Source organism: Paenibacillus sp. RRE4 (genome assembly GCF_031844205.1).
In the GTDB taxonomy this organism is placed as follows: domain Bacteria; phylum Bacillota; class Bacilli; order Paenibacillales; family Paenibacillaceae; genus Paenibacillus; species Paenibacillus xylanexedens_B.
The window spans coordinates 2,248,296-2,305,966 of the sequence record NZ_JAUZUT010000001.1 but is presented as its reverse complement, the minus strand read 5'-3'; the positions used below and the strand labels follow the sequence as shown (position 1 = coordinate 2,305,966).

At 44.3% G+C, this 57,671-nt stretch carries 54 protein-coding genes and 2 pseudogenes (2 of these 56 cut by a window edge); 19 read left to right on the top strand and 37 right to left on the bottom strand.

Annotation, left to right across the window (positions count from 1 at the left end):
* A protein-coding gene (locus Q9R46_RS10355; protein WP_311279965.1) for a response regulator crosses the window boundary here: on the top strand, positions 1 to 1,450 show its 3' portion. 191 nt of this gene lie to the left of the window's left edge; only the last 1,450 of its 1,641 coding nucleotides appear in the window; its start codon lies off the left edge, out of view; it ends in the stop codon at positions 1,448 to 1,450.
* Positions 1,451 to 1,552: 102 nt separating this feature from the next.
* Here the strand turns inward: Q9R46_RS10355 and Q9R46_RS10350 are convergent, their stop codons facing one another.
* The 11 genes from Q9R46_RS10350 to Q9R46_RS10300 all read right to left on the bottom strand — a co-directional run bounded on the left by Q9R46_RS10350 (position 1,553) and on the right by Q9R46_RS10300 (position 11,803).
* Positions 1,553 to 3,202: an extracellular solute-binding protein gene (locus Q9R46_RS10350; protein ID WP_397386375.1), complete on the bottom strand. Its 1,650-nt coding sequence runs from the start codon at positions 3,200 to 3,202 to the stop codon at positions 1,553 to 1,555.
* A gap of 83 nt (positions 3,203 to 3,285) precedes the next feature.
* Positions 3,286 to 4,164 (bottom strand): carbohydrate ABC transporter permease, encoded by an 879-nt coding sequence (locus Q9R46_RS10345; protein WP_311279963.1) that lies wholly within the window; start codon positions 4,162 to 4,164, stop codon positions 3,286 to 3,288.
* Positions 4,165 to 4,182: 18 nt separating this feature from the next.
* Positions 4,183 to 5,040 carry an ABC transporter permease gene (locus tag Q9R46_RS10340; protein WP_311280995.1) on the bottom strand — a complete coding sequence of 286 codons (858 nt, stop codon included), beginning with the start codon at positions 5,038 to 5,040 and terminating at the stop codon, positions 4,183 to 4,185.
* A 373-nt stretch (positions 5,041 to 5,413) separates the two neighbouring features.
* Complete coding sequence (locus Q9R46_RS10335) at positions 5,414 to 6,376, bottom strand: threonine ammonia-lyase (protein WP_311279962.1); 963 nt, start codon at positions 6,374 to 6,376, stop codon at positions 5,414 to 5,416.
* Between the two features lie 13 nt (positions 6,377 to 6,389).
* The gene (locus Q9R46_RS10330) at positions 6,390 to 7,394 is read right to left on the bottom strand and encodes an ornithine cyclodeaminase family protein (RefSeq protein ID WP_311279961.1); all 1,005 of its coding nucleotides are present in this window, start codon (positions 7,392 to 7,394) and stop codon (positions 6,390 to 6,392) included.
* Positions 7,395 to 7,646: 252 nt separating this feature from the next.
* The gene (locus tag Q9R46_RS10325) at positions 7,647 to 8,540 is read right to left on the bottom strand and encodes an alpha/beta fold hydrolase (RefSeq protein WP_311279960.1); all 894 of its coding nucleotides are present in this window, start codon (positions 8,538 to 8,540) and stop codon (positions 7,647 to 7,649) included.
* 26 nt (positions 8,541 to 8,566) lie between these two features.
* Positions 8,567 to 8,998, bottom strand: a complete 432-nt coding sequence (locus tag Q9R46_RS10320; protein ID WP_311279959.1) for a DUF1330 domain-containing protein — start codon at positions 8,996 to 8,998, stop codon at positions 8,567 to 8,569.
* Positions 8,995 to 9,615, bottom strand: coding sequence for a DUF2239 family protein (locus Q9R46_RS10315; RefSeq protein WP_311279958.1), 621 nt, complete (start codon positions 9,613 to 9,615; stop codon positions 8,995 to 8,997). Before Q9R46_RS10315 ends, Q9R46_RS10320 begins: the two co-directional genes overlap by 4 nt.
* 245 nt (positions 9,616 to 9,860) lie before the next feature.
* Complete coding sequence (locus Q9R46_RS10310; protein ID WP_222128654.1) at positions 9,861 to 9,989, bottom strand: DUF6254 family protein; 129 nt, start codon at positions 9,987 to 9,989, stop codon at positions 9,861 to 9,863.
* A 192-nt stretch (positions 9,990 to 10,181) separates the two neighbouring features.
* Complete coding sequence (locus Q9R46_RS10305) at positions 10,182 to 10,709, bottom strand: GNAT family N-acetyltransferase (protein WP_311279957.1); 528 nt, start codon at positions 10,707 to 10,709, stop codon at positions 10,182 to 10,184.
* Positions 10,710 to 10,888: 179 nt separating this feature from the next.
* Positions 10,889 to 11,803 carry a LysR family transcriptional regulator gene (locus tag Q9R46_RS10300; protein ID WP_311279956.1) on the bottom strand — a complete coding sequence of 305 codons (915 nt, stop codon included), beginning with the start codon at positions 11,801 to 11,803 and terminating at the stop codon, positions 10,889 to 10,891.
* Positions 11,804 to 11,893: 90 nt separating this feature from the next.
* Here Q9R46_RS10300 and Q9R46_RS10295 point away from each other — a divergent pair.
* Positions 11,894 to 12,787 (top strand): annotated as a pseudogene (locus Q9R46_RS10295) (alpha/beta hydrolase fold domain-containing protein); the annotation flags it as partial.
* A 180-nt stretch (positions 12,788 to 12,967) separates the two neighbouring features.
* On the opposite strand, the gene Q9R46_RS10290 reads toward Q9R46_RS10295, so the two are convergent.
* The 6 genes from Q9R46_RS10290 to Q9R46_RS10265 form a co-directional block, all read right to left on the bottom strand.
* Entirely contained in the window at positions 12,968 to 13,462 is a 495-nt protein-coding gene (locus Q9R46_RS10290; RefSeq protein WP_311279955.1) for an SMI1/KNR4 family protein, read from the bottom strand.
* A gap of 67 nt (positions 13,463 to 13,529) precedes the next feature.
* The gene (locus Q9R46_RS10285; protein WP_311279954.1) at positions 13,530 to 13,781 is read right to left on the bottom strand and encodes a hypothetical protein; all 252 of its coding nucleotides are present in this window, start codon (positions 13,779 to 13,781) and stop codon (positions 13,530 to 13,532) included.
* A 6-nt stretch (positions 13,782 to 13,787) separates the two neighbouring features.
* The gene (locus Q9R46_RS10280; protein WP_311279953.1) at positions 13,788 to 15,392 is read right to left on the bottom strand and encodes a xylulokinase; all 1,605 of its coding nucleotides are present in this window, start codon (positions 15,390 to 15,392) and stop codon (positions 13,788 to 13,790) included.
* Positions 15,393 to 15,640: 248 nt separating this feature from the next.
* A complete protein-coding gene (locus Q9R46_RS10275) occupies positions 15,641 to 16,015 on the bottom strand; it encodes a DUF4180 domain-containing protein (protein WP_311279952.1) in 375 nt (124 codons plus the stop codon).
* Positions 16,016 to 16,080: 65 nt separating this feature from the next.
* The gene (locus Q9R46_RS10270) at positions 16,081 to 16,500 is read right to left on the bottom strand and encodes a GNAT family N-acetyltransferase (RefSeq protein WP_311279951.1); all 420 of its coding nucleotides are present in this window, start codon (positions 16,498 to 16,500) and stop codon (positions 16,081 to 16,083) included.
* 28 nt (positions 16,501 to 16,528) lie between these two features.
* Complete coding sequence (locus Q9R46_RS10265; RefSeq protein WP_311279950.1) at positions 16,529 to 17,122, bottom strand: TetR/AcrR family transcriptional regulator; 594 nt, start codon at positions 17,120 to 17,122, stop codon at positions 16,529 to 16,531.
* 208 nt (positions 17,123 to 17,330) lie between these two features.
* On the opposite strand from Q9R46_RS10265, the gene lpdA reads away from it, so the two are divergent.
* The 4 genes from lpdA (at position 17,331) to Q9R46_RS10245 (ending at position 20,288) form a co-directional block, all read left to right on the top strand.
* The gene (gene lpdA / locus Q9R46_RS10260; RefSeq protein WP_311279949.1) at positions 17,331 to 18,737 is read left to right on the top strand and encodes a dihydrolipoyl dehydrogenase; all 1,407 of its coding nucleotides are present in this window, start codon (positions 17,331 to 17,333) and stop codon (positions 18,735 to 18,737) included.
* Positions 18,734 to 18,886 carry a hypothetical protein gene (locus Q9R46_RS10255; RefSeq protein WP_311279948.1) on the top strand — a complete coding sequence of 51 codons (153 nt, stop codon included), beginning with the start codon at positions 18,734 to 18,736 and terminating at the stop codon, positions 18,884 to 18,886. Before lpdA ends, Q9R46_RS10255 begins: the two co-directional genes overlap by 4 nt.
* A 102-nt stretch (positions 18,887 to 18,988) precedes the next feature.
* Complete coding sequence (locus Q9R46_RS10250; protein WP_311279947.1) at positions 18,989 to 19,156, top strand: hypothetical protein; 168 nt, start codon at positions 18,989 to 18,991, stop codon at positions 19,154 to 19,156.
* A complete protein-coding gene (locus Q9R46_RS10245; protein ID WP_311279946.1) occupies positions 19,140 to 20,288 on the top strand; it encodes an ABC transporter permease in 1,149 nt (382 codons plus the stop codon). The genes Q9R46_RS10250 and Q9R46_RS10245 overlap by 17 nt, the downstream gene beginning before the upstream one ends.
* Positions 20,289 to 20,418: 130 nt before the next feature.
* On the opposite strand, the gene Q9R46_RS10240 is transcribed toward Q9R46_RS10245, so the two are convergent.
* Complete coding sequence (locus Q9R46_RS10240) at positions 20,419 to 21,597, bottom strand: MFS transporter (protein WP_311279945.1); 1,179 nt, start codon at positions 21,595 to 21,597, stop codon at positions 20,419 to 20,421.
* A 122-nt stretch (positions 21,598 to 21,719) separates the two neighbouring features.
* Here Q9R46_RS10240 and Q9R46_RS10235 point away from each other — a divergent pair, with 122 nt between their 5' ends.
* The gene (locus Q9R46_RS10235; RefSeq protein WP_311279944.1) at positions 21,720 to 22,610 is read left to right on the top strand and encodes a LysR family transcriptional regulator; all 891 of its coding nucleotides are present in this window, start codon (positions 21,720 to 21,722) and stop codon (positions 22,608 to 22,610) included.
* 39 nt (positions 22,611 to 22,649) lie between these two features.
* The gene (locus Q9R46_RS10230; RefSeq protein WP_311279943.1) at positions 22,650 to 23,213 is read left to right on the top strand and encodes a GNAT family N-acetyltransferase; all 564 of its coding nucleotides are present in this window, start codon (positions 22,650 to 22,652) and stop codon (positions 23,211 to 23,213) included.
* A gap of 47 nt (positions 23,214 to 23,260) precedes the next feature.
* Here Q9R46_RS10230 and Q9R46_RS10225 read toward each other — a convergent pair whose 3' ends face one another.
* Positions 23,261 to 23,614 (bottom strand): SH3 domain-containing protein, encoded by a 354-nt coding sequence (locus Q9R46_RS10225; protein ID WP_311279942.1) that lies wholly within the window; start codon positions 23,612 to 23,614, stop codon positions 23,261 to 23,263.
* Positions 23,615 to 23,766: 152 nt separating this feature from the next.
* Entirely contained in the window at positions 23,767 to 24,426 is a 660-nt protein-coding gene (locus tag Q9R46_RS10220; RefSeq protein ID WP_311279941.1) for a TetR/AcrR family transcriptional regulator, read from the bottom strand.
* Positions 24,427 to 24,546: 120 nt separating this feature from the next.
* Between Q9R46_RS10220 and Q9R46_RS10215 the strand changes: the two genes are divergently transcribed.
* Positions 24,547 to 26,115 (top strand): FAD-dependent monooxygenase, encoded by a 1,569-nt coding sequence (locus tag Q9R46_RS10215; protein WP_311279940.1) that lies wholly within the window; start codon positions 24,547 to 24,549, stop codon positions 26,113 to 26,115.
* An 83-nt stretch (positions 26,116 to 26,198) separates the two neighbouring features.
* Here the strand turns inward: Q9R46_RS10215 and Q9R46_RS10210 are convergent, their stop codons facing one another.
* From Q9R46_RS10210 to Q9R46_RS10195, 4 genes are all read right to left on the bottom strand, one after another.
* Entirely contained in the window at positions 26,199 to 27,791 is a 1,593-nt protein-coding gene (locus tag Q9R46_RS10210; protein WP_311279939.1) for a glycoside hydrolase family 43 protein, read from the bottom strand.
* An 88-nt stretch (positions 27,792 to 27,879) separates the two neighbouring features.
* Positions 27,880 to 29,862 (bottom strand): YjhG/YagF family D-xylonate dehydratase, encoded by a 1,983-nt coding sequence (locus Q9R46_RS10205; protein WP_311279938.1) that lies wholly within the window; start codon positions 29,860 to 29,862, stop codon positions 27,880 to 27,882.
* Between the two features lie 18 nt (positions 29,863 to 29,880).
* Positions 29,881 to 31,347 carry an alpha-ketoglutaric semialdehyde dehydrogenase GucD gene (gene gucD, locus Q9R46_RS10200; RefSeq protein WP_311279937.1) on the bottom strand — a complete coding sequence of 489 codons (1,467 nt, stop codon included), beginning with the start codon at positions 31,345 to 31,347 and terminating at the stop codon, positions 29,881 to 29,883.
* 48 nt (positions 31,348 to 31,395) lie between these two features.
* Positions 31,396 to 32,283, bottom strand: a complete 888-nt coding sequence (locus Q9R46_RS10195) for a fumarylacetoacetate hydrolase family protein (RefSeq protein ID WP_311279936.1) — start codon at positions 32,281 to 32,283, stop codon at positions 31,396 to 31,398.
* A 397-nt stretch (positions 32,284 to 32,680) separates the two neighbouring features.
* Here Q9R46_RS10195 and Q9R46_RS10190 point away from each other — a divergent pair, with 397 nt between their 5' ends.
* Positions 32,681 to 33,595, top strand: a complete 915-nt coding sequence (locus tag Q9R46_RS10190; protein ID WP_311279935.1) for an AraC family transcriptional regulator — start codon at positions 32,681 to 32,683, stop codon at positions 33,593 to 33,595.
* A gap of 125 nt (positions 33,596 to 33,720) precedes the next feature.
* On the opposite strand, the gene Q9R46_RS10185 is transcribed toward Q9R46_RS10190, so the two are convergent.
* Positions 33,721 to 35,142 (bottom strand): family 43 glycosylhydrolase, encoded by a 1,422-nt coding sequence (locus Q9R46_RS10185; protein ID WP_311279934.1) that lies wholly within the window; start codon positions 35,140 to 35,142, stop codon positions 33,721 to 33,723.
* A 141-nt stretch (positions 35,143 to 35,283) separates the two neighbouring features.
* Between Q9R46_RS10185 and Q9R46_RS10180 the strand changes: the two genes are divergently transcribed.
* The 3 genes from Q9R46_RS10180 to Q9R46_RS10170 all read left to right on the top strand — a co-directional run bounded on the left by Q9R46_RS10180 (position 35,284) and on the right by Q9R46_RS10170 (position 37,132).
* Positions 35,284 to 36,042: an AraC family transcriptional regulator gene (locus tag Q9R46_RS10180; RefSeq protein WP_311279933.1), complete on the top strand. Its 759-nt coding sequence runs from the start codon at positions 35,284 to 35,286 to the stop codon at positions 36,040 to 36,042.
* Positions 36,043 to 36,279: 237 nt separating this feature from the next.
* A complete protein-coding gene (locus Q9R46_RS10175) occupies positions 36,280 to 36,801 on the top strand; it encodes a DinB family protein (protein WP_311279932.1) in 522 nt (173 codons plus the stop codon).
* A gap of 40 nt (positions 36,802 to 36,841) precedes the next feature.
* Entirely contained in the window at positions 36,842 to 37,132 is a 291-nt protein-coding gene (locus tag Q9R46_RS10170; RefSeq protein WP_311279931.1) for an AAA family ATPase, read from the top strand.
* A 174-nt stretch (positions 37,133 to 37,306) separates the two neighbouring features.
* Here the strand turns inward: Q9R46_RS10170 and uidA are convergent, their stop codons facing one another.
* The gene (gene uidA / locus Q9R46_RS10165) at positions 37,307 to 39,094 is read right to left on the bottom strand and encodes a beta-glucuronidase (protein WP_311279930.1); all 1,788 of its coding nucleotides are present in this window, start codon (positions 39,092 to 39,094) and stop codon (positions 37,307 to 37,309) included.
* A gap of 82 nt (positions 39,095 to 39,176) precedes the next feature.
* A complete protein-coding gene (locus tag Q9R46_RS10160; RefSeq protein ID WP_311279929.1) occupies positions 39,177 to 40,529 on the bottom strand; it encodes an MFS transporter in 1,353 nt (450 codons plus the stop codon).
* A gap of 268 nt (positions 40,530 to 40,797) precedes the next feature.
* On the opposite strand from Q9R46_RS10160, the gene Q9R46_RS10155 reads away from it, so the two are divergent.
* Positions 40,798 to 42,042 carry an AraC family transcriptional regulator gene (locus Q9R46_RS10155; protein WP_311279928.1) on the top strand — a complete coding sequence of 415 codons (1,245 nt, stop codon included), beginning with the start codon at positions 40,798 to 40,800 and terminating at the stop codon, positions 42,040 to 42,042.
* Between the two features lie 69 nt (positions 42,043 to 42,111).
* On the opposite strand, the pseudogene Q9R46_RS10150 reads toward Q9R46_RS10155, so the two are convergent.
* The 3 genes and pseudogenes from Q9R46_RS10150 to Q9R46_RS10140 form a co-directional block, all read right to left on the bottom strand.
* Positions 42,112 to 43,091 (bottom strand): annotated as a pseudogene (locus Q9R46_RS10150) (ROK family protein).
* 137 nt (positions 43,092 to 43,228) lie between these two features.
* Complete coding sequence (locus Q9R46_RS10145) at positions 43,229 to 44,422, bottom strand: hypothetical protein (protein WP_311279927.1); 1,194 nt, start codon at positions 44,420 to 44,422, stop codon at positions 43,229 to 43,231.
* A gap of 128 nt (positions 44,423 to 44,550) precedes the next feature.
* The gene (locus Q9R46_RS10140; protein ID WP_311279926.1) at positions 44,551 to 45,435 is read right to left on the bottom strand and encodes an AraC family transcriptional regulator; all 885 of its coding nucleotides are present in this window, start codon (positions 45,433 to 45,435) and stop codon (positions 44,551 to 44,553) included.
* 311 nt (positions 45,436 to 45,746) lie between these two features.
* Between Q9R46_RS10140 and ureA the strand changes: the two genes are divergently transcribed.
* Positions 45,747 to 46,370 (top strand): urease subunit gamma, encoded by a 624-nt coding sequence (gene ureA, locus Q9R46_RS10135; RefSeq protein WP_311279925.1) that lies wholly within the window; start codon positions 45,747 to 45,749, stop codon positions 46,368 to 46,370.
* Positions 46,370 to 48,082, top strand: a complete 1,713-nt coding sequence (gene ureC / locus Q9R46_RS10130; RefSeq protein WP_311280994.1) for an urease subunit alpha — start codon at positions 46,370 to 46,372, stop codon at positions 48,080 to 48,082. Before ureA ends, ureC begins: the two co-directional genes overlap by 1 nt.
* 115 nt (positions 48,083 to 48,197) lie before the next feature.
* Here ureC and Q9R46_RS10125 read toward each other — a convergent pair whose 3' ends face one another.
* Together Q9R46_RS10125 and Q9R46_RS10120 are read right to left on the bottom strand one after the other, a co-directional pair.
* On the bottom strand, positions 48,198 to 48,953 hold the full coding sequence (locus tag Q9R46_RS10125) for an SDR family oxidoreductase (RefSeq protein ID WP_311280993.1): 756 nt from the start codon (positions 48,951 to 48,953) through the stop codon (positions 48,198 to 48,200).
* Positions 48,954 to 49,032: 79 nt separating this feature from the next.
* Positions 49,033 to 49,707: an outer membrane protein assembly factor BamD gene (locus Q9R46_RS10120; protein WP_311279924.1), complete on the bottom strand. Its 675-nt coding sequence runs from the start codon at positions 49,705 to 49,707 to the stop codon at positions 49,033 to 49,035.
* 78 nt (positions 49,708 to 49,785) lie between these two features.
* Between Q9R46_RS10120 and Q9R46_RS10115 the strand changes: the two genes are divergently transcribed.
* The gene (locus tag Q9R46_RS10115) at positions 49,786 to 50,547 is read left to right on the top strand and encodes a helix-turn-helix domain-containing protein (protein WP_311280992.1); all 762 of its coding nucleotides are present in this window, start codon (positions 49,786 to 49,788) and stop codon (positions 50,545 to 50,547) included.
* A 35-nt stretch (positions 50,548 to 50,582) separates the two neighbouring features.
* The gene (locus tag Q9R46_RS10110) at positions 50,583 to 51,281 is read left to right on the top strand and encodes a transglutaminase-like domain-containing protein (RefSeq protein WP_311279923.1); all 699 of its coding nucleotides are present in this window, start codon (positions 50,583 to 50,585) and stop codon (positions 51,279 to 51,281) included.
* On the opposite strand, the gene Q9R46_RS10105 is transcribed toward Q9R46_RS10110, so the two are convergent.
* The 3 genes from Q9R46_RS10105 to Q9R46_RS10095 form a co-directional block, all read right to left on the bottom strand.
* Positions 51,268 to 52,290, bottom strand: coding sequence for a phosphotransferase enzyme family protein (locus Q9R46_RS10105; protein ID WP_311279922.1), 1,023 nt, complete (start codon positions 52,288 to 52,290; stop codon positions 51,268 to 51,270). The genes Q9R46_RS10110 and Q9R46_RS10105 overlap by 14 nt on opposite strands.
* 168 nt (positions 52,291 to 52,458) lie before the next feature.
* Positions 52,459 to 53,811 (bottom strand): glucoamylase family protein, encoded by a 1,353-nt coding sequence (locus Q9R46_RS10100; protein ID WP_311279921.1) that lies wholly within the window; start codon positions 53,809 to 53,811, stop codon positions 52,459 to 52,461.
* Between the two features lie 261 nt (positions 53,812 to 54,072).
* A complete protein-coding gene (locus tag Q9R46_RS10095) occupies positions 54,073 to 55,887 on the bottom strand; it encodes a glycoside hydrolase family 43 protein (protein WP_311279920.1) in 1,815 nt (604 codons plus the stop codon).
* 191 nt (positions 55,888 to 56,078) lie between these two features.
* Between Q9R46_RS10095 and Q9R46_RS10090 the strand changes: the two genes are divergently transcribed.
* Entirely contained in the window at positions 56,079 to 56,501 is a 423-nt protein-coding gene (locus Q9R46_RS10090; RefSeq protein WP_311279919.1) for a VOC family protein, read from the top strand.
* Positions 56,502 to 56,693: 192 nt separating this feature from the next.
* On the opposite strand, the gene Q9R46_RS10085 is transcribed toward Q9R46_RS10090, so the two are convergent.
* Positions 56,694 to 57,533 (bottom strand): ABC transporter permease, encoded by an 840-nt coding sequence (locus Q9R46_RS10085; RefSeq protein WP_311279918.1) that lies wholly within the window; start codon positions 57,531 to 57,533, stop codon positions 56,694 to 56,696.
* Positions 57,530 to 57,671, bottom strand: partial view of an extracellular solute-binding protein gene (locus Q9R46_RS10080; RefSeq protein ID WP_311279917.1) — the 3' portion only. Its footprint extends 1,022 nt past the window's final position; 142 of the gene's 1,164 nt are visible here — the last part of the coding sequence; its start codon lies beyond the right edge, outside the window; the stop codon is at positions 57,530 to 57,532. The genes Q9R46_RS10085 and Q9R46_RS10080 overlap by 4 nt, the downstream gene beginning before the upstream one ends.

Genomic DNA, 57,671 nt, shown 5'->3' with positions numbered 1-57,671 from the left:
TGAACTGATACGGCAGATCAAGGCGGTGAAACCCAACCTTCCCTGCATTTTGCTTACCGGTTATGCCGAGTTTGAGTATGCCAAAGAAGCGACGAAATTCGGTGTTGTCGAGTATTTATTGAAACCGCTGGATGTCGAAAAGCTGGCATCCTGTCTGGAAAAAACAGTGATGTCCATTGAAGAGCAGATTCGTAGGGCCTTGTCTTATGAACAGGCAATGAACTCATTTCGTGAGCACTTGCCTTCGCTGAAGGACAGATTACTGAATCAACTGATTGAAGGTAATCGTTATTCAGAAGATGTTCTGAACGACAAGTTGGGCCATTATCATCTGCCCTTCCAAGCCCAAGATGACGTACAGCTTGTTCTGGTGCGGCTGGAAGAGCATTTCACCAGATATACGACGACCAGTTTGCAATTGTTTGAATACGCTGTGACCAACATTGCGTGTGAGTTATTTAATACGGCTTTTCATACCTGGCACTGCAGGGATCATTACGATTATTTGGTCTTTTTGTTAAAGCCCGCTGGACCTGGAGCAAACGAAAGTGATACTTCACCAGAGACGAATCACAGTAAGCAGCTTACGAAGCAGAATCAAGATCTCACCCATCTTTCCCTGCAGTTGCATCACAATGTCAATGAATACCTGAAAGGAGGCATTTCGGTTATTCTTAGCCAAACGGGTACACTCCAGCATGATATCCGTGACATGTACGAGCAGGCCATATCGGCCCTTAAAAAGCAAGTAGGTAACGGTACCGGATACTTTCTCCCTCTGGAGGAAAGCTGCCGCTCTGTCTCCATACGCTCCCTACATATTTTGTATGAACCTCCTACCTTTAATCATCTGCTTGAAACAGGACAATGGGATGTGTTCAAAGAACGCATGCACCGGATCAAGACCGGTTATGACGCATTACCTGAACAAACCGAAGAACATCTGGATGAGATTCAGATTGTATTGTTATCGGCTTTTCATTACATTGCCCACAAAAATCAAGCGCTGTTGTCTGATCTGGTAGGAAACGAATGGGTTCCCCGTGTGCCCTTTCGTTCAGTTTCCCAACTTACGGATTGGGCGGATAACACGCTTGATCGGCTACGTATAAAGCTGGAGGAACAGTCTTTTGATGAGCAACATGACGTTATTCATCAGATCAAGACGTTTGTTTCTTCTAATCTGCACTCCCTCAGTCTTCAATCGATCGCAGATCATGTATCCTTGCATCCGGTATACGTCTCCAAGCTGTTTAAACAATTTCAAGGAATCAGCTTAAGTGAATATATTTTAAGTGTCAAAATGGATCTTGCCCTCTACCTGCTCAACCACTCGCAGGATAAGGTATATGAGATTTCGGAAAAACTGGGGTATGCTAACTCCCAATATTTCATCAAGGTGTTTCGCGATAAATTCGGTATGACACCGCAGGATTACCGGGAGCAATAAAGCAGCGTATCGTGAAGAAAGTTAGCGTAAAACAAAGCAAAAAACCGCGCTTCACGTACACAGGTCAATGAAATCCCTTGTACATGAAGCGCGGTTCGTTTTTTATTTTATTGTGTCATACCAAGCATTGACTTCTTCCGTGATCTCTTTACCTCCAGAAGTCATGTACTGCTCTGCAAAAGTATCAAATTCCTCGATCGGCGCTTGGCCGTAAATGATTTTGTTCAATACTTCCTTCTCCAGCTTGGTCAGCAGATCACCTCTGGCAACCTGTGTTTTCGTTGGTACACCCGTGAACATCTGAGGCATTACAATATCTTTTTGATCAATGACAATTTTGGCTGCCTTAATCTGTTCAGGGATTCGGTCCGCCAGGTTTTTCTCATACTGAGTGGTCGGCTCTTTGCCATTCGCAAGATCAGCTAACGTATTCATCATCAGGTTAGGAATGATCGCTCCATCAAAGGTTAATGAATAACGGATCGCATCAATCCAGCCGCCCGGAATTTTGTCGCTTTGCTGCTCTTTATATACCTCACCGTCAGGGCCGATATCATAATCATAGCCTTTGGCAAACCCGTGCACGAATGTTGTGCTGTCCGGATTAGCCCAGTGATCAAACAGATAGTTCTGGTATACAAAGAATGCGTCTTTGTGTTCCATATCTTTGTTAATGAGGACGGCACCCGTACTGATTGGTGTTCCGTGGCGTCCCATTTTACCGTCGGGACCAGCAGGAAGTGGATATGCTTTATATTCAGCACCTGGCACATTTTGCTGCAGATCCGGGATGGGCCAGCCTGTCATCCAATAAGGGCCAACGATAATACCGGACTTGCCGGCAGTAAATGCTTCAGCGGCTTTGGGCTCATCATACAGCCCTGCTTCTTTATCAATGTAACCTTTCTGCATCCATTCTTTCATCTTCTCCAGTGCCGGTTTCATCTCGGGCTGGATAGAGCCGTATGCAAGCGAACCGTCTGCTGCTTTATTCCACTGATTCGGCATCGCTCCAAACATGCCAAAGATCCAGCCGGATTCTGCCATCCATGTGTTCAAATTGTTTTTGAACCCTACAGAGAGAGCAACGGTGTCCTTCTTCCCGTTTCCATCCGGGTCTTGATTGACGAAGGCATCCATTACCGTTTCCAATTCATCTAATGTTGTTGGTGCTTTCAGATTCAACTTCTTAAGCCAGTCTTCACGAATGTACATCACTGGATCATTGTTGTAAGCGTTCTCCAGAATAGGGATTGCCATTCGTTTACCGTCACGGATGTAGGGATTCCATACATTTGGATCTTCCGCCATCGCTTTTTTATACGTATCCGAAGCATATTTATCGAACAGTTCTCCTGCATCCACGAATTGACCCGATTCAATTAGATCACTAATTAATGTTTGGCTACCGCGGAAAGAGATAATATCCGGCATTTTCTGACCCGATGTGAGCATCAGACGAAGTTTGGTCTGGTAAGCATTATTTTGTTCACTGACCGTCCATAAGTACTTAATATCGATCCCCAGTGTATCGTGAGCCCACTTTGTATGCACGTTATTTTCAATGTTCTCCCCATTTTTGAACTTCAAGCTGCTAGTAATCGGGAACACCGTCGAAATGGTAACCGGTTCAACATACTTGCCATTCTCAAACGGAGCGGAATAAAATTCATTACTGTCGTTAGGATTTTTCTGTGATGTAGAATCGTTGCTGCATGCTGCGAGTACACCAGATAACATTGTAGCAGCCATCAGAATGCGTAGCGGCTTTTTCCATGTTTTAAACACGTTGTTTCCCCCATATCATATCAAATTTAGTTAACCCTGAATGGGTCTTACTCTTTAACAGCACCAAGTACAATCCCTTTAACGAAAAAGCGTTGCAGTAAGGGGTACACCACCAAGATCGGTGCCATGCCAATGAAAATCTGAGCCGCCTTGATCGTCCGTTGTGAGATGTTCTCGAGGTCTTCGGGACGCACAGAAACTTTACTGAAGTCCTGCTGAACGATGATCGTCTGCAGGAAGGTGGCGAGAGGATACTTTTCGTGATCTGTCAGGAAAATCAAACCATCGAACCAGGCGTTCCAGTGCCCTACCATGGAGAACAGGGATAGCGTAGCGATGGCAGGCATCGACACGGGCAAAAAGACAGAGATCAATGTCCGAAAATAACCTGCACCATCAATGAAAGCAGCTTCCTCCAGCTCCTTAGGCACATTGCGGAAGAAATTTAACAACAGAATCATATTCCAGACAGATACTGCTCCGGGAAGAATAAGCACCCACATCGTATTGAGCAAATTAAGCTTCTGAATAAGAATGTAAAATGGAATTAAGCCTCCACTGAACAGCATCGTAAACACAAAGTACCACGTATAGATATTACGACGTTTGAAACTTCTATTTTCGCGAGATAACGGATAGGCTGCCAGAATGACAACAATCATACTGAGAAGTGTACCCAGCACGGTTCGCTGTACAGCAACCCATAGGGAACGGATGAAGTTTTCATTAGCCAATGTTTTCTCATAAGCATCAAAAGTAAATTCAACCGGAAAGAGTCCGACCAGATTCGCATTGGCAGCTGCTTTACCGCTGAAGGAGACCGCGAGAATGTGGATCAACGGGATAATACAGAGTAACGATAATAAAATTAAGAACGTATAGTTAAACACGGTGAAAACTTTGTAAGGTTTTGTTTTATGATACATGCCGGTAAGGTCTCCTTTCTAGAAAATACGGTAATTTGCAAATTTATAAGCTGCACGGTATGCTAGCACAATCAGAACGAATCCGACAACCGACTTGAACAGCCCGACTGCAGCCGAGAATCCAAACTTCCCGTCGATGAGACCTACCCGATAAACGAAGGTATCAATGATATCACCCTTATCGTAAACGAGCGGATTATATAGATTGAAAATCTGGTCGAATCCTCCGTTCAAAATATTTCCGAGTGACAACGTTCCTACGACAATCATGATCGGAATCAGAGCAGGAATCGTAATGGACCAGGTTTGTTGCCACCGGCTAGCCCCATCCACCTCAGCAGCTTCATATAGTGCCGGATTAATACCTGCGAGAGAGGCTAGAAAGATAATCGCGCCGAATCCGAATTCTTTCCAGATATCACTGGTGACCACGACGATTCTAAACCAGGTACCTTCTCCGAGGAAAAAGATAGGTTCCAGACCAAACACGGCCCTAAGAAACTGATTGATCATACCTTTTGTTGCCAGCATGTCCAGTAGTATTCCGCCAAGAATAACCCATGACAGAAAGTGCGGTAGATAAACGAATGTTTGTATACTTTTCTTGAAGGTTTCCTTCCGTACTTCATTAAGGAGTAACGCAAAGACCAATGGTGCAATCAGGCCTCCAATCAGTTTCATTCCCGCAATAATTAAAGTGTTCCAGATCACCTGCACATTCTCAGGCATGCTGAACAGAAATTTGAAATGTTCCAATCCGATCCAGGAAGATTTGGCAAACCCGAGCCAGGGCTTGTAATCCTGAAAAGCAATGACCAATCCGCCCATCGGTATGTACGCAAATATGAACGTTAAGATAACTGCTGGCAGGAGCATAAGATCCAGTGCCAGTGTTCGTTTAAAGCCTTTTTTTCGTTTGTTGCGCCGGGGACTCGGGCGAATCACATCGGCTTTCGTGGGTGTGGTGGCTTTGGCATTACTCATTCGTGTGCTCCCCTTCTTTCTCTATGTTCTGCAGAGATAGGCGTCAGCTCTGTTGTATCTCCGTATATTCAGTATAGATTCACCGCGCCGAAGTCAACATGATAAAACGATAACTTCGATAACAAATTGTTAATATGGCACGTCGGTTGAACGAAAATAACCCTCATGCCTATAGAGCGTTTACTCCAGAGGTAAGAGGGTTATTGATTTACAGGTATAATTCACCGAAAACAACTTCGCAAGTGTTTAGTATGAAGTGTAAGGGTTAGTATTTGGATAAAATACTCTGGAGTACGTCTCCATCGATGTTGCCACCGCTTAATACAAGTGCGACATTTCGACCACCGATTCGTTCCCTCTGTTCCATAATCGCTGCAACTACAGTAGCGCTTCCTGCTTCAATAATGTATTTTTCTTCTTTGGCCAGAAAACTTACGGCTTGGCCAATCGAATGCTCCGACACGGCAATAAAATCATCAACATAATCTTTAGCCATCTCGTAACTCAGTTTTCCAACCCCACCAAGAAGTGCGTCACAGAGGGATTCCTCGCTAGGATATTGTTCATATAAGGTATGATCTTCGTAAGATTTGATCATGGCCGAGCAAGCTTCGGTTTGCACTCCAACAATTCGAATGGACGGCTTGATCGATTTGGCAGCAACCGCAATCCCTGTAATCAGGCCCCCACCACCTACTGGAACGACGATCGTGTCGACATCCTGGTTTTGTTCTAAAATTTCAATGCCTATCGTGCCTTGTCCACCATAAATCTCCGGATCATCGTAGTAAGGATCAATATACGTTAAATGATGCTCATGAATGTACTTCATGCCGAGCGTATGAGCCTCGTCAAAATCTTTCCCTAATTTCATCACTGCTGCCCCGAAATAGTTCATTTTATCCATTTTGCTTTGGGCCGTCGTTTCGGGAACGATCACCTTTACGGGATGAATTCCGAGAATGGAAGCCGCGTAGCTTACAGCACTACCGTGGTTACCTGAAGAAATGGCTGCAACGCCTCTTCTCTTTTCTTCCTCGGATAACGTCATCATTTTGTTTAAAGCCCCTCGGATTTTAAAGCTCTTTGCTCGTTGGAAGGACTCCAGTTTGAAAAAGTATCTCCTATTCTGATCACCTAGATAGAATGACTCCTCAAGTGGTGTATGCTTCAGATGTTTCTTGATGCGGTCATATGCTTGTAACACATGTTCATAGCTAAAAGTCATTTCAAATTCTCCTCTAGATGTCTATTTTAATGCCGAGATTTCTTTCTTCTGCAGTCTGCAATGCCATTTTCGCTGCATATATATCCAGAATCGCCATACCTGTCGCATCAAATATGGTGATTTGTTCGTTTGAGGTTCTTCCCTTTGTTTTTCCTAAAATCAAATCCCCGATCTCACCGCATATATGGCTTTCTGCAATCTTGCCTTCTTTCAGCGGTATTTCAATCTCACCCACTTCTATACAGTGCTCCCGATCATCTACATATAAGATGGCTTGTGACACCAGGTTGGAGTCAACCTCCTGTTTCCCCGCCATATCTGCACCTATGCAAGAAAGATGTGTGCCTTCTTTTACCCATTCCCTCTTAATGATCGGCGTTCGGGATGATGTTACGGTGATGATAATATCACTGCTTTTTACAGCTTCTTCTAGCGATTCCGCTGCTTCAAACGTAACGTTCTCGATGTTTGTGCCAAATTCAGATTGAAGTCTGCGTGGTATTGCGTATAGAAAAGTTCTCAGCTTCTCTTGGTCCCTGGCGGCAACACATACCGTTTTCAAGTTCGGAAGCACGGATAAGGCACAAGCGATTTGGAAGATCGCCTGATTGCCAGAGCCTACGACAAGGAGAGTTTCAGAGTCTTTTCTTGCCAAGTATTTTGCTCCGATTGCCCCCGAAGCACCTGTACGTATGCCCGTAATAAAGGATGCCTCGGTTATGCCTAAGGGTCTGCCTGTATCGGCATCAAATACGTTTATAAGCCCCGTCAAAGTAGGGAGTTGCTTCGCTTCATTCTCGGCAAACCATGTGATTGTTTTATGCCCAAATACCTTATCACTCTTCAGATATCCTGATTTAATATCCATATCGGCCTTGCCTGGAACAAAATCGTAGAAGATGGTCGGCCAAGTCTCCGTGTTATGTTCGCTCCTGGACTTGTAGACGTTTTCTACTAGATGTATCACCTGCGGTACATTCAATCCTTGTCTGACATCGTGATCACTTAAAAATCGCATCTGGCATGCCTCCTTCTTTATCAAAAAAAGCATTGAATCTCATCCCTCCTACATGACGTAGGCCCTAGTGGGGAGTGAGACTCAATGCTTCTTATCGTTTTTACCCGGGGATAAAAACAAGCATGATATAAAATTTGTAGCTTTATTTTAGCTGAACTTTGTTGAGAATACAACGATTATTCATTATGGTTTACATAACTTTAACTATGGTAATTATATGGCACTATATTTGTCTGAAGTACAATGTATATGCTATCCTTTGCGCCGGGCTGTCCGTTCGATTCCGTCAATAACCGTTTCGAACAGTTGAGCCGGCAGATCATGCCCCATCCCATCAAGTAACATAAATTCTGCACCGGGGATGGCTTCGGCTGTATCTTTGCCGCAAGCGGGAACAAACATCGGATCATCCACGCCATGAATCACTAAGGTTGGAACGTTTACTTTTGCCAGACGTGCACGCCGATCTCCTGAAACGGCAATAGCTGCAATTTGCCTGCCAATACTGCCCGGATCATAAGCTCTCTGAATTTCTTCTCGAATGAGTGAACGATACTCATCTTCATCGAAAGGAAAAGCTGTTCCCGCAATACGTTTGGCAAAAGCTATGCTGTGAGTAAAGTACCCCGCTTCATCCTCCATTGGATTTGGTGCTGGCCGAGTCATTAACGCCATGACTTCTGGGGATGTTGGTGGAAGTTCCGGGTTACCTGTAGTCGACATTATTGAAGTAAGCGAGAGAACACGCTCGGGATATTGGCTGGCCACAAGCTGGGCAATCATACCACCCATTGAGCGCCCAACAACATGTGCCTTTACAATCCCAAGGGCATCTAATAATCCAATCGTATCATTAGCCATATCATCAAGTGTGTAAGGAATTTTCGGTCGTTTTCCCGACATGAGTGTTTTGGCCAATGCTTCGAAATCTAATGTGGCATGATTGCTAAAATGTGTAGATAACCCTGTATCTCGGTTATCAAAACGAATCACTCGAAATCCACGTGCTGCTAACATCTCACAGAATGGGACCGTCCAACGAATCATCTGTGTGCCGAGCCCTGCAATTAATAGAATGGTTTCATTCTTTTCGCTGCCATAACTGTCATAGGCAATATCAATGTCGTTTACTCTTAATGTATTCATTATGATGTTCTCCTTAAAAATAAAAATTAAAATTTGGGCAACTCTGAGAGAGGCAGTAATCGGGAATCTTCGATTGCCGCAGTTCGATGTCCGATTCCTTTCAAGTACGATGCATGATTCGAAAAGGCCATAAATGACTCTAGGCTGCTCTGACGAATCAGCATCACTAAATCCCATTGTTCAGCTTCGGGACCAATCAGGTATTCCCCGCCTTCTCCCATAAAAACGATCTCGCCTCCACTTTCTTGTAAAAACGGGAGCGTATGTTGAATATAACGCTGAAAAGCTTCTGCTCCGCTTATAGGTTGTTCAGGGGCTAGTTCAGGATGGGACGTATAGTTTGCGACCTCGCGAAAACTCAATAAATTCAACATGAATATACTGCCAGGCATGTTTCGTCGCACAAGCTTCATGCCGCTGCTCTGAGTAGGTTCAATGAATCGGATGGGTTCAGTCATGTTGTTCTACTCTCTTCCTGCGTGAATGCATTACTGGCTAAAGACTTAATATAGTCTCTGATATCGGGTGTCCAATGATTAATCGATTCGTAGAAACGATTTTCATCCGCTGCATATAGTGCTCTCAAAGCCTCTTCGTATTGAGGGAAATCCCCCGCCATTGCCGTCATGAAATGATAGGTTACTTCCTGTGCCGCACGAACTTTGTTTCCGTTCTCCCCTGAACGGCGAGCCTCATCAATCAGTTTTCGCAGGGTTACCGAAGCGCCTCCGGGTTGAGCTTTAAGCCAGTCCCACTGCCTGGGGAGTAAAGTGACTTCACCAGATACTACGCCTAGTTTGGGTCGTCCGGCTCTGCGAACGGGTTGTTTATTCTCTTTGGTATCCGTTACGGGTCCGGGCTTGCCGTTAAGGTGGTCTAATACATCCTCTAAGCTTCCTCGAAAATCAATATCTACTGGTTTTCCAGTAGAATCGTCAAAAATAAGCAAATCAACGAATTCACTCTTTTCCCAGTTTTCTTTTATGACTTTAACAACGTCTCGTAATGTGCCACTGGCGACATGTTTTCTGCCTACAAAGGCAGTGCAGTTTATTTCGACAGGTGAATCCTGCATGGTAACCCTCCTTTAATGAACTTCTTAATGAATTATACCCGGGTGAAAATATAAAGTCAATATTACCTGGGTAAAATTTACGTATCAGTACCTAGGCTTCTTTTCGCATAAAAAATCCCCTCACAGTAACAAAAGCAACTATTTCACTGACTGCCGTAGGAGAACATATTGCATATAAAAATGCTGTTAAAAATCAAATATAAATGCAAAATGACTGTCGGCAAATATCGCCGACAGTCATGCTTTTAGTCCGTAGTATTCTTCTCTTCATATTCGCTTGATATTTCTTTGAGCGATCTGATTTTACCATGAGGGTGCTGTTCTTGCTTACGTGACTTCCAAGCAGCTTCCTGCCTTTTCTTCTGGCGAGCCATATAAGATCTCCTCCTCAGGAAATGAGAATGGTACTACTTCTGTAGGATGTCTTGAACAAGTGACTTTCATTCATACTACAAATAACAGCAGTCTGAAGTAGACTGCTGTTTCGAAAAAAATGATTACTTGTTTAGTAGGCCATATTATATGAATATTATAAATCGACTACTCTGCTCTAATTTCAGACTATGTTAATTCTGAATGTTGTAAATAGACTCGCAGGACACCGTAAATTTCATACCAATCGTCTGCAATACATTTCCTTGAATTTCAATGGAACTATCTTCTACGGAGACCGAAACATCAAGTGTTGATAACAATTTTGTCCAGAACTTAACAGCCTTCATATTCGATTTGAACATCCCCACCTCATACCGACCCGAATACATTTTGAAGATTTGCATGACAGCATCTTTGGCTATATTCGAGCCTCTATATTTGGGCAATACAAATAGCTCCTGCACCGAATAGTCCACTTCATTTGCAACATAGGGAGGAGAAGTAACCAGAATAAATCCAACCATTTTTTCATTATATGTGATGAAATAAGGATACAACCGTTCATCCTTATAATATGGCGAGATATCCTCCATTTCGAATGTACCTTTTGTTCCAACATCCTCCTGTGAGTAAGCGGAAAGCTCATAGAGATAATAATTAAATAAATTTTCAAATGGTTCTTTGTTGGTATCTGTTATTTGTTGAATTGTCGCCTTCATCGTAACCTCCGCAATATATTGTTGTCTTTTCAGAGCCCTTAGTTGGCCGGACACCTATGCTATCCTGGCGATTAGATTGTATGAATATCATTAGTATATTGTGTAGAATCTATCGCTAATAGGCAGAGTACAATTTAACTTGTTTCTTACATAAACAATAGTAGTATGCTCATGCTGGATTAATCCAACGAAGAGCCTTTTGCGTTTTGCACGAGATTTGCCAGCTTGGTTGTAAATTCTCCCGTCATTTTAGAAATGGGTTCATCTGTTCGTGTGATTCTTCCCAGAACTGCCTTCTCTGCGCTGAATTGTTGCAAAGGAACCGTGACTAATTGTTCCAGATAGATCGAAGACAACGCATTTAATATAAAATCGGGAGCAATCGTGATGGCATTTCCATAAACAATCATTTGACATAATGCATCCATATTGTTGGTAATCAAGGCGATACGGTTGGTATGATTGGCGGACATTAACGTGTGTGCGATAGTTTCGATCTGTTCATCTTTATATAGGACAAATACTTCATTATGTAAGTCTTCAGGCGATATCGTTTGGAAAAACCGTAAAGGTGAACGGGTGTTCATGATCAATACTGCGTTACCTTCAACAATGGGGACCCAATCAAATAAAGTGTTCCGTTGGCTTTTTGGGTACGATAGCAAGCCCATATTTGCATGACCCTCTTGAACGTCCTTCATGACTTTCTGAGTATCCCCCTCGATCATCTGAACTCTAAGTGTCGGATAGGTTTTCATCAATTCCAGCATCGTTTGCACCACTTGAGGAACAAAACCCGGAATGCTGGAGATTGTAATACTCTCCAAGGATTCTTCTTTTAGAGTAAGCAATGCACCTTGCATCTGTTCAATATTTTTGAGAACGGCTGCCGCATGCTGGAGAATCAACTCCCCTTCTGCTGTTGGAAGGACGCCCTTTTTTGTCCGGTGAAAAATAACTGTATTCAGCTCATCTTCCAATTGTTTGATCGACTGACTAATGGTTGGTACGGTAAGATGATGTACATTTGCAGCTTTCGTAAATGAACCCCATTGTGCAGCGGAAAGCAAATATTGCAACTGTGAAATATTCATGTTCATTCCTCTTATCCTTAAATATATATTAATGATACTAAATTATATTTAAATATCTTTTATGTTTAAAATCAAGTATTCTCATTACAGGAGGGCGATATGATGCGGAGTATACGAAGTTTTCTTGTAGAAATATTGCTTAGAATCACGAAAAAAAAGCTGGACGTAAATGAATTTATGGAGAAACGCAGTCAGATCAATAGCGAATCCTATCAGGTCCCTGCTAAACTTAAACTGAAGTACAACATCACTAAAGACGGTAACCTGCCTCTGGATACGTATATTCTAAAATCAAATTCTCGTTCCGACGAACGAATTGTCTTATATTTGCCTGGCGGAGGATATGTTGAGCAACCGCTAACTTGGCACTGGCATTTCTTGCACAACTTAACGAAGCAATTGAATTGCACGGTTTTTGTGCCAATCTACCCGAAAGCTCCAGACAATCAATATACGGCTGCAATAGAAAGTGTCCTTAAGGTGTACCAGCATCTATTAAAAATAGCGAAACCTGAAAATATGGTCATCATGGGCGATTCTGCCGGAGGTGGTCTTTCTCTAGCCTTTGCACAATATTTATTAGAGCAAGAATTGCCACAGCCTAAGGACATTATTCTACTTTCTCCGTGGCTTGATATCACCTTAAATAACCCTCAAGTCCTTGCCATGATTGATAAAGAGCCCATGTTGAATTGGGACATGCTGGTTGAAGCTGGAAAGAGGTACGCTGGTGAAACATCTCGTTCACATTATTTAGTGAGTCCGATTCATGGAGAAATTAAAAATCTGGGTAAGATTTCCCTGTTTATTGGTACACATGAACTTTTCCTTCCGGATGCTCGAAAATTCAGAGAAAAAGCTGCCCGTCAGTCGGTTGACATAAACTATTTTGAGTATCCAAAAATGAATCATGTCTTCCCCGTTTTTCCGATACCTGAAGCGAAAAAGGCGCTTAAACAGATTGTTGAGATTATCCAAAAATAAGCAGAAGTATCGATAACTTTTAGGAAAAAGATATTTTAAAGATGTTATTGTAAAAAAGTCTAATCTAAACCTAAATTTAAAAAGCCGCTCCATAGCGGCTTTTCTAAACTTCCTCAGCACTTCCTTCAAATACTCGGTTCGTTGGATATGGATTCTCGTCAACATCATAACCGTTGCTTATTAAAGTTTAATTGAATCGGACATTATTTGTCGTAAAAAATGATGCAAATTATCTGCGACTTTGTTGACCTCTTCAAATTCAGGTTCTGCCCCGTATACAACTGCACCAGTTTCATTGGATAGATCAATGGCATAAAAGGAATAACCATCACGAACCGACATCATAATCGGCAGATACTGATCCCACCAACTCGTGATTTCTGATCGCCACGCCTCATCGTCCATTGCTGCATCCAGGCTAATTAATTCATATTCATTCCAGTGGAATTCTGAATCAGAGCGATTGTTGTAGTCAGCTTCACATAGGAACCAAGTCTGCTCGCTAGGTGTCATACATTGGTTGACCGCACTCAAAAACGCTCTATATTCCGCGGGAATATCCGTATATCTTGTGATTAACCGATGATCCAAATCGAGGCCAGATTCAGATTTAAGAGTTACAATCCAACCGTTTGACTCAGCCCAAGTCACAAATTCCAGAATAGTTTTATCCATATAGTAAAGTCCCTCCCCTCCGCCACAAGATTCAACATTTGGCACTATTCAATGCAACAGTATTGAGTCAACCTTCATCTTTAAAATGGAAATGTTCGTGACGGATCGAATCCATTCCTGCCAGCTTACCCGTTTTTTTGTGGTAGAACGCAAAATTTTGATTCAGCGGCAATCGCAGCAATTGATAATTGTGGTCTCGGGGTAAAGAATAGATTTCTTTCACGGCCTGCTCCCTCGTGCCGTACATGCCGATGGGAAAAAAGTTAGGAAAGTGTGCAGAGGCATCTGCTACAAATATTCCCCAAACAAATTCGGTCAATGGATTTCATCTCTTTTCTGTAAAATGATCAGCTGCTGCTTGCTCAATAGCTATTCCTTTCGTGTACCGTTCCATAAATCGGTTAAATCCGTTCACATCAGCAATGTCCGGATTAACCCTCCGTGCTTCGACGTCTTTAAATACGTTCAAATTGAGGTAATCTGTCAAACTTTCGTTATTCTGCTTACAAACCATATAGGAGGCCAATACGGCTATTCCCCATGCACCGCCCTCACCAGCAGTCGGCATGACAGATATGGGAACGTTAAGTGCAGCCGCACACATTTTTTGACCAACCAGGGGCGTCTTGAATAATCCGCCGTGTGCCAGGATATGCTCAACCTTTACATTCTCCCTCTGAGTTAAAATGTCCATTCCGAGCCTTAATGCGCCAAACGCACTGAACAAATGCGTCCGCATGAAATTAGCGAGCGTAAAGCGGCTTTCTGGAGAACGAACAAATAACGGACGCCCTTGGGTCATACCGGTAATTTTCTCACCCGAATAGTAACCATAACTCATCAAACCGCCGCCATCCGGGTCTGCTTCGAGCGCTTTATTAAACAGAACATGAAATAAGTGATTGGCGTCAGCTTTATGTCCTAAGGCTTCGTAAAATTCATGAAACAATCGGACCCATGCATTGATATCACTCGTGCAGTTGTTGGCAAGAACCATAGCAACCGGCCTTCCATCAGGTGTAGCCACAATGTCAATCTCGGGATACACCTCTATATCTTTGTCCAGAAGAATCATAGCAAAAATAGACGTGCCTGCAGATACACTGCCGTTGCATGTTTGAATACTGTTTGTAGCAACCATGCCCGTTCCTGCATCCCCTTCCGGAGGGCAGAACGGAATTCCGGCTTGTAAGTCGCCTGACGGGTCGATGAGACGCGCACCAGCTTCATGAAGATAACCTGCATGTTCACCAGCCGAATATACAGAAGGTAGAAGATCTTCAAGTTTCCATGGATATTCTTTATGACTAATCCATTCGTTAAACTGCCTGATCATCTCTTCATTGTATCCTTTAGTCACCCTATTGATTGGAAACATGCCGGAAGCATCCCCTACACCGATTGCTTTATTGCCTGTTAGAAGAAAGTGCATGTAACCCGACAACGTTGTTATATAGTTAATGTTCCTTACATGCTCTTCATCGTTTAAGATCGCTTGGTACAGATGCGCAATACTCCAGCGCTCCGGAATTTTGTACTGGAATTCCCGGGTTAGCAATGTTGCTGCTGTACTCGTTGTGAGATTACGCCAAGTCCGAAATGGAATTAACAGTTCTCCCGCGCTATCCAAAACAAGATAACCCTGCATCATGCCGGATAGTCCGATCGAAGCAATGCTGCTCAGCGTTACTCCATAATTCATCATAACTTGTTGCTTCAGTTGAGCATACACTTCTTGCAACCCTTGAACCATCTTATGGGGGTGATAGGTCCAGTAATGATTATTCCATTGATTTTCCCATTCATAGCTACTGGAAGCAATGGTTTCATACGTGTTATTGATCAGAACAGCCTTGATCCGTGTTGATCCAAATTCAATGCCAAGCGAGGTATTTCCGCTGAGGATCGCTCGTTTAAGATGCTGATTCATTATGAGCTCTGCACCACCTTTTACTTGAACTTGGTGTGATAATAACATGTTTACGCCACTTTGTATATTGGATAAACTAAGTTGTTTTAATAAAATGTAAAAAAGACATACTCGATTCTCACCTGCTGAAATGGATGTAAAACCATATTTTGGCAAATGAAAATAAGATATGTCTTTCGATAATGCGATTATTTTTAATCGAAGGAACGCTCATGCTTTATTTTAACCACACTGTCGATCTGTTGGCTTTATGCTTTCAAGCTGCTTAATTTCTCAATAGCCTGTTCTACGTCTTGAACGAAAAATATATCATTACCATTATTGCTTTCATAGATAAAGTCTTTCAGACTTTTGCTGGTGTAGCCTGAGTAATCGCCAATGATCGCAATTTTGGTCTGATAATTGATGAACTTTTGCAACACTTCACCAGCCAGACGTGTTTTCAAATCAAAAAACGCTTCGCTCACTTCCGATTTATTAACGATGATCAGGTTACAGTCCGCTACTTCATATCTAACGGTTGCCATTAAGTCCAAGGCCGATTGTACATCCGTGATTAATTTTTCATGACTTGTAACGTATGCTACGGATACTCCGTTTTTGTTTATTTGTTGAATGTTCATGTCTGCTGCTCCCTCATCTCATATTTGTAACTAATATCAAAAATCATCTAAATATACGTTAGCATCTATTCATATACAAGCACCCAGTATCTTGCTCCTGGTTCGCCTTCTTCAACAACAGGCTTCCAGCCCTGCTTATTATAGAACGAAAGCGCCTTATGATTGTCTGAAACACACTTTAACGTAACGGGTGTTCCTAATCTGGCTATCGATTGCTGGAGTAACTGTTTACCTGCGCCTTTCCCGGCCGCTTTCGGGTGTACGAACAAATGATGAACAAAACGGTCAGGCACATATAGTGAAGCAAATCCAAGGATTTGATCCCCTGCTTCTGCCACAAGGATCTCTTCTTCCGATGTATCCCGGTCAAAGTCTTCAAGAGTCATCTCATCGGCTTTAGCCCAATGAAAGCTTTCCCGCCTGGAATCCAAATAAATTTGTCTCAATTGTGCATAGTCTGTACTTCTCGCTTCTCTAATGATCATTCGATCAATCTCCCATCCATCTGTCTCATCAATTTAGTGGTGACTTGGAGCCGGTATTCACCAGTTGTTTGGCCTGTGTACGGCCTGCTTGTAACAAATCATCACTGAGCTTCGAATCACTGACCGCACGTGCCAAAGCAACCGTGCCCACCATGCTGCTTACCAGCGCATATCCAGAAGAAGCATCCATTCCAGCCATCGTTGTTATAAACGAGATAAAACGTTGCAGCTCTTGTGTGTAAGCTTGCCGAATATCCTCCGACAATTGAGAAATCTCTCCCGATAATGCAGGCAAAATGCAGCCAACTTCCGTCTGGTCCCGATGCAAGGAGCCTAAATAAAAATCAATGACAGCCTCAATTGGAGACTGATCTTCATTTTTGTTTTTATCAGCAACTTTTTGCAGCATCTCTATCGTGTCACTTATAGCGAAATGGCAGGTCTCCATCACTAGCTGATCTTTGTTTTCAAAATGGGAGTAAAATCCCCCGTGTGTTAGCCCAGCACCTTTCATAATATATGGAAGACTTATATTCCGCACGCCATGGGTTCGAAACGCTTTAGCCGCACTAGTAATAATATGGTTTCGGACTTTGATTTTGTGCCCTTTCGGATAAGGCATCCTGCTTCCTCTCCTTTTTTTGACTATGTCTGCATTCAATGGATCCCCTTTTTTTAAATATTATAGTTATCATATTTTCGAATGTCAATTTCATAGATTAATGTCTTCAGTGGAGGGAGAATGATTATAAATGGAGTATTGACTCCTTTAAAATATGATGACTATAATATATTACGATCATCATATTTTAATTTTGGAGGTACCCATTATGAATTTATTAGAAGCCGTAGATACCCTGGTCATCGGATCAGGGCCTGGAGGTTATGTCGCCGCCCTGCGTTCGTCACAACTGGGCATGAAAACAGCCATTGTAGAGCGTCAACAGATCGGAGGCGTATGTACGCATATCGGCTGCATTCCATCCAAAGCGCTAATCGGTGAAGCAGAGCGTTTTACTTTACGCAGGCAATGGGGCGCTGTCGATCAAGGCGTTTCCTTTCAGGAGGCTCAGGCTTTCAAGCAAGCCGTAGTAGATAAGCAATCCGGAGGAGTGCGTTTTTTGCTGAAAACGGCAGGTGTTACTGTGCTGGAAGGTGAAGCTAGCTTGATTGATGAGTATACTGCTAAGATTCATCGCGCAGAGACTGTTGAGCAGCAAATAAGCTTTAAACATCTCATTCTGGCAACCGGCTCCCGTCCAATTGAAATAAGCGCTCTTCCCTTCGGCGGACGGATTCTTTCATCCACCGAAGCGCTATCCCTGCCCGAAATTCCGGAAAGCCTTGTTGTGGTTGGCGGCGGTTATATTGGCGTGGAGCTCGGCCAGATGTTTGCGAGATTTGGAACCAGGGTTACGATGCTTGAGGGGGGCGGACGGATTTTGCCCGGATTCGAAGCAGAGCTTGTTGAACCTGTTCTTCGTCAACTGAAAAAGGACGGCATAACCATCTTAACCGGAGCTAAGGTCACAGGAGCAGACCAGTATACGAGTCACATCGATCTTCACTATATGATTCAGAATGAACGCCACGTTGCTCAAGCAAAATATGCGTTAATTACGGTAGGCAGAAAACCGAACACAGATGGAACCTTAGGTCTTGAACATATAGGTCTGTCCCCTACTCCGCAAGGGTTGATCGAGATTGACGGTCAGTGCAGAACATCCATCCCGCATATTTATGCTATTGGAGATATCGTTCAAGGCCCTGCTTTAGCTCATAAAGCTTCGTATGAAGCAAAAATTGCAGCAGAGGCTATCGCGGGTAAACCCTCGATCATTGACTACAAAGCGATTCCGCTAGTTGTTTTTTCTCATCCGGAAGTCACTAGCGTTGGTCTTAGCGAGACGGAGTGTAAACAAAAATCCATTCCCATGGTTGTTGGAAAATCTGTTTTTTCCATCAATGGCCGTGCACTTGCTCTTAAAGAAACCGAAGGCTTTGTGAAAATCGTAGCTCATGCTGCATCGGGTCTTGTATTAGGTGCACAGATTGTCGGGGCTGAAGCTTCTACGCTGATCTCCGAGTTGTCTCTTGCGATTGAAATGGGAGCAACGGTGGAAGATTTGGCGATGACCATTCATCCTCATCCGACACTGGGGGAGATCATTATGGAGGCAGCTGAACAAGCTTGTGGAAAAATGGAAAAAATGACAACGAGGGAGACCACATCATGAGATCTAAATGGGGCTTGTATATCGTTATTATGTTAATCATTATTTTGGCAGGCGGTTTGTTGATTGCAAAAGGTACAGATGCCGTAAGTCAGGCGGAGAATAACAAACAGGGAGTATTGAATACAGAGCCCGATACAGCAGCGTTTTAAGTTGATCTGTATATTCCGGAATCACAGATTGAGCGGTTCCATGCAGATCAGAAGGTAAACGTTCACTTTCCTTATTTGGAGCAGCCTCTTGCAAAAGAAGGGGTGGTAACTTCGGTAGCTCCCTCACCTCAATTTGCCAATCTGCGCATGACGCGGGAAAAAGGGCAAGCCGATCTGAGCATGTACCTGGTCCGTATCTCGGTTCCAACAAGCAAAGATCTGCTTCCGGGCATGACTGCGGAGGTGCAGCTTGATGAAATCACTGACTGATGAATGGAATCACCTGCGCAGGGGCAAATGGATTATTGTCATATTTGTTGCCCCGCTAGTTGCTGCTCTATTCTTCGGGCTGATGTTTTCCCGGAATCAATTGAGCGAAACACCTGTTGTGGTAGTAGACGAGGATCACTCTTCCTATTCAAGGCAGCTTATTGAAGCGATCAATGCCTCACCATTGATGAAGGTTACCAACGTCTTTCCCAATCGGCTTTCTCCAGATATAATGCTCGCGAATGAACAGGCTGTGGCAGTCATCGCTATCCCAGACGGATTGCAGCAGCGACAAGATAAGGGATTATCCTCGAGTATCGGCATCTGGATGGATAATACGATGCCCTCCAGCCTTGGCGGTATTCGTCCTGCGATTCAGGAGATTGTGACAACTGAAAATACGACCCTTGCCATAACTCGTCTTACCCAAGAAGGTATGGACATAAAATCAGCGAAAGATTTGGTATCCCCGCTGTCTCTCGTGCAACGCATGTTATATAATCCAACCTCGAGTTATATAGGCACGATGGTGATTGGATTTGTAAATATCATTATATTAATGCTCACCACTGGTGCAGCCGGAGCGATCGCTCCCCGTCTTCGGCAAGAAGGCAAGCTTTTGTCTGCGGGAAGCTCTCCCTTCCAGCTCTGGATTCGCGTTCTACCTTATGCGATATTAAGCACCTGCTCATCCCTGCTCAGTTACGGGTTGTTAAAACAGGTCGGACAGATGCGTTTCGAAGTGGAACCATATGTGTTTATCGTGCCTTTACTGTTATATTCGATGGCATTATGTTTACTGGCGATGCTGCTCGGATATTCGGTTCAAAACGTATCCAAAGTTGGTTCACGAATGAGCCTCATCCTGTACCCTTCTTTTCTCGTGACGGGTATTCAATTAACACCGCTTGCGTTTCCAGCCTTTTTTCAGGTTACCGCATGGGCATTGCCTATGAACTGGCTGAATCGGTTGATCCGGGGTATGGCCTTCCGGAACGGTGAGTTGGGTTTTTACGGCGTGGAGTTGGGAGCATGTATTTTGATCATAGGTATGGCTTCATTAGGTATCGGATTCGTTCTGCGGCGAGAATCGCGCAGGCAATTGTTGAACCTTGAAGCAGGAACCGCATAAAATGAACAATCGCCGCAAACCTGTTCAAACGAATAGGCTGCGGCGATTTGTACTGTGAATTTGTGTAGGATCTGAAACAACTTAAGCGCTCTAACGGAATGATCTAACCTGACTTTCGTCACTTCTCTTCTCAGTTGTTTTGTAACTTATTATCATGAGGAGTTTCTACAGCTTTTCTCCCCATGTTCATGGACAGCTGTACACTTATCATTAACAGTACAATGACCAGCATGGCCATAATGGCACCGTAAAACTGACCGCTGAGATCGAAGATCCAGCCAATAACAAGTGGACCGAAAGCACCCATAATGTAACCTCCCATCTGAGACATCGCTGACCACGTTCCGGCTTCCTCGGCCGTATTTGTTGCCATAATAGGTAGCATCAGCGCTAGCGGAAACAATCCACCAGCCCCGATACCGAGAAAAATAACAGCTGGAAGCATGGGCATAGGTGACAAGAGAAACACAAGGCCGATGAGTTCTGACACACTACACAAGACAAGCCATAGTTTGATCTTCCCTGAGCGGTTTACAAGATTCGGAATCAGTAATGCGACAGGAACTTGAATTAATGTAAACACGGTCAGCAGTATCGCTGCGCTTTGTGAACTGTATCCAAAGCTAAGAGCGATTGGCGAAATCCAGGCCGTCAAGCTATAAAACATGCTGGCCATGAAGCCAAAAAACAAAGTAAATTGAATTGCTTTTTTATTGCCCAGCGGCAGTTTAACGCGCTCTGTCCTGCTGCTGGAGGGTTTATTTTTTCGAATAAGTCCAACCCAGAAGAGTACGGCAACAATCCCCAAAATAGCCCAGCAGGACAGAGCCAATGAAAGATTATGCTGACGTTGTGTGTATATCGGGATGGTCAACCCGGATGCCAGTGCCGCTCCAATCGTCATGGATACGGAGTAAATACTGACTATGCCAGGGCTTGCCGGGAAATACTTTTTAATAAAGCTAGACAATAATGGCCCTGCAAGGCTAATACCAATCCCCCCGACCAATGCGGTTAATATCAATACGGTAACCGATGGATCTACACTGCGAAGTGCAGTGGCGAGAGTAATAAGAAGCAGTGAGATGAAAATAGTTCGCTCCAAACCGATCCGCTGACTTAACGTCGTGGCCGCTGGGGCAAACAGTCCCATGCACAGGACAGGCAGGGTGGTCAAAAGACTTGCTGTTAATGCACTTATGCCTAGCTCGGATTGAATCATGCTCATTATGGATGCCACGGAAGTAATGATCGGGCGCAGATTCAAAGCCGCAATAAATAGAGCAAATAAATAAAATGATTTTTTCATCGTACTCTTCCTCCTGATTCTTGATGAAGTCAATTTGAGTATACGTCCGCCTTATTCATTGATCAATCCAATAATTCGTATTATTATGATAGTAAAATACTATTATTTGCGGAGGAGGAAAAATGGATACTCGGAATGTAACGTATTTTATGGCGGTATTCGAGCATCTTCATTTCACAAAAGCCGCTGAGGTACTCGGGATTTCACAGCCTACGTTGAGTCAGCAGATACGTTTGCTGGAGGCGGAAGTCGGGATGCCTCTTTTCGATCGGATTGGCAAAAAAGTAGTGGCCACCGAGGCGGGCAGACTACTCCATCAATACGGCATGAAAATGATTCAGGCTGAAATGGATGCAAAAAGTGCGATTCAAGAGCTGCGATCGGAGAAGCGCGGAACGGTTCGGCTCGCTGTGTTGCCCTCTGATCTTGATTTTCAACTCGTTCCGCTGTTTGTGGAGTTCAAGACAAGGTACCCTGACACGAAATTGCAGGCTTTCTCAACCATTTTCGTTCGAGACGAAGTACTGACACATAAAGTAGATCTCGGCATTGGCTTGCGTGGTCCTCATGACAAGCGTCTCGTGCAGATTCCGCTGGGAAGTGAACCTTACGAACTGTTTGTTCATGAATCCAGTGATCTTGCGAAAAGACATGAAATAACCCTGGAAGAATTGACACGGCTCGCCCTGGTCATGTATCCCAAAGGGTATATTGGCAGAGATTTGGTGGATGAGGTTTTCCGGGAGCAAGGCCTGGAGTTAACGACGGTTATGGAGGCAGGTTCTGCATCCTCCCTGCTTCAACTTGTAGCTGCTGGCATTGGCGCGACAATACAGCCGAGAGAACTGTTAAAGCAGCATTCGGGCTGGGAAGATATCGTAACGATTCCCATTGCTACGCCTGCGCCTGTTCGACACATGGAGCTGACTTACTACGCCGATCGATTCATCAGCAAAGCGCAGGCCCAGTTATCGGAATGGTTGATTGAATTTTTCAAATCAAAAACAAACTAGAAAAAGTGAAAATCTAAAGAGAAGAATGGGGTTTTTTAAATGGAGAAATCATACGATGTATTTGCTGTTTCGGAGCGTCTGGTGATTCGAAGGTTCGGTATGCAGGATGTTCAGTCATTCTATCACTATCGTTCTAATCCGGATGTAGCGCGTTATCAGTCCTGGGAAAATTATACGCTCCAAGATGCAGAATCATTTGTCAGCCGTCAATCGGCATCTTCCCCGGATCAGCCAGGTACGTGGTTTCAATATGCCGTTGCTTTGGCTGCGTCTGATCGGATCATCGGGGATTGCGCGATTCATACACTTGGAGCCGATCCTCGAATTGTCGAGCTTGGATTTACTCTCGCGCCTGAGCATCAGGGAAAAGGATATATGCACGAAGCACTTTGCGCCCTGCTTGATTATGTTTTTGGTACACTGAACAAACATAAATTGAGTGCTTTTGCCGATGTGCGAAATACAAAGTCTATTCACGTTCTGGAACGTTTAGGGATGAGACGCGAAGGGCATTTGCTCGAAAATTACATGTCCAAGGGTCAATGGATCGATGAGTATCAATATGCGATTTTGCAAGCGGAATGGTTAAATATGCGTCAGTAATCTTTTATAAAGATATTGCCTTTTATATATATAAAAGAGTCTGAGGGTTATTGTTCTACTGGGGTGATGACTTTATTGGGTACCCACCCCTTGTCACCTTCAGTCGTATGCACAAAACTCCATTCGTTTAACTCACGCTCTTTCTGCACAAGAGTGCCGGGTGTCACATTTAATTCAAGTGCGGAGTAGTCTTCTTGGACTTCAGCTTGTTGTTCTTCATTCGGTGTGCTCAGGATTTGCTTTGGCACCCATCCACGCTTTTTAGACGCTATAGATTCACAAAAAATCCAGTTCGGAAATTCAGTATCTTCCTCTCCGTAATGCACAATATCTCCCTTTGCCAACACAATGGGGTCTGGATAATTCGACTGATGCGGGTGAATCACTTTGTATTGCTTCATATGTATTCCCTCCAGAATGTAGTTTTTTATTTCACGGCAAAAGTTTACACCACATGCTTCACAGACCTTCCAACAACATGTGTTGGAAGGTCTATTTTTACTCCAAATGAGTTTATTCGTAAATAGTCTGTATCGTGAAGCAAAAACAATAATCAGTACATCGTTTCATTTTCGTGACGAATGGTTTGTGGTCCATAAGCGCGAAGGAAGGCCCGCACGCCTTCCGTAATGATCCGTTTGGTTTGTTCATTCTGTATAGCCCCACTTTGTTTTGGTTGATTAAATACCAATAAAAATGTTAAGGCAGCGAAGTGTTTCGTAGCCAGTTCAGGATCAGGAACATGAAGCAGTCCGTTTTGTCCAAACTCAGCGAACCTCCGGAGAATCCCCTCTTCGGTTGCGTTATCCAGGTTTTCCAAAAACGAGACTGGCAGGTTGGCAGCTTCCATCGTAATGAGACGAATCAAAGCGCTATAATCCGTAGAACCGTTTGCCGAAGCGACGAATCGCTCACAAAACAAGATGAGAGCCTGTTCCAGATCGTCAAATTCCGAGAGATATTCAGATATCGCTTGTTGGATCATATCCAAAACGGCCCCACTGGTTTCTTCTACAACTGCAATCAGTAAGTTCTGTTTGTCACCGTAATAATCATACACTGTCCGTTTGGAAACGCCTGCTCTAGCTGCGACTGCATCGACACTGGAACGATCAAATCCATCGGATAAAAAAAGGTCTCGTGCCGCCGTAATAATTTTAACTCTTTTGTCCGAAGAGCCTTTGCGGATTTTTTTTGTTTCCGTAGTATCCATCCTTAAGCTTCCCCCCTATATCTATACTATCAAAAATACGTTCGACTTTACAAATTACACTGCACGGTGTAGTTTAGTTAATGTACTCTATAAAATTGTATGACCAAGGAGGATTCTTTCATGGAAACCGTGCAGTCTTTTGTTGATGTTCTCATCGTCGGGGCCGGACCAACAGGGCTTACACTAGCTTGCGACCTTGCCCGTCGAAACGTAGACCATCGGATTATTGAGCGAGGCACCTCTTACAACACAGCGTCTCGCGCAAAAGGAATTCAGCCCCGATCACTTGAAGTCGCTGATGATTTAGAGGCCATCCGATACATCATGGACACAGGAGTCGTTGATTTGCCTGTACGATATTACACCGAAGACGGCAGCAGTCTGGTTAAGTCTTCGATTACCGTTGCGGCCAGCGCTGAACTGGGATCACCTTATCCTGATCCGGTCTGGATTGCTCAATTTGATGTGGAAAAGGCATTACGCGACCAATATACCAGGTTTGGAGGTAAAGTTGAGTTGGGGATGGACGCTGTAGAACTTGTTCAAGATTCGGAGAGTGTGCAGGTAACAGTCAATACACCAGAAGGAAAAGAGCAAATCCATGCCCGTTATGTGGTTGGCGCTGATGGTGGGAAAAGTAGTATTCGCAAGTTTATCCATCTTCCGTTGGTTGGGAAGACACACGATCATGAACGGTGGTATCTTGGCGATGTGCGTTTGGAAGGACTGGATCGCAATCATATCCATATCTGGACTTCTCCGGAGGGCATGGTCGGAGTAACACCATTACCGAAATCCGACATTTGGCAGCTGCAAGCTACCATTCCGTCAGAGACCGAGGAACCCGAAAAGCCTTCGTTAGAAGTATATCAGGATATGTTTAAAAGGCGTGCAGGTGCTGGACATGTTCGGCTTATGGATGCCTCTTGGCTATCTATTTACCGGATCAACGTGCGAATGGTTGAATCTTACCGCAATGGTCGTGTTTTTCTCGCCGGCGACGCCGCGCATGTTCACTCGCCAGCCGGAGGGCAAGGCATGAATACCGGGATGCAGGACGCCTACAACTTAGGATGGAAACTGGAAGCCGTCATACGCGGAGCGAACAACTCACTTCTGGACACCTATGATGAAGAACGCCGTCCCGTGGCTCAAACGGTGCATGAGGATAGCACTAAAAAAATGGGAGCCATCTTAGGGACAGCGACGGAACGAGGAGCATTATCCCAATCCTTGAGCACCGTATCTGATGATCTGACGAGCGGGCTTCTTATTTCCTACCCCGCAAGTTCTCTTACCCTCCCCTCTCTTCAAGCTGATGTTACCCGTTCAATGCCTGGAGATCGTGCTCCTAATGCAGAGGGTCTGCAAGGTTCTGAGTTCACAGGAGATGTCTTTGACCTGTTGCGTGGCCCGCACTGGACTCTTTTAGCTTTTGTAAACCGTACAGATCACCGTTCTTTGCAGGAATTCACTTTTGATGAACTCCATATGCATTGCATTGTGCCATCATATGTCGAAGGGGAAGAATGCATCATTGACTCGGCGGGTAATGCCTACCGTATGTACGATGTTACAAGCGAAACACTTATATTGATTCGTCCCGACGGCTACATCGCGCTACGCACCTCCATGGAGGACAGCGCATCGATCCTGCAATACTTGAATTCTATTTATGACGCGAACTAATTAAAAAGCAGTTAACCGCTGGAAACTTCTGTCGCTCAACCTAAAGAAGGCTCCCGTAGAAACAGGAGCCTCCTTTTTTATTTTTATGATGTAGTATAACGAAAATAATCAAAGTCAGCATGTTTACGGGTTCCGCCGAGATCCTGCACACAAAGACCAATATAGGTTCCCGTGAACCGGATATATTCCGGGGATTCATCGCATAGATGCGTAATATCCGTCCAGTCACCAATTTGAATCCATGATGCTACAGGATCTCCTGACGCATAGTAAAAGCAGGCACGATCATGTTGAACCACTGCTTTTAAGCGGATTCGGCTGCCTGCCTGCAGCGGAATGTCTTCCTGCAAAAGCTCATCATACACTCCGTATTTAGACTGGAGGATGCCAAGGCATAGTCCTTTTTCTTCATGATCCGTCACCCTAAGGTAGAGGTAATCCTGCGTATCGTAATAGAGGATTAGTCCAGCCATTTGCTGTGGATGATCCGGCGCGAATTCAAGGCATGTTTCGGCTTCACACGCGAAAGTCTGGAGTCTGCGAGCAAGCATGCTTTGTCTGTGCGTTGAACTCATCGATTCCATCCCATACAAGCGTAAATAGCCAGGACGTTCCTTCAGTGTCAGCCAGGTTTCGTCCGGCGGGATACGAAGAGTATTCCAGTCGTTACCAAGCTCTGCATGATCGAAGTGGTCTATCTCCGCTGTCGGTTCAAACGGATGTGGTTGGATATTCGGTGCGGATACCTGAAGCTCTGGATATCGCTCCCCGCTTGCAAGCCTTAACCATCCATCCTCACTCCACGTACAGCGTTGCAGGGCCGTTTCACGCCCTAGGATACAATGTTTTTCCTGAACAGGCCTGCCTACCAGATGTGCCATATACCATTCGCCCGTTTGCGTTTCAACGAGACTTCCGTGCCCCGCCTTTTGCAGTTTCAAATCCGTCCTACCTTGTGAGGTAAGGATCGGATTGGTCGGATCAACTTCATACGGGCCTTCTAATGTACGTGAACGAGCAACTGTAACGGCATGCTCGTAACCTGTTCCACCTTCAGCTGTGACTAAGTAATAATAGTCGTTGTGTTTATACAGGTGCGGTGCCTCTGTCAGTCCCAGTTCTGTTCCTTTAAAAATATGGATCGCAGAGCCGATTAACTTTTGCTCCTGAACCGAATATTCCTGAAGGACAATACCCGCAAAGTGGTTTTTGCCTTTACGATGATCCCAAATCATGTTCACCAGCCATTTGCGTCCATCTTCATCATGAAATAAGGAAGGGTCAAAACCGCTGCTGTTCAGATAGATCGGATCGGACCATGGGCCTTCGATATCCGTTGCAGTCACGAGGTAGTTGTGAGTATCTTTAAAAGCACCTATCCTGCTCTTCACATCCGTATAGATCAGATAGAACACACACTGATCATAGCTGAGACAAGGCGCCCATACGCCTCCAGAGTTGATATTCCCCTCCATGTTTAACTGAGATTGTCGCGTCAATGGCGAAGGTAGTGCACGCCAGTGAACCAGATCCCTGGAGTGGTGAATACGTACACCCGGGAACCACTCGAAGGTGGATGTGGCAATATAATAATCTTCTCCTGCCCGGCATATGGAAGGATCGGGATGAAAGCCAGTGAGAATCGGATTGGTAATCATGGTTGTAGTCGTATTCATCAAAGCAACCTCCGGTAAAAAGTAATGGCGGTATAATCATTGCTGGACTGGTTAGCACATGCTATAAAAATGTATTGATTTCAATGCCTCATTGCCATCCGAGAGCCTTTTTGCCAGCCTCAAGGGCTGTTATTATCCGGTCAACATCGTATACATTCCCTCTCCAGGTGCCTCCACTGACCGATTGTAGCGCTGCCCACAAGCGTGTATCATCAGGCAGTGCCTGGTCCGGTCGCATATCTGGATGAAAAGGACGCTGTGCCAGGATCAGTGCCCCTTCTTCGGGAGAAACCTCGATCCCTTCCGCTCCGACAAAGTCAACACTTCCATCCAGTGTGTTCCGATCCACCACAATGTCAATCAAATCACCGTTTCGCAGCTTGCCAATCGGGCCTCCGGCCAGCGCTTCGGGGCCAACATGACCAATGCACGCACCAGTAGATACACCGGAGAAACGGGCATCGGTAATGAGCGAAACATGTTTGCCAAAGGACAGGTGTTTAAGTGCGGAGGTGAGTTGATACGTTTCCTCCATCCCTGTTCCGGATGGCCCGCGTCCAAGCAGGACAATAATGTCACCCGCAATAATGCCTCCTGTTTTGATTGCACGGATGGCTTCGCGTTCCGTGGTAAATACCTTGGCCGTACCCCGGTGACGGTATACACCGTGTTCATCCAGTACATCCGGGTCAATGGACGTTGATTTGATAACAGACCCTTCCGGAGCGATATTGCCCGTTGGAAATGTAACGGTAGAGGAAATGCCGAGACGCTGAGAGTGTTCCGCACTCATAATGACACTGTCCGGATCGATGCCATCCGCTTCTTGCAATTGTTTTCGCATAACATGCCGCCGCTCGGATGCTTCCCACCAATCCAGGACGTGGCTCAGCGATGTTCCTGTTACCGTCTTCACGGTCTCATCCAACAAACCGAGTCGTCTAAGATGAAGCATAACTTCTGGCACACCACCAGCTTGGAAAACCCGAATGGTCGGGTAAAAAATGGGGCCATTGGGCAGCGCACTCACCAGTCTTGGAACACTTTTATTGACTTGAATCCAGTCCTGTACATTGGGTAAGGTTAGACCAGCCGCGTGTGCGATGGCAGGAATATGAAGAAGCAGATTGGTAGAGCCTCCAAAGGCCGCATGCACAACCATCGCATTACGAATCGACGCATCGGTCACAATGTCCGCCATCTTGATCCCTTGGCTCTCCATTTGGATCAGGGCACGCGAAGATTGCCGAGCCATCTCAAGCCAAATCGGTTGTCCCGAAGGGGCTAGAGCGGCATGAGGCACGGTCATACCCATCGCCTCGGCTACAACCTGAGCAGTGGCAGCTGTGCCTAAAAACTGACAGCCTCCGCCCGGGGTAGCACAAGCACGGCACCCTAACTCTGATGCCATCTCCAGTGAAAGCTCACCACTCGAGTACCTTGCACCGATCGTCTGAATTTTCCCTGCGTCTTCTCCATCCGTTGGCGGCAGGGTAACACCGCCAGGAACAATAACACCTGGCAGCTGAGGCATACCCGCGAGAGCAAGCATCATCGCTGGCAGTCCTTTATCACATGTTGCCACGCCTAACACACCCTTGCGTGTCGGCAATGACCGAATCAATCGGCGAAACACCATCGCGGCATCATTTCGATATGGCAGGGAGTCGAACATACCTGTTGTACCTTGCGACCTGCCGTCGCAGGGGTCGCTGACATAACCCGCAAACGGAATTCCGCCGCGGCTGGACAATTCGTCTGCCGCCGCTTTCATCAGCAGTCCGACCTCCCAGTGCCCCGTATGATAACCGAGTGCCGTGGGGGTGCCGTCTTCATTCCGGATACCGCCTTGCGTACTTAAAATCAGATACTGTTTGCCGTTTAACTCCCCAGGCTTCCACCCCATGCCAACATTCTGGGACATGCCGAACAAGTCGCCGCTTGGCGCATTTCGCAGCAAATCATCGGTTAGAGGCAGACGCCCCTCCACCCCGGGAGCATGCGCTTGAATCGTGAAGAGGCTCAGATCAGGCGAATTTTCATCCATAATGGATTGAATCTGTTCGTACATAATATCCCTCCCCGCAGTTTAAGACTTCACGAAGACGGTTTTGATTGCGGTGAAAAATTCAATAGCAGCCTGACCTTGCTCTCTGGAATGGGAACTGGACATCTTCATACCGCCAAACGGAGCCTGCAGCTCAACACCCGCTGTTTCCGCATTAATTCTTACAAGTCCAGCGTCCATATCACGAATAAACGAAAGCATCGATCCAACGTTTTGCGTATAGATTGAAGCACTTAATCCATAGTCACTATCATTGGCTAGCTCTATAGCTTCTTCAATGGAATCTACAGGCATTAAGGCTAGCACCGGACCAAATATTTCTTCTCTAGCGATTGACATGTGGGATTCGACACCTTCGAATACCGTCGGCTGTACATAAAATCCTTCTGCAAGCTCACGGCTGTCCGGTCTGTTTCCTCCGGCTAATAGAACTGCACCCTCATCCTGTCCTTTTTGAATATAACTCAGCACCGTCTTAAGCTGTCCTTCGCTTGCGCATGGACCCATCCAGCTCTCGCCAGACATACCATCACCCAAACGAATTTCCTCAACTTTGGCCAAAAGCTTTTCCTTGAAAGCATCATAGACGTTTCGTTCTATAATGACACGGCTGGTCGCCGTACATTTCTGTCCCGTTGATTTCAGGCCGCCGCTAATCGTTCCTTCCACAGCCAAATCAAGATCAGCATCAGCAGCAATGATAACCGGGTTTTTGCCACCCATTTCAAGCTGATATTTGGCCCCACGAGCCAGTACAGCAGCACCGACCCTTTTGCCCACTTCATTGGAGCCTGTAAAGGTAATTCCGTTCACATCTGCATGTTCAGCCAGTGCAGAACCGATTACCGAGCCTTTACCGCACACCAGGTTGAGAACGCCGGCCGGAAGGCCTGCTTCTTCGAAACATTCCAATACTTTGGCTGCCGTAACCGCCGTCTCCTGTGCAGGTTTCAGAACAACCGTGTTGCCATAGATCAACGCAGGTGCAGCTTTCCAGATCGGAATAGCTACCGGGAAGTTCCACGGTGCGATTACACCAACAACACCAAGCGGTACGCGCGTTGTAAACATTAAAGCTTCGCTGTCCGTGGACGGAATGACATCGCCTGTTTTGCGCATGCCTTCACCTGCGTAATATCTCAAGATCGCGACGCCTCGCATCGTTTCTCCTTTGGCTTCAGGGAACGTTTTCCCCATTTCCCTCGTCATCGCTTCCGCGACTTCATTCGCTCTGCGTTCCAGTACGTTTGCTGCCTGAAAAAGAAAATTACCTCGTTCAGCGCCAGTTAATCTCCGCCATGACTTTGCCGCTGCTTTGGCTGCCGCCACGGCTTGATTCAGGTCTTCCACGCCAGATGCAGGTACATGCCCCACCACTTCATTTCGGTTGGCCGGGTTGATACTAGGTTCCGTTGCTCCGCTGGAAGCCTTCACCCATTCTCCGTTAATAAAATTGTTATAGGTCTGCTCTAATTGAAAAGCGCTCATTGTTTTCATCCTCTCTAATTCGTGGTTCGAGTTCCAATTGTCGGATTGTCACGCGTTAGAATCATTTGAAACAACGGGATTAATCAGTGTCCCGATGCCGCTAATTGAAATCTCAATGCGATCCTCTGGCTCAAGGGTAAAATCATTAGGAGGCACAATATTTGTACCTGTCAGGAGTACCGTACCGTCGAACAAATCGTTGTCTCTAGCCAAAAACGAAACCAGTTCATCCAGCTTGCGGTTTAATTCACTCGTGCTGGCTTCACTTTTTACGACGACTTCTCCATTGCGGTAGATCTCGCAAATAATGCTCAGGTCATAGGGGTTCTGCACCGTTTCCGCTAGCCGGATCGCTGGCCCGATGGAGCAAGAATTGCGCCATATTTTGGCCTGCGGCAGATACAGTGGGTTCTCCCCTTCTATATCCCGGCAACTCATGTCATTGCCTGCGATGTATCCTACAATGCTGCCATCAGCAGCAAGCACAAGCCCAAGCTCGGGCTCTGGAATCTGCCATGTGGAATCACTGCGGAGCGTGACCGCTTCATTGGGTCCAATGGTACGTGCAGCTGTGGATTTGAAAAAAATTTCCGGACGTTCTGCATCATAAACTTTATCGTAAAAGGTAGTCGCATCCAGCTTGCCATCGGTTGCTTCATAATTGCGAGCTTCCCGGCTTCGCTGATAAGTTACACCTGCTGCCCATACTTCGGGTGCTTCAATGGGATTGACAATATGCAGGGTTGTCCAATCGTCGGTCAGTTTGTTTAGAGGTTTAAAAGCGCTTTCAACAAGTTGAACTGTTGAAACGCCCTGTTCTCTCGCTTGGTAGACCAATGTCATGAAATCAGTCTGTGGCAAACGATAGGCTTGTTCATCATCCGTCACGGCTGCCAGCCACTTCTGTTCTCCATCCAGAAATCGAATAATTCGCATGTAAGCGTGCCTCCTGTGCCCCTATTGGGTTGATAATTCTAGATTAGCATTCGCCATGTCCCATGACGATGTTCTAATCACTCCGACCATTTACCCTTTTCACGCATCGTATTTCTGTTAAGATAAGTTTATAAGTTTCACAACGAGTTGATTTACACGGACACTCCGATGACAGAATAACCTGGAGAGTAGCGGTTATCCCCAGATTTTTTGGATTCCCTTTTTCAAAGGGAAAAATCCGGTGATAAAGGCGAAGCCTATGCTTCTGAAGTAGCTTTCTTTCAGAAAGCTTTTAGCTTCGCTTTTTCAGGTTTTTTCTGTCCTCTCCGTTTTTGTGTAAAGGGTTAGTTCAAACATAAACAATCTTAAAAATTGTACAGGATGAGGGGGACTTGCTGTGGCGAAGCATTCAGAAGCGATGTATTTAGGCCGTTTGCCTGATGTTCGTCTGTCGTTTCAATTAATGGGGTTGCATGCAAGAAAAGCAGATTCGAACTGGACATATCCATCCCATGAACATTCGATGTATGAAATTCACTGGATGATGGAGGGTACGATGAATATGGTGATCAATGGGAAACTGCATCAGCAGTCTGAAGGAGATCTTTTGTTCATTCGTCCGGGAACCACCCATGCTTGCACAGGGGCAGGGCCAGAAGGGTTTGCCTATTTTTCGGTTCATTTCAGTGTACATGATACTTCTTTTTGCCGGGAACTCAACCGTAGCAAAGACACCTACTATCCAGCAACATCGAATCTTGCCATGGCCATGTCCCCGATCCTCTCTACGTTGTATGATCTGTCTACAGAGCATTTGTCTGAATCTTTATCCTCCTCGAAACAAATGAAGGTGCATGCCGCTGTATTTGAGCTTCTTGGCTCACTCGTCGGACAGTTATCGCAGAAAACATCCGTTACAGTATCCAGAAAAGAGGCGATCGCCCATCAGATTGCTGAGTATATCGAGGACTCGGTAAGATATATCCATGTACATAGTGAGATTCAGGAAACGAACCGAACCTGGATTCAGGATATTGCTAAATCGCTCAACTTGAGCACGTCACAGGTCAATCGAATTTTCCGAGAAGTGTACGGTCAGGCACCGCGCAAGTATTTATCGGAAACGTTACTGAACGAAGCCCAGCGGCTGTTAAAACAAACGGATCTGAATATTGATCATATTGCCATGATGCTCGGATACAAAACGAATGCACATTTCAGCCGTCAGTTCAAACGCTGGACAGGCACCGCGCCAAGTGAATTTCGCATGCATGCCCAGCAGGAGGTGATGAGTCTTACACAAGACAAATAAAGCGCAAAGACGGAGAAGAACGTACTGTTTAAAAGGAAACGTGTTCCCTTGTGAAAAAGAAAAAAGCAGCTCAAGGATGAGTGCCCTCACCACTGGCTGCTTGAAACTTTTGAAGGTAAATGAAGTTAATTCAATTCAAATGAAGCCAGGCTCGCGCTGCCCATCCCCTGGTATGTAAAATACAAGGCCTGCTTACCGTCTGGAATGCGAATCGCGGCAGAATACGACTTCCATACATTGGTGAAGTGTACCGGGATTGTCCCCAGAACGGGTCCGTCCCAAGCGGTTTTTACCTCAAAGCTACCATTACAGTATCCACGTATCTTAATCGTGACTTGTTGAATGTCTTTACAATCGAAGTATTTAAAACCAGCTGTCGCAGATTCCGTCATATTGGCAACATATCCGGTTTCTTCGTCGCCATCTCGGCCATCTTGGGTAATTTTCGGAAAACGACTGTCGAGCCAAGCACCTGCACCAAATCCACCCGTATACAATTGATCTTCTTGGGTAAAAAGGTTGCACGCAAGATAGGCGGGGTATTCGCCTCTACCTTCCAAAGGTTCCCCATTCGAACCACAAGAGGTCATTTCAACTTGAGGGATGAAGCCATCCTTTTCAAAGTTAAGCTTTTCAATACATCCCTGCCGGTTAAATGCATCTCCATTCGTATGTCTGTGGTAAAAAATGTACCACTCCTTGTTGATCTCTACGATACTTCCATGGTTGTTCCCTCCATAATTCATGGGCTTTCCAGCCGGCTTGTATGTATCGATGTGAAGATCACAGTTGCTCACAATTACACCTTGATATTCAAAGCCTTGAGTTGGAGACGTACTGGTTGCGTAACATAATTCATGCATGACGACCGAGGAGTATACGAGGTAGTAGAGGTCTCCCCTTTTGCGAATCGAAGGAGCTTCAAAAAATTCATGTCCTTCATACCCGCTTCCATCACTATACGGCTGACTTGGGGCTATAAATACCGGATCCTCTACAATCGTTAGCATATCGGGGCCAAGCACTGTCGCCATTGCTCCGTGTCTGGAACGGTCACCAGGTGCACAGAAGCCCGTGTAGAGATAAGTGAACTCTCCTTCTGTCAACACACCTGGATCAAACTGCGGCTCATCGCCTTCTCGTTCCCCGAGCCGAGTGCCGTCTGTATATTGAACATATCCATAGAATTCATATTTACCCGCAGGCGAATCGCATACCGCTACAGAAACAACGGGCACTTTATCCAGTACATAATATAGATAATAGCGACCATCGGGGCCGAGTGTCACATCGGGGGCATACAGGCACATATGACCGTCGGGGTTCAGCGGATCATCCGTTTTTTGATAAATAACTCCCTCATTACGCCAGTTCCCAAGGTCATCTACAGGTGCGGACCAGCACACATAATCGTTCAGACAAAACGCATGTCCATTAAACCTGTCATGAGACCCGAATACATATACTCTATCGTTAAACACGTAAGGCTCACCGTCAGGCACGTATTCCCATGATGGGAGGTAAGGGTTTAAACCTTGTTTTTTCATCGGAAAATGCACTCCTTTTTTCTATTGCATTCAAGATAACTTTCGTATAATTAGGAGACAGCAAGAATGTTCATGTTTCAATGGCGTTTCGATATACACGTAGAACGAGACTCACAATATGCACAGTAAAGGTGAACAACAATGAATACGATTTATTACGTTGAATATGATGCTGAGCATCACAGTCCATTTGTGTTTGACATACCTGAAGGTCATGATTGCTGGCTGTTGGTCATTACGCAGACTCCGGCACTGTTCTGGGTCAATGGTCAACTACAAGAATTCCCGCCCCATTGTGCTGTCTTGTATCCGCCCTATTCGAAAATATATTATCGCGCTTGCTCAGACCAATATGCGAACGATTGGATACGTTTTGCAAGTGACGAGCTCTATGTAACCGAAACATCTCTCCCTCTGGGTGAACCTTTTGCATTAGATGATCCTGAATATTGTCATAAGCTGTTTCAATTACTTGTCGCAGAGCATTCTCTCCAGAACGGCTACAAGGAATCATCCATCGATTATTTGCTTCGCACATTGTTTAACAAACTGCTTGAATCTTATGTGCAAAAAAATATTGGCCCGCAGCATTATCCTCTGATGAAACTTCGGACAGCTATTCACAACCATCCAAGTCACCCATGGACTGTGGCTACAATGGCTGAAACCATGAATATCAGCCCGGGATACTTGCAACTTATTTATAAGAAATCATTCGGTTTGTCCTGCATAGATGATGTCATCCATAGCCGGATTCGCTTGGCTAAAGAGTATCTTAGACACCATCCCTATACGGTTGCAGAGATTGCGGAAAGATGCGGGTACCGTAATGTCGAACATTTCTGCCGGCAATTCAAACAAATGACGGGTGTATCGCCTAAGCGATTCAAACATCAGTGAGTCTTAATGAGCATCTGTATTTCGAAACAGACTTGTTTGTTTCTCAAAGTTTCTACGTGAAATGGTAGCGCTATCTTATAATTTTAAGATAAGGTTTTTAGCACATTCATACAATGACTTATCCTGACCGATTATTGATCAATCCTCATATGAGTGTAGTTATTAGAATTTTCTTCGGTTCTACCCGAGATTAATGGTAAAATAAACAAAAATGATGCCCACTAAAGGAGAGTTAACATGAACGAAAGACCGAGCAAAGAGGAATATGCTGCTTTCTACGAAGGATATATTAACCTTGTTCCTGAAGGAAATGTCATTGAGTTGTTACAAAAGCAGGCGGAACGTGTGGAGAGCGCAATTCGCGCATTATCCGACGAACAAGCCGATTACCGCTATGGTGAAGGGAAATGGAGTGTTAAAGAGGTTTTTGGTCACCTTATTGATAATGAGCGAATTATGAGCGGCCGTTTGTTACGCATCGCCAGAGGAGACAAGACCTCTCTTCCAGGATATGATCAGGACACGCTTATGGAAGGTCATCCTTTTGAAACGTACAGCGTGGTTGATCTGGCCGAGGAATATGCTGCGGTACGGTATTCCACCATTGTACTGCTCCGCCGCCTGAGTCCAGAAGCTTGGATGCGTATGGGGCAGATCAATGATAACACGGCATCTACTCGTTCCATTGCTTATGTGATTACCGGACACGAGTTGCATCATTTGTCAGTCCTTCGCGATCGTTATGATGTACAGATATAATCTGTAGAGGCATGTCATTCGTTACTGGGGGTGAAATGAATTGCAAGGATCTCCAGCTTATTTGAGGCAAATACAGCTTAGACGGAATCAAATTGCTACTTATGATGAGTATCCTTTTGACTTGCCTGTTATTCGTAATCTACATATCATGGATTTTCATCCCAAAGTTACGTACATTGTTGGTGAGAACGGGATGGGCAAGTCCACGTTAATGGAGTCGATTGCCGTGTCATGGGGATTCAATCCCGAAGGCGGCACGATGAACTTTACGTCTTCTACCCGAGCCACGCATTCGAACTTGCTCACTACCGATTCTGATGCTACCTCCTGACCTGCTCCTGCAACCTGTGTTATCACCGCTACTAAATAAAAAGAGCCAGCTAACCCTATTGATTAGCTGGCTTACCTATTGATCACTAGAATGACTTGACCGCTACAATTACTTCTTGATCACTCGGATTGCTTCATGTACATATTCCTTCATATACATATTTCTGTTTCGTTCTTAGCCCTTATAATGAAAATCCGGTATGCTCGTCCAGCGTCGTTTCAGTTCATGTGCGATAGCTTTCGGTTTACGGTCCCGTGTGAAAATGCCTTTCTTATTGCCTTGTACACGAATAATTCCCTGACTGGTGGCAAAATCAGCAAAGTTCCATACTTGTTCACCGACAAAGTGCTCAAATTCATCGAATACTTCATGGTTGGCTTTGTAAAATTCTACTTGGTATTCCTCTGTAAACATGACAGGTTCAACATCGTGCAATCCGGCAACCGTGTCTGCCCCGTATTCGGTCATCATGAAAGGTTTGTTCGGGCATCGCTTTAACCAGCCATTGAATTCAGCACGAAGCTTTTCCTTGGCAGCGTGCAAATCCCCACCATCCACATACCAGCCGTAATATCGGTTAAAGGTGAGAATATCCAACAGCTCCGCAATCTGATCCTTCTCAGGTGAGGATTCCATTTGAGTAACAATGGTCACCGGACGTTTCTGTGGATCTAACTCTCTCGTTAGATCAATCAGCGGTTTAAAATATTCATAGGCTCCCTTTTCTTCAGAGGCAGGTTCGTTAGCGATATTCCACATGACCACACAAGGGTGATTTTTGTCCCGCTGAATCAGTTCACGGATGACGTCCTGGTGATGCTCAAACGTATCAAGTTCATCCCATGTGTTCTTCAGCACGCCTCCGCGATGCACGACCAGCATGTTCAGATGCATGCCAACCGCCGCCACCTCATCAATCACGACAAAACCTTCCCGATCTGCCAGTCGCATCACTTCTTCTGAATATGGGTAGTGTGCGGTACGGAAGGAGTTGGCTCCCGACCATTTCATCAGATTAAAATCAAGCACATTAGCTGCTTCATTAAAACCTCTGCCATGTATGGTCGTATCCTCATGTTTGCCGTACCCTTTGAAGTAAAAAGGTTTATCATTAATCAGGAACTTGCCTTCTTTCACTTCTACACTTCTCACCCCGAATGGCTGTTCATATACATCCATGGTTTTCCCTTCAGTTTGCAATTCTGCGCGCAACGTGTATAAGTAAGCATTCAGCGGCTCCCAGAGTCTAACATCTGATATAATCATCGTGCCTGATTCGCCTTCGGATGTTGCAACCAAAGAGCCGGATTCATCGATAATTTCAGCTTTAACCGACGCAGAGCCGACCACATCAATGGAATAATGAACCTGTCCGTCCAATTGGGTTACGATCGTGACATCCTTAACATAGGTCATTGGTGTTGTGTATATTTTTACAGGGCGATGCAGACCGGCATAGTTAAAAAAATCAAAGTTTGGCAGATTGTGCACCGTTGTTTGCCCGTTCGAATGTGTTTTCTCAATGATAGAGCCGACGGGTAAGGTGGTTTCGTCTACGATATTGTTTACAGCGACGGTTATGCGATTCTTCCCTTTGTGCAAGTAACGGTTTATTTCAGCTTCAAAAGGTAAAAAGCCGCCTTTGTGCTCGGCAACAAACTCCCCGTTCACATACACTTTGGCTACATGAGTAACGGATCCAAAGCGCAATACAACTCTCTCTTCATTTATCACACTTGGCAAAGTAATCTCACGCTCATACCAGACCCAGCCCACATGGTCACGTATTTTGGCGCTTACTCCGATATCGTTATATGAGGCTGGGACAGCCATGCGCATCGGATCTTGAAGTTTTTCCTTTTGCCAGTTATCCTTGAATCCCTCTCCGGCATCTAACTTGAAATTCCAGATTCCATTCAGATCGATTAGATTACGTGTCTCGGTCAAAATAGGGTATAACATATGAACATCTCCTTCATTCTCTATAAAATAGGTGCTTCCTCTACCTCCTGCCTTATACACGTTGTGAAACGGATCTCGGATATCAGTTCATTCGTTTTGCCTTGATATCGCTTACAAGTTGTGCTGTACGTTTTTTGTTTAATGGATACAGAAAAGCAATGCAGATAAATACGAGAAACAGACCTATAGCTGGTACAATGGTCGCTAAAAAATAAATGCCTTCAAGTGTACGTGGTGTTTGTACATGCAGTGCAGCATTATACCCGACAGCCGCCATGGCTACCCCGCCAATACCACCTGCAACGGCCTGCCCGACTTTACGTGAAAAGGAATAGATGGAGTATATCGTCGCATCCTCCCGGAGTCCTGTAACATGTTCATGATAGTCAACCAAATCTGTGATAAACGCCCAGCTGATCAGATTGAACAGAGCGTATCCTAGCAACCCGACGAACAGAATCGCCATGTATTGAATAGCGGAAAGATTCGGAATGAAATACAGCAGCAAGTAAACAAGCGTTGAGAGTAAAAAGCCTGCAGCGGCAACTTCTTTTTTTCCGAACTTTGCTACGAGCGGTTTGATTAACGGCATTCCGATAAATATAGGCGCAGCTTGCACCAGACTGAACACACTAAGTAATTGCGCGTTACCGAAATAGTCTTTGAACAAATACGTATTAACCGTGCCAAGCAACATTAAATTGATCAAGAAAATGAGCGATCCAATCAGGAAGACGATGAGCGGCTTGTTTTTCAAAAGTCCATATAATGTTTTTCTCAGATTGGTATTTGGTTTCTCGTTCATATCCGGGATAACACGTTCGAGCGATAATTTATAACACGCCATATAAGAAGCAATGGACAATATTCCAAAAATAACAGCTCCCAGTAAAAAACGGCTTGCATTCGCTTCGTTATTTACAAACAACAGCAACGGGCCCACCACGCCTACGAATAATTGCGCCAATGTTGCTCCAAGCGATCTCCATGTAGACAGAACGGTTCGTTCTACTGGGTCAGCAGTAATAACTGAAGCCATGGAACCGTAAGGAATGTTAACGGTGCTGTAAAGCGTTCCCCAAAGAATATAAGTAACATAAGCGTAGGCGAGATAAAATCCATCGGGCATTCCGGGAATGTAAACAAACATGAGTACCCCGGAGATCACGAGCGGAAATGACATGCGATAAATCCATGGCTTGAATTTACCGTGTTTGCTTGCTTTACGCGTATCGACAAAACGTCCCCATGTGACATCGGCTACGGCATCCCACAAACGAGCTAACAGGAATAATCCTCCCACCGCTGCCGGGTTAATATGAAATACATCCGTGTAATAGACCATCAAAAATGAGCCAACTAGCGCGAAAAAGAAATCGTTTCCAAAATCACCAAACAAATAGCCGAATTTATCCTTATATCCGAAAGGACGCATAAAAATCCACCTCTTTATTCAAAATTTGGAATAACTATTGTCGAATTTTATTACAAGATGAATCTGATCATTTGATAACGCTCTCAATTCAGGGTATAGGTCGTGTATTATATTGGCTGAGTTGCTGATCCCCCTTAAATCCATGCTTGAAATCGATTTCATGACAAATTATAATCGGTCTTGTGAGGTTTCATATGGTAAGTTTCACATGTAAATAGGAATATTCACATGTGTTTTTCACTTCTTAGACTGGAACGGAGGCTTGGTGATGAATAACTGTTGTGATGAAAGCCTTGAATATATATGTAATATGACACATCATTTATACAATGTACCCGTCTACTATTTTGATAATGAATATAAGCTGATCTATCAAGTTACCCCTGTGGATTTCCAGCATAACCCCTTACTTCCCTCTGACGATAAGATCATGACAGAGCTCTTTTCCAGCATGCCTCTCGAGCCACTTCCTGTCTTTCGTGAAACAATCTATTTGGAGAAATTTTTCGCTATACGTATTCTTGCGGATCATCAGTGGAAAGGAATCATTATCGTAGGCCCGGTTATCAATTTTAAAATGACAGAGGAGATCATTCGTGTGACTCTAAGTGATTTGTTAGCCAAAGCGGATCATCACGAAATGAAGATGTATTACGACGGAGTCCCTGTGATGAGTACGTTTAAATTCATTAATCTCAGTATGGCGATGTATTTCATGCTCTATCAGAAAAAGCTAACGCTAGACGAAATCTTAATGAAAAATGAGGATGAGCGTTGGAGAAAAACGCTGGAAATCGAGCAACCTTATAAGCAAATCATAGACGACCGTCAAAATAATCTCATTCACACGGAGATCGATAAAGAGAAGAAGGTATTTGATTTCATTCGATTGGGTAGAACCGATAAGGTGTTGGAATCCTTTCATACCATTCACAAACAAGGCAAAAAGAGTGTGTTGTCCAAGACGAGTTATCTGCGTAGTCAAAAGAATCTGGCGATCTCCCTGATCACGCTTGCAACAAGATCAGCGGTAGAAGGTGGTGTTTTTCAAGAGATTGCTTATAATCTTAGTGATTTTTATATTCTTAAAATTGAAGACTTAACCGACAGCCAAGCAGTTGAGGATTTAATGGAGGTTGCGCTGCTTGATTTTGCGGAACGTGTTAAGCGTAGTAAAAAGCACAAATACTCGAAACCGATTAACATATGCCAAAACCATATCTTCAACCATTTAAACGAGCGGATTACGATCTCACAACTGGCTGAAATCACTTCGTTGAATCCGAATTATTTGTCCAATCTGTTTAAAAAAGAAGTAGGCATCTCCATTTCGCAGTTTATTTTGAAAACAAAAATTGAAGAAGCTCAAAATCTGTTGACGTATTCTCACTATACGTTAGCGGAGATTTCTACCCTCTTAAACTTTTACGATCAGAGTTACTTTGCGAAAGTGTTCAAAACGTATACGGGATGTACACCGAAACAATTTAAAGATCAAAGAAAAAAAGATTAAACAAAATTGGATCAGAAACAACAAAAAAACCGCTGTAAAAGCGGCTTTTGAAGGTTTGTTTAGTCATGCTTACATTCCGGTGTTCGAAAGTAACCTGTGATTCGCATATGCGGCGGCACCGATCATGCCCGCTTGTCCGCCCAGTTTGGCTTGCACGATGGTACAAGCTCCCGAAGCGAGCTTTAATGAGTGATTTACCACGGTATTACGGACGGTGTTAAGGAGACGATCTCCGGCTGCGGACATGCCGCCACCTACGATAATCATTTCGGGATTCAGCATATTTATGACATTGGAAAGGCCGAAACCTAATATCTCTCCTGTTTCGTGCATGACTTCAACAGCAAGTACGTCGCCAAGGTCATACGCATTCGAGATCATTTGAGCGGTAATTCTGGACGGATCTCCTTCTATCCACTCCGTAATCATACTGGATCGGCCTGCCTCCAGCTTTTCCGTGAACGTTCGAACCATTCCAATAGCAGATACATATCTGCCCAGGCATCCTGAACTCCCGCAACGGCAAGCACGGCCTTCTCTATACATATTCATGTGTCCAATTTCCCCTGCACTTGCGGTTGCTCCGTAGATTACCTTCCCGTCATTAACGATTCCAGAGCCCAGACCGGTTCCTAACGTGATTAATACCAAGTTGCGGCAACCGACACCTGCACCAAACAGCCATTCACCATATAGATTCACGCGTACGTCATTGTCGATAAAAACAGGGAAATCAAAACGTTTGTTCATGTGATCAACGACAGGATATTCTCCCATTCGGGGAAGTTAGGCGAAAATATAGATAAGCCCGTTTGTGGATCTAGCAATCCAGGCACACCTATACCCATGCAATGTACCTCTTCAGGATAGATTCCTTCGGCCGCCATCATTTCTTGCGTGATGTTCACTATTCTTTTTAACACATGGATCAGGCCTTTATCGGCTTCCGTAGTATCACTTCGTTCGTGGATTTTCTTAAATGCTGTATTAAACACAGCGGATTTAATATTGGTACCGCCCAGATCTATTCCGATTATATATTTGCTCATATATTAACATCCTGACCTTAAATGATATAGACACATCATTATTAAAACACGAAACCGGGGAAAAATCTAAAACACAAAAGTCGCCATGTCGGCGAATTGTTTAGGAAAGATTATTTACATGAGTAAGAAACGATACCCTAAGTTTGTTTATTCAAATCAAATCGGTTTATCTGAACATTATCGGTCATTACATAAATAATGCCTTCCCCCTCATATACAAATGTGGGATCAGATTCCTTTAGTTCAGAAGTATTAACGGTGTGAAGTAACTTCAGTTTGGTCTTTGCCGACGCACTAGTCTGATAGATGGATATTTTTGAGTTCTCAACCAGCATGACAGTTCCATCTGGCGCGGTCTGGTACATTTTGGCTGAAGCAGTGACAGTTTGCATGATGCCTTTGGGGTCAATAATGAAAAAATTTCCATTCGATTGAATTCCTGTGAATCCATTAGAAAACACGTTTCTTTTCACGGTCATGGATGTCTCCATGTCGTCATAGTAGCTCACATTGCTGATTTTTTTAGTCCACACTTCCTTCCCCTTCGTTGTTTTAGCACTGAAACTTATAACATTGTTTCCGTGATTCTTCTGAAAATGAAGTAAACCATCGGGACCGAACCCTGAAAACATGCCTTCTTTAAAGTCAAAATGGTATTGAAATTGCTGCTTCATTTTAAAATCAAAATATGTCATGCGGCTGGACGTTTTGCTTGTCCTATTGATAGTTTCGAGTAAACCATTGACAAAACCGTAAAGAATGGATGCGTTCCAATTGTTTTTACCCAAAAACTTGCCTTCCGGACTATACCGATAACTAGTCACCCGCTCAGAAGCTGTTTCCAGATAAACAAACAAATTACCATCAGGCATGATGGATACTCCAGATATGGAACGGACTTTTTCGTCAAAGTACTTCATCCACAATACTTTTCCGTTAGGATTGTATGCGGTTAGACGTTGTTTAACAACACCAGAACTATTTTTTATCGAAGTGAGGATATAAACATTACCGTTTTGCGCGACTTGTGCATATGTACCAAAAAAACTAAAAATCAGGTTGCTTCCAGCAGTATAATCGGTTTTGGATAATTGTTTTCCTGTCTTCTTGTCAAAAATGTACATCTGATTGTCCATACTCATAAAGTTCAATGTTTGATTGGTAATCCGAACATTACTGTCGGACAAATACTCGTGTCCATCTGGAATGGAGAAGGTCCAGTCTGGTTTGGGCAGGCTTTGAAAGTTGTTTGCAGAAACCGTTCCGGTAAAAGAACTGCTGAGCATTAGGATGATTACCAGAGATATTAATCTTTTGATGTGAAGCAACATATCACCTTTTTCTTTTTATTTTTTATAGATCCATTATCGTCATTTATGTGTATAAAATGAATAGCAGCCTTCTATTGGAAGACTGCTGGATCCGGCTATTAAGGCTAGCTTATTTTAGATCAACCAGATCAATTGATTTTTCGTACAGCAAACCATAATTCGACGAATTGCAGTCCATCCTTGCTTCCTGTAACCTCAAATTCGAGACCGTTAACTTGCTCATAACCTGCTGTTGGGAGCCATTCTGAGAAGAAACGTTTATATAACGTTTCCATAACCTCACCGAGTTGATCCCAGGCAAATGGCTCAGATGAAAAGATAGCCCACGTATGCGCAGGTATAGTCATAACCGTGTAACCAGCAGTTGCACTTGTCTCCTTTTTAAATGCACACAACATATACGGGAATGTTTCTACTTCTGTCAGTCTGTAACTGCAAACAGCGTGTACAGGGTGATAGTTCTGATCCAAAACCTCTGGGAGCCCATTTGCATGGAGTGCAAGTTTTTCGACATCACCGTTCTCATGACTTTGTTTCCATAAGTCGGCTGGGGTTTCTTTTCCGTTTACGCTGAATTTTTTTTCAATCCCGAACACTTCGAAGCTTTCTTTGGTTTCAATGCGATAATTCATAGGCTCAACCCCTTTAATAGAGATAAGAAAGGAAAGCCGTGGATAGGCTTTGAGCGCCGTCCCTTTTTCTCTTGCACTGGCAGGGTTCACTCCATGTAATGCATGAAATGCCCTTGCAAACGATACCGGAGATTCATAGCCATACTTTATGGCAACATCAAGCACTTTAGCATCACTGTGCTGTAATTCGATGGCTGCCAGTGTAAGCCGTCTTCTTCGAATATATTCAGCCAGTGGCACATTCGTAATGAACGAGAACATCCTCTGAAACTGATATGAAGAACAGCAAGCACACTGCGCAACGTCATTTAAACTGATTTCGTTGGATAGATTCGTTTCAATATGATCCAGAGCACGATTCATTCTCATCAGCCAATCCATCTGATCCCTCCTCTCAACTAAGGTAAAGTATAGCGTTATGTAACCCAAGTTTCGCAACGATTTGTGCACTCAGAAGTTTCATCATCCCTCACCCATCTCTGTACTAATATTGTCTACAACACCTTTTCTTTAACAATCATTTGTGATCTTGCACAAATCAACCTTCTGATGTCATGTTATTTGACATTCTTGTTTGACTCCCCTCTACAACCATGTTACATTTTCAAACATAAGCAATGATTGGAAAAAGATTACATGAAACTCGAACTGTTATTCCTACTCATTTTAACTCAGCGAAGGAGTTGCTGACTATGCACTTGACTGTACAGGAACGTGAAAAATTACTAATGTATCTCGCAGCGGATATGGCTGAAAAAAGGCTGAAACGTGGCGTTCAGCTGAATTACCCGGAAGCCGCTGCCTATATTTCAGGTTTTGTCGTAGAGGGTGCGCGGGATGGGAAAACCGTTAAACAACTGATGGAAGAAGCTCGCCACCTTTTATCAGCAAATCAGGTAATGGATGGCGTAGCCGAGTTGCTGAGCGAAGTTCAGATTGAAGCCACGTTCCCCGACGGAACGAAGCTTGTGACTGTGCATGAGCCTGTTGCCCGGATCGATGGTGCGATTATCCCCGGTGAATATGAATTTGCGGATGACCCCATTGTCCTGTTACCTAACCGCAAACGAATTACCCGTTCTGTGACCAATACAGGAAGCCGACCTATTCAGGTCGGATCACACTTTCACTTTTTTGAAACGAACCCCGCTTTATCATTTAATCGTGAAGGAACCAAAGGATATCGACTGGATATTGCTTCAGGTCTATCCGTCCGCTTTGAACCGGGAGAAGTTCATGAGATTACACTGGTTGAAATCGGTGGAACGAAAGAAATCCATGGATTCGCCGGGTTAACCAACGGGAGGGTTGAATGATGAACACCATTGATCGCGCGACATATGCGAGTATGTATGGCCCCACGACCGGAGATCGGATTCGGCTTGCGGACACCTCGTTAAAAATTGAGATTGAAAAAGACTTTACCGTGTACGGAGATGAGTGCGTTTTTGGCGGAGGTAAAACGGTCAGGGATGGCATGGGACAGCATCCTCTGGCAACGCGTAGCGAAGGTGTCCTGGATACGGTTATTACCAACGTTGTTATTGTGGATACATGGGGAATTGTCAAAGCCGATATTGGCATTAAGGACGGACTGATCCGAGGCATCGGCAAAGCGGGAAATCCGTTTGTGATGGATGGTGTCGATCCTGATATGTATATTGGTGTGGGTACTGAAGTGATCTCTGGTGAAAATATGATTGTGACCGCTGGCGGTGTAGATAGCCACGTTCACTTCATTTCGCCGCAGCAAATTGAAATTGCCCTGCAGAGTGGCATTACGACGATGGTTGGTGGAGGCTCCGGCCCGGCAACAGGCACGCTTGCAACCAACTGTACCTCGGGTGTATGGCATATCGAACGCATGCTACAGGCGCTTGATTCACTTCCGATGAATTTTGTGATGCTTGGTCGAGGCAACAGTTCCAGACCTGAAGCGTTGATGGAACAAGTACTTGCTGGTGTAGGCGGGCTGAAAATTCATGAAGATTGGGGAAGTACACCTTATGTTATCGACAAATGTTTAAGCGTGGCAGAACAGTATGACATTCAGGTCAATATCCATACGGATACGCTGAATGAAGCTGGATATGTAGAGGACAGTCTGCGTTCATTCAATGGTCGCGCCATTCATACCTACCATACGGAAGGTGCGGGCGGTGGTCACGCGCCGGACTTGTTACGTGTCGCTTCCATGCCGAACGTCCTGCCTTCATCCACCAGTCCAACCATGCCTTATACCCGAAATACCGTCGATGAGCATCTGGATATGTTAATGATTTGCCATCATCTCGATCCCAAAATTCCGGAGGATGTCGCCTTTGCCGCTTCGCGGATTCGGGAGACAACGATTGGTGCGGAAGATATTTTACATGATATCGGTGCGATCAGCATGACTAGTTCAGATTCACAGGCGATGGGCCGTGTAGGTGAGGTGGCGATCAGAACATGGCAAACGGCGGATAAAATGAAAAAACAACGTGGTTCCCTTAGCGGCGACACCCGGGCGGATAACAATCGTGTGAAACGATATATTGCCAAATATACGATTAACCCTGCAATTACCCACGGCATTTCCACATATGTAGGCTCGATTGAAGTCGGTAAAATGGCCGATCTTGTGTTATGGAAACCCGCTTTCTTTGGAGTGAAACCGGAACTTGTCATCAAAGGCGGTATGATCATGCATAGTGTCATGGGAGATCCTAATTCTACGATCTCGACACCACAGCCCTACATGTACAGACCGATGTTTGGAAGCTATGGCAAAGCACGTTCAGCCATTTGTGCAACCTTTGTTTCTCAGGCATCTATTGATGCGGGTACCCTTTCCCCTCTGGGGCTCAGTAAATTCTTAAAACCTGTGAAAGGCTGTCGTACAGCTAGCAAAAAAGATATGATTCTGAATGGAGAAACGCCAACGATTATGGTTGATCCGAAAAATTACACCGTATCCGTGAACGGTGAAACGCTACGCTGCCTTCCGGTTGACGAACTTCCCATGGCACAAAGGTACTTCTTGAGTTAATATGATGGAATAATTGTTGCCTTCATTGAATGGCTCCGTTTAAATCTACAAAAAAGCCCAGCTAACTAGCCGGGCTTTTTATGATTCCAATCATATTCTTGCTAGTCCCGTTCGATTATTCTCGAATGAACCCACCTTCGGAATGAATAACTTGTCCCGTAATCCAAGCTCCGGCCTCACTCACGAGAAAATCAATAAGGTTCGATGCGTCCTCAGGTGCTCCAATCCGTCCCAGCGGGAACTTTGGAATCAGATAATCACGAATGGAATCATCCATCCACGTTGTATCGGTTGGCCCCGGATTCACGGCATTTACCGTAATCTTTAAAGGTGCAAGTTCACGGGATAAGGATGTTGTAAAAGCGGAGATCGCGCCTTTGGTCGCAACATACGCTAACTCTCCTGGCATCGGCGATATATCTTGTCCCGAAGTCATATTGATAATTCTGCCTGAGGTTAGATTGGATTTTTCGAATTCACGGGCAAATATCGTACACAGTAGAAACGTTGATCGCATGTTAACAGCAAAGTGATTATCTAAGAGTTCAGCGTCAAAGGACTTGTAATCGGTGTTGACACAATAAGCGGCATTATTAATCAGTATAGAGGGTTGTCCCAGTTGTTGGACTGCACTTTCATATACTTGATGAGCTGCATTACGTTCTGATAGATCGATATCGATTGAGGCACAGCGAACCCCCATATCTTCAATTTCCTTGTGAAACGCAAAGGTCCATTCAGGGTCAGCCTTATAGTGTGTGAAGAAAATATCAATATCTCTGGAAGCTAGTTTGCGACAAAAAGCACTTCCCATTTCTCTGGGACCGCTGGCACCTGTGATCATTGCTATTTTCCTCTGATTTTGAGTCATCATTCTACCTCCACTTATGAAAGTTGTTATGAAAAAATTAATTAATCTTCATCATAATAGATAATAGGGTTGATGAACATCACTTTTGTTGATTTGACCAAAGTTCTCTAATCTGCTCAATTAAGTTATTTAATGTTATTCCATCGATCTGATTGGTGAAGCTTCTCATCTCTTCCGTTTTCCCATGATAAGCAGATAAAACATACTTTTCATCCACCACATAATATGTGGCATACCTGGTAAAAGAATAACTTCCTTTTTGTTCAGGTGCTGTTCCCTTTTTTACGGAAGTGACAATGGTCATACCAGGTTTTAAGTCGGGTTCAATCCCTACGAAATCAGCGTTATAAAATAAGTCGGTGGTTTCCTCAACCACTTCTCCCACGATGATTTCTTTCACTCTAACTTTATATGAAACAAATGTGGGTTTGTATGGTTGTACACCTTGTTCTTTGTCTTTCTCGGCTAAATCACCCTCTGGTGTTCCTGGTTCCGAAGATAAAGTCGATTGGAAATTTTCGTTTTGCTTCACAACTTCAGCGATGATAACTGAATCTGATCTCTCCAAAATTTGTTCAAAAGGAACATCTATGCTTTGAGCATAATCAAAGCGACCATCGGAAAGTGGGTACTCTTGGCGAAGTTCTTTGATTCTTTCATCGCTAAGTCTCAAGCTGGATTGTTGATCCGTTGAGCACCCCAATACAACAAATGTTAAACTAAGTAATATAATTATCACTATCATTTTTTTCAATGCTCTCTCCCCCATTTCAGTACGTATAGTTGACATTATTAGATAGATTTATTTTACATATGAGGTGATTCTCGTTTGATGAATTTATATGGCGCGCAGCATCACATTCTTGTGCATTCCAATGCCATTGATGCCGAGGCACATCAACATACGTTTATCCAAGTTACGATTGCACTAGAAAATTATTTTCAGATTGAAGTTCAGGGAGAGATTATAAGTACTACCGGAATCGTGCTTGACTCCAATGTTACTCATCGTTTGCAGGGATCGGAGCAGGCCCTAGTCTTGCTTTTAATAGACAGCACCTCCAGCATCGCAGCGGCTTTCAAAAAATATATGGGCAACCAGGCATACGTTAATTTCCCTTTGGAGCTTAGTAAAGAAATCGCCGAATTTCTCAAAGCACGTTTACCGCTAATCCATGATGCAGAGACTTACCGTGTATTTTTACAACAACTCATGACTTTATTTGACCTGAACCACACGCTACCTGTAGTCACGGATTCACGAATCAAGGAACTGATTCAACATATGAAGGATTGCACGGATTCGGAGCACTCTATTCGTAATTACGCCGAGCAGTTTGGTCTTTCAAGCAGTAGGCTGTCACATCTGTTTAAAGAGAATACAGGAATATCCCTTAGTGGTTATCTCGTCTTACATAAGCTACAGAAGGCATGTTATCTGATTTTTCAAGGAACCAGTATCACGGACGCAGCCATGTTAGCTGGTTTTGATACACCCTCTCATTTTGCCAATACCAGTAAGCGATTGCTAGGAATGACCGCCAAAGATATTCGTAAAGATAGCGTGTTTTTGCAAGTTTATTCCCTGCACTGACGTTACAATGTTTGCAGGAGGTGCTCATCATAAATATGAATAACTATCTCGAGCAGACGGAATTGTTAAACTTTAATCATCCAGCCATTCAGGGTCTCATTCGCAGCCGTAAGTGGACTTCACTCCCTGTAAAGGAACAAATCCTTCACGTATACAATTACGTTCGCGACGAGATTGAATTTGGTTATAATCGCGGTGATGATATTCAAGCTTCAGAAGTGCTGCAGGACGGCTATGGACAGTGTAACACAAAAGGCATTTTATTCATGGCGTTGCTCAGAGCATTGGGTATCCCTTGCCGGATTCACGGTTTTACGATTCATAAACAATTGCAAAAAGGTGCCATGAAAAGCTGGTATTATCACCTTTCGCCGAAAGAGATTACCCATAGCTGGATTGAGGTGTTATATAACGACAGGTGGTTAAATATCGAGGGATTTATCCTGGATCTTGCTTATCTGACCAAGCTTCAACAAAAGTTTGAGCAATGTACAGGTTCATTTTGCGGGTATGGCGTGGCTACGGATGATTTTCAGAACCCCGCTATTTATTGGAATGAAAATGACACCTATGTGCAGAAAGAAGGCATCGTTCAGGATTTCGGTACGTTCGACAATCCCGATCAATTTTTTACGCTCCATCCGCAAAAGCTAAATCCAATCAAGAGAATGATATTCAGCCAAGTGGTGAGGCATTTAATGAATAGGAATGTGAGCGGCATTAGGCGGGGATGACAGGCTCGATCACTTGGAATAAAAATGGATTTCCGTTTAAATATTCTCTTATGTATGCTTGGGCATATTTTTGTTCTTCGATTAAACTGGCTGTCTCTCTTGGATCAGAGGCGTGATGGCAGTAATTTTTGATCAGGATCATAATGAAAAAACATTCCAGGTTCCGAGTATAGTCCGCTTCGAGCTTCCTAATACTCTCATAACCTTGGATAAGCATCCATCGATGCTTTGGCCAAAGCTCCAATAGGGTGCCTGCCATATCGTAGAGATAATATCCGTACCCACATCTTCCAAAATCAATCGGAGAAGGTTGATTATCGTTAAAAACCATATTATCGGTATGTAAATCAGCATGAATGAGCCCATAGGTATGTTCACTTGGACGCATCATAATGGTAAGCTGAGATACAACCTTCTCCGCTGCATCTTGATACAGCTTCCATGCCTCTCCGGATAAAAAACGTTCATGGTAACGTTCCAACTTAGCCAGTTCACGTTTAAAATTTTCTACTCCCCAAACAGGTCTTACAAAATCAGAAGGTGGATTGAAATCCTTTGCTGCTTCATGGAGCCTGCTTATTAATACACCCATATGATATGCATGACTATCCGTAAAATCCCCTGTTGCTTTTTCACCCTCGACCCACCGCATCATCGTTACATAAGGCCGTCTATATCCCATCTCTGTTTCAATCTCCAAAACATAAATACCATCACGATTTGCAATCCCTTCGGGTACTTTAAGATCTTTCGATTTGTTCAGTGCTTGTAACAGTAAAAGTTCGGAACGAATTTCTTCTTTGCTCAATCGGTCCGAATGAATACGAAGTAAATAATGGTAATCTGTACTGGTTTCAATTTTATATGTGATTGTATCAGAAAGTTGAATAAACCGGATGTTATCCCACTCTATATCATACTGTTGAATTGCTGATAATGCGACTTTCCTTGCTCTGATGAATAACGCTCGCCGTTCTTCATCCGTATCAAATCTAAAAAAATCATTCATATGTTATCCCCCTGCAGTTTTCACAAAGTAAAAATTAACTACTTTTCTTATATCTTATTGTAACGATAGTAAAAGCGTAAAAATATGTAATAGACATTTTAAACTATGTTCTACACAAAAAAGGAACGAAGCGTCATCAAGCGATGCCTCGTTCCATTTGAATCGGGTCTACTGAATAGAGAACACTTCTTTTTTCAACAATTCTTCAGGTTTCTGACCGATGGGATCGCTGTGGAAATAATCACGGATGACTCCATCCTCCAGATAGTTCGCAATAGATACCATAATCATGCCTTGATCCAAGGCCAGATAAGCTTTGGCGATTTCTTTGGTCTCCAGATTGATAGAGTCGTATAAACCATATTTACCCATCATGTTTAACTTTTTCAATGTTTTGATGTTTTTGCGTGCCTCTTCAGGCGCATAGTCCAAGGCAAGGAATGTTGCATGCGCAGTTACCGTTGCTCCGTCTTTGTAACCTGAGATGCCAAGCGGTGTCGCTGCAAACTCACTATATCCGGTAGCTGTTGCCGATGGCGAGAATCCCCAGGCAGCATACCCTTTTTCTTTGGCATATTCGATTTGCAGATCGACATGACGTTTATTGTTTAGACCTAACGCCTGAGTACCCAAGTCTTTTTCCTTGATCACCAGACCTGGCATAAGCCCTTCAAACATACTGCCTCCCCAGCTAGGAACGAATTTTTTACCTTGATACTCATAACTTCCTTCGAAGACATCCACGCCATCATAATTCACCGTTATACCCTGTGGAATCTGAGACTGCCAGTCCCATTCAAGAGGCATGGTTCGATACATCTTCCACCAATGCTCTTTCGGTACGTCTCCTTTACCGATGGCAATATAACTACCAACACGAGGTTCCGTATAAAAGGAGCCATAATGATGCTCGGTCAGTGCGCCTTTGGCAACGTCATAACCACCGCGGAATTGGCCGACTTCCGGATCGTATAACGTTGTATAGTTCATCTGGTTAACGAGTGTGCTGGTTTGTGCATTCAATTCCTTATAGGCTTGTCCAACGACGATTAATCCTGCGGATAACCAGCCGTTATCTACTTGTGATATAAATTGCCCCCAATCTTTTTTAACGGAACCATCGTCCGTGTTATACCAGTTATAAAAGAGTCCGTTCCACTTATCCATCTTCTCCAGCGTGTTTAACGTTATTTTCAAGCGGGATACGGCTTCTTTCTTCGAAACCAGGCCCATTTGTTCGGCAGAAACGGTACTCATCATGTACATCGCAATGTTTGTCGGTGAGGTACGCTTGGCTTCTTCCGTTCCCGTTTCCTTCATTCGAACTTCATCATACGTCAACCCGGTTTGGGGATCGGTAAAATCTTTGAAGTACTTGTTCGTTTTTTTGGCAACCGCTTTCAATTCGGGTTTGAAGCCTGGCGGCTTGCCTGAATCATGTGCAGATACGACAGGAGTGAAAGCTGTACTGGCAAACAGACAAAAAGTTAAAATGAATCCTAACCTTTTTACAATATTCATCTCTTTTCTCCCTTCAAAATAAATTCGAAACGTTTCGCATTTATGATATCATGAATGTCCATATTTGGTAAATAACAAAATGAAAGCCCTTACTTTTTAAAGTTTATTTTAGGTTTCTATTTTATTTTTCAATTCGAAACGTTTCATATAAAACATGAATTCTTAGCGCATACAGTTTCTCTCCTGCGTAACAGCTATACTTCGATCCGATTTTCGGATCAGCAAAATCTAAAAAAGCCGCTATCGTTAGCGGCTTCCATTTCACAAAATAACAGGCTTCATTCGCCCATCCGTTCCAAACTCAATCGGGTCAATACACACTTCCCGGTGGTACCCTTTCCCCTCGGAGAAACGGGATAACGGAGTGACAAAACGATGGTAAGCCACATGGTACTGGTCCGTTTCAGAATCACGGAATATACAGTGATGGCCAGTTCCGAGCATGTCTTTTTCTACATTTTTGCTTAAAACAGGGTAGTGATAGGTAACCGGGCCATAGAGGCTTTGCGACGTGCCGTAATTGACATGGTAGTCCTCACTTCCCGTATCATCACAAGACCATGTGAAATGGTACAGGCCCTCCCTCTTTAACACGGTTACGGCCTCCCTGAAATCATGCAATCCTGCAAGGTTACGCATTGTTTCTTCAACAACAGTGATCATGTCGTCACCAAGCTCAACTATAGCAGCATCTCCGTTGCCAAACAACAGATACATCTTGCCATCCTGCTCTGCGTAGATTGAAGGATCGATAGCCTGCCCCATCGTGATCTTAAGACGTCTTAATTGATCCATTGTAATCAGAGGCTGAGGCTCCGCCCGGAATGGACCTGCTGGGGAATCGGCTATAGCGACACCGATAGCACTTTCCTGATTAGGCATTTTACCGCAGAAATAATAGTAATATTTGTTGTTGCGGCTGGCAATCGCTGGTGCCCATGCATTTCCGATGGCCCAAGGCACATCATCCGTTGCCAGATCAAGAATGATTCCTTCATCTTGCCAATATTGCAGATCGCTGGAGGAAAACACCTTGAACTGCGTACCTGACCACCCGTCGAAGCCATCACTAGTTGGATACATATAGTAGCGGTCGCCAAACTTCGCCACATCAGGGTCAGCATATTGACCAGCCAGTACCTGGTGACCGTCTCCATAAGCGGCCAGCAGTCGATTACCTTCTTCCGCGGTGATTGGCAGAATGCCGCCGTGCCGCTTTTGGGTTTTTCCCATATCAAACTCATCATCTGAAGCTATTCGGAAGTTTCCGCTATCCAAATCCGTCGTTAACAGCGGTAGATAACCTTTTCCCTCGGCGAAACGATCAACAATCAGACACCACTCATTCCGGTCGTTGAATTTAAAAATCTGCGGCCCTTCTACTCCCATCAGCGCTTCCAGCACAGGCGCATGCAGCGGAGTGAATGCATCCTTATCCAGTGAGTGCCCTTTTTCAACACGAATATTCTTGGTTGTTTCATCTTTGGAGTAACGGTAATAGGAACCGGAAGAAGCTAGAATCGTTGTATCGATGATATGATTATCCCGTTCGATATACTTTTCCGATGGAGTGAATGTGCGGAAGTCTTTGGTGCGTGCGCTGTAAATTTTCTGTTTACGTTCAGATTCATCTGCATCTTGTGTGGCCGAGGCCCAGAAGACAAGAAACTCATCAGCTGCTTCATCATAGACGGCTTCAGGTGCCCACACACAGCCTGCACCCGGAGTACCAACTGTAACTGCCCATGGAGAAGACCAATCGACAAGATTACCGGACTCCCAAATGATGATATCACGACTTCCCTCGTTTACAGCAGAACCCCAGCCTTTGCCGTTTGCGATTCGCAGATCGGTTGCAATCAGATAAAACTTGTCCTCCTTACCGGAGCGAATAAGAAACGGGTCGCGTACGCCCTGTTCCCCCAGATTGGAGCGCAATACGGGCTTACCCCCGTTCAAATCCTTCCAGTGAAGGCCATCCTCGCTATATGAAAAATAAACCTGCTCCCCATCGGGCTGTTCACCGATAAAATGCACAAAAAGATATCCAGCGTAATTGGTATTTGTATTCAACAAGTTTGGTAGCCTCCTAAGTATGTATACTGAATTTGATTCAAAAGAAAGCGCTTAACCTAGTATATATCATACTTCAAATCGCTGTTTAGGTGTAGGGAAACTTCCTGCTTTTCCTCATTTACCGTTGTAGTCTCTCCAATTCCAATGGTATAACTGTATCGTTGAGCAAAAGATGAAACGGAGGCCCCCTTATGATCCAATCCATTATACATATCGCCTTGGTCGTTAACGATTATGATGAAGCGATCGAATTTTATACTCAAAAATTGAACTTCACGTTGCTTGAAGACACCTATCAACCTGAGCAGGATAAAAGATGGGTGGTGGTCGCCCCTCCTGGTTCGATTGGTACAACCATATTACTCGCTAGAGCATCAAAACCGGAACAAGAGCCTTTTATCGGTAACCAGACTGGTGGGCGTGTTTTTCTGTTCCTGAATACAGACGACTTCTGGAGAGACTACAATGACATGGTGTCCAAAGGAATTGAGTTTGTAAGAGAGCCTAAGCAACAAGACTATGGTATCGTAGCTGTATTTAAAGACCTTTATGGAAACCTGTGGGATTTGTTGCAAATGAATGAAGATCACCCCATCTCCAGACGTATGAAGTAGTGTTCAACTACAAGTAGAGATAACTTTATTCAGAATGTTTATCTTAAGCGAAAAATGAAAGTAGCCCCTTACTTCCGAGGGGCTACTTTCATTTTCAGACCATTAGATTAGTTTAGATCAAATAGCAATGCTGTAGAGTGTCTGCTTATAAATCTTTGGTTCAACTTACATTTTATTTCGATTGCTGCTTCTTTAAATTCTTCCCTTCTCCTCCTGCGCCATGGAACGAATGTAGAACGCCCCAAGTACAGAACAGAGCAAGAAAGAGAAAAATGCAATCGCTGCGGCCTGTTCGCGCTCCTGAAATACACTGAACACCTGTTGCATAGATACGCCGAGCATTTGGGGAGAGTTGGCTCCGATCAGAAACGGCGCGGTGAACGAACCGATCACGCCCATAAAGACAAAGGTGATTGCAACAAGAAACGTTTTATAGGACAGCGGGAAAATAAACCGGGTAAACAGTGTCAACCTGCCTACACCTATGTCCTTTGCACTTTCGATCACCGATGACGGGATGCCCGACAGTGCTGAACTGAGCAGCATCGTTGTAAACGGTATGTTGAACCAGAGGTTCGCAATAATAATTCCTTTTTCATCAAAAATGATGCGTGGTAACGTTACCCCCACTACTTCCAGCATACGTGACAGCCAGCCATGGTTTCCAAGCAGATTAATCAGTCCATAGGTTGCGATGACCCCCGGGATAAAAAGCGGAATCATGTACGTTTTACGAATCAGATTCACAATCGGACCTTGATTGAAACGCATGTAGATCGCCAGACTATAACTGATAAGCATAACGACGATGCAGGTTATCACTGTGATTCGCAGCGTAAAAACGATATTGTCACGCATGCCTTTATCGGTAAACAAATACATGTACCTGCTCAGATCATAACCACCTGAGTCGTTGCTCAGACTCATGATAAATGATTGAATAATGGGAATGATGACCACAATCAGCAGGATTGCGAAGGAGGGGAGTACCATCGCTATGCCTGTAATTGACTGCCTGAGTTCCTTACTCATTGGGCCGCAACGTCACTCTGCCAGCGTTTATTAATCTCTGTGCCCAGATCCCCGATGTTGAATGTGCGGAAGCCCTCAGCTACTCCGTCAAATTTGCTTTGAACTTCACTAGACATGTTAGAAAGTTCGATTCCAGGG

Coding starts and splice junctions, on each gene's coding strand:
- gucD (WP_311279937.1), bottom strand. CDS start 31,347: ATGAGCGCTTTTCAATTAGAGCAGACCTATAACAATTTTATTAACGGA.
- Q9R46_RS10340 (WP_311280995.1), bottom strand. CDS start 5,040: ATGCTCCTGCCAGCAGTTATCTTAACGTTCATATTTGCGTACATACCG.
- Q9R46_RS10320 (WP_311279959.1), bottom strand. CDS start 8,998: ATGACTGAACCCATCCGATTCATTGAACCTACTCAGAGCAGCGGCATG.
- Q9R46_RS10105 (WP_311279922.1), bottom strand. CDS start 52,290: ATGAATGATTTTTTTAGATTTGATACGGATGAAGAACGGCGAGCGTTA.
- Q9R46_RS10115 (WP_311280992.1), top strand. CDS start 49,786: ATGAATTTATATGGCGCGCAGCATCACATTCTTGTGCATTCCAATGCC.
- Q9R46_RS10255 (WP_311279948.1), top strand. CDS start 18,734: ATGAGATCTAAATGGGGCTTGTATATCGTTATTATGTTAATCATTATT.
- Q9R46_RS10265 (WP_311279950.1), bottom strand. CDS start 17,122: ATGCCTTATCCGAAAGGGCACAAAATCAAAGTCCGAAACCATATTATT.
- Q9R46_RS10245 (WP_311279946.1), top strand. CDS start 19,140: ATGAAATCACTGACTGATGAATGGAATCACCTGCGCAGGGGCAAATGG.
- Q9R46_RS10325 (WP_311279960.1), bottom strand. CDS start 8,540: ATGAATACATTAAGAGTAAACGACATTGATATTGCCTATGACAGTTAT.
- lpdA (WP_311279949.1), top strand. CDS start 17,331: ATGAATTTATTAGAAGCCGTAGATACCCTGGTCATCGGATCAGGGCCT.
- Q9R46_RS10280 (WP_311279953.1), bottom strand. CDS start 15,392: ATGAATCAGCATCTTAAACGAGCGATCCTCAGCGGAAATACCTCGCTT.
- Q9R46_RS10305 (WP_311279957.1), bottom strand. CDS start 10,709: ATGAAGGCGACAATTCAACAAATAACAGATACCAACAAAGAACCATTT.
- Q9R46_RS10270 (WP_311279951.1), bottom strand. CDS start 16,500: ATGATCATTAGAGAAGCGAGAAGTACAGACTATGCACAATTGAGACAA.
- ureA (WP_311279925.1), top strand. CDS start 45,747: ATGCACTTGACTGTACAGGAACGTGAAAAATTACTAATGTATCTCGCA.
- Q9R46_RS10125 (WP_311280993.1), bottom strand. CDS start 48,953: ATGACTCAAAATCAGAGGAAAATAGCAATGATCACAGGTGCCAGCGGT.
- Q9R46_RS10155 (WP_311279928.1), top strand. CDS start 40,798: ATGAATAACTGTTGTGATGAAAGCCTTGAATATATATGTAATATGACA.
- Q9R46_RS10315 (WP_311279958.1), bottom strand. CDS start 9,615: ATGCAGGATTCACCTGTCGAAATAAACTGCACTGCCTTTGTAGGCAGA.
- uidA (WP_311279930.1), bottom strand. CDS start 39,094: ATGTTATACCCTATTTTGACCGAGACACGTAATCTAATCGATCTGAAT.
- Q9R46_RS10220 (WP_311279941.1), bottom strand. CDS start 24,426: ATGGATACTACGGAAACAAAAAAAATCCGCAAAGGCTCTTCGGACAAA.
- Q9R46_RS10160 (WP_311279929.1), bottom strand. CDS start 40,529: ATGCGTCCTTTCGGATATAAGGATAAATTCGGCTATTTGTTTGGTGAT.
- ureC (WP_311280994.1), top strand. CDS start 46,370: ATGAACACCATTGATCGCGCGACATATGCGAGTATGTATGGCCCCACG.
- Q9R46_RS10335 (WP_311279962.1), bottom strand. CDS start 6,376: ATGACTTTTAGCTATGAACATGTGTTACAAGCATATGACCGCATCAAG.
- Q9R46_RS10300 (WP_311279956.1), bottom strand. CDS start 11,803: ATGAATATTTCACAGTTGCAATATTTGCTTTCCGCTGCACAATGGGGT.
- Q9R46_RS10175 (WP_311279932.1), top strand. CDS start 36,280: ATGAACGAAAGACCGAGCAAAGAGGAATATGCTGCTTTCTACGAAGGA.
- Q9R46_RS10210 (WP_311279939.1), bottom strand. CDS start 27,791: ATGAATACGACTACAACCATGATTACCAATCCGATTCTCACTGGCTTT.
- Q9R46_RS10085 (WP_311279918.1), bottom strand. CDS start 57,533: ATGAGTAAGGAACTCAGGCAGTCAATTACAGGCATAGCGATGGTACTC.
- Q9R46_RS10215 (WP_311279940.1), top strand. CDS start 24,547: ATGGAAACCGTGCAGTCTTTTGTTGATGTTCTCATCGTCGGGGCCGGA.
- Q9R46_RS10195 (WP_311279936.1), bottom strand. CDS start 32,283: ATGCGAATTATTCGATTTCTGGATGGAGAACAGAAGTGGCTGGCAGCC.
- Q9R46_RS10240 (WP_311279945.1), bottom strand. CDS start 21,597: ATGAAAAAATCATTTTATTTATTTGCTCTATTTATTGCGGCTTTGAAT.
- Q9R46_RS10290 (WP_311279955.1), bottom strand. CDS start 13,462: ATGGATAAAACTATTCTGGAATTTGTGACTTGGGCTGAGTCAAACGGT.
- Q9R46_RS10235 (WP_311279944.1), top strand. CDS start 21,720: ATGGATACTCGGAATGTAACGTATTTTATGGCGGTATTCGAGCATCTT.
- Q9R46_RS10180 (WP_311279933.1), top strand. CDS start 35,284: ATGAATACGATTTATTACGTTGAATATGATGCTGAGCATCACAGTCCA.
- Q9R46_RS10110 (WP_311279923.1), top strand. CDS start 50,583: ATGAATAACTATCTCGAGCAGACGGAATTGTTAAACTTTAATCATCCA.
- Q9R46_RS10275 (WP_311279952.1), bottom strand. CDS start 16,015: ATGAACATTCAACAAATAAACAAAAACGGAGTATCCGTAGCATACGTT.
- Q9R46_RS10330 (WP_311279961.1), bottom strand. CDS start 7,394: ATGCGATTTTTAAGTGATCACGATGTCAGACAAGGATTGAATGTACCG.
- Q9R46_RS10090 (WP_311279919.1), top strand. CDS start 56,079: ATGATCCAATCCATTATACATATCGCCTTGGTCGTTAACGATTATGAT.
- Q9R46_RS10310 (WP_222128654.1), bottom strand. CDS start 9,989: ATGGCTCGCCAGAAGAAAAGGCAGGAAGCTGCTTGGAAGTCACGTAAG.
- Q9R46_RS10145 (WP_311279927.1), bottom strand. CDS start 44,422: ATGTTGCTTCACATCAAAAGATTAATATCTCTGGTAATCATCCTAATG.
- Q9R46_RS10185 (WP_311279934.1), bottom strand. CDS start 35,142: ATGAAAAAACAAGGTTTAAACCCTTACCTCCCATCATGGGAATACGTG.
- Q9R46_RS10345 (WP_311279963.1), bottom strand. CDS start 4,164: ATGTATCATAAAACAAAACCTTACAAAGTTTTCACCGTGTTTAACTAT.
- Q9R46_RS10100 (WP_311279921.1), bottom strand. CDS start 53,811: ATGAATATTGTAAAAAGGTTAGGATTCATTTTAACTTTTTGTCTGTTT.
- Q9R46_RS10205 (WP_311279938.1), bottom strand. CDS start 29,862: ATGTACGAACAGATTCAATCCATTATGGATGAAAATTCGCCTGATCTG.
- Q9R46_RS10225 (WP_311279942.1), bottom strand. CDS start 23,614: ATGAAGCAATACAAAGTGATTCACCCGCATCAGTCGAATTATCCAGAC.
- Q9R46_RS10140 (WP_311279926.1), bottom strand. CDS start 45,435: ATGGATTGGCTGATGAGAATGAATCGTGCTCTGGATCATATTGAAACG.
- Q9R46_RS10230 (WP_311279943.1), top strand. CDS start 22,650: ATGGAGAAATCATACGATGTATTTGCTGTTTCGGAGCGTCTGGTGATT.
- Q9R46_RS10350 (WP_397386375.1), bottom strand. CDS start 3,202: ATGGCTGCTACAATGTTATCTGGTGTACTCGCAGCATGCAGCAACGAT.